Source organism: Psychrobacter sp. S1-30-MNA-CIBAN-0213, assembly GCF_040309845.1.
Classification (GTDB): Bacteria; Pseudomonadota; Gammaproteobacteria; order Pseudomonadales; family Moraxellaceae; genus Psychrobacter.
The window spans coordinates 57,672-115,342 of record NZ_JBEOPE010000009.1 but is presented as its reverse complement, the minus strand read 5'-3'; the positions used below and the strand labels follow the sequence as shown (position 1 = coordinate 115,342).

Genomic DNA, 57,671 nt, shown 5'->3' with positions numbered 1-57,671 from the left:
GGGTATTGAAGAAATTGAAACTCTAATGCAGCGATTTAAAGATGCCAAAAACGAGTACGGGCAAAATAAAGACCCGAAAATCATGCTCTTACAACATGCCTATGTAGGCAGTGATGCCTATGACGTTGCTGAAGCTGCAAAATCCATTAGCCGCTTTTATTGCTATTTTGGCTTATGGTTCAAAAATGAGCGTCCAGTCACTCAAGGGTTAATTAAACCCCTTAGTGATGAAGAAATGGCAAAGATGGAGATGTACGCTCCTGAAAAAATGCTAGAGAACATGCCCATAGGAACGCCTGATCAGGTCATTGAAAAACTCAAACATTACGAAGCTTTGGGCTATGACGAATTTTCATTTTGGATTGACTCTAGTATGACTTATGAGCAAAAACGAGACTCGTTACGCCGATTCATTGATGAAGTCATGCCAGCATTTTCATAGGCTCATTAAGACTCATCATCTATCTATAGATGAGCAGATAGTTCAATAAAAATTTGGAGAATAACGATGACCAAACCCCATTATCAACTATATATAAACGGTGAATGGTGCGAAGGCAGTAGTGACCAACGCATGGACAGTCTAAACCCTGCAACGGGCGAAGCATGGGCAACCTTCGCTTGTGCTGACTCAAGTGATGTCGAACGCGCCGTCAGGGGTGCAAAGGCGGCTTTAAATAATCCTGAGTGGGCGAAAATGACAGCAACACAGCGAGGTAAGCTAATATACCGTCTCGCTGAGCTGGTTGAGCAAAACGCTGAAAAACTTGGAGAAATAGAAACTACCGATAGCGGAAAACTGGCACATGAGACTGTGGCCCAAACACGTTATGTTGGCGATTATTATCGTTACTTTGCAGGACTTGCCGATAAGATTGAAGGAGCAACTCTACCGATTGATAAGCCTGACATGCATGTCTTTACTCGCCGCGAACCGATCGGTGTCGTCGCGGCTGTCGTGCCTTGGAACGCACAGATGTTTTTGACAGCAACGAAGCTAGGACCTGCACTAGCAGCAGGTTGTACTGTCATTCTAAAAGCTTCAGAAATAGCACCTTGTCCTATGTTTGCCTTTGCCAAATTAGTAGAACAAGCAGGCTTTCCTAAAGGGGTGATATCGATCATCACCGGTGATGCTGAAAACTGCGCTATTCCATTAACCAGTCATCCCGATATCGACAAAATCGCCTTTACTGGTGGGCCTGATGCCGCACGTCATGTGGTTAGAAATTCGGCTAATAGCTTTGCAGTTACAAGCTTAGAGCTGGGCGGAAAATCACCGATTATTGTCTTTGATGATGCCGACTTAGAAAGTGCGGCTAATGGCCTCATTGCGGGTAACTTTGGCGCTTCTGGACAGTCTTGTGTGGCAGGATCTCGTGGCTTCATCCAGCGCTCTATTTTGCCTGAAATCATCAAACGCGTAGAAGCAAAAGCGAAAAATATTGTCATCGGCAACCCTCTTAATTCTGCTACTCACGTAGGTCCTTTATGCACTAAGGCTCAAGTAGATCGTATTAAAGATACTCTAGAAAAAGCAGTTACCCAAGGCGCTACCATTCGTTTTGGCGGTCACCCTCCTACAGACTCTGCTTTGGCAGGAGGCAATTATTTCAGTCCTACCCTAGTGGAATGCCCTCATACTGATATTGAAACGCAAACCGTTGAGATGTTTGGACCTGTGATGTCCTTGGTTGCTTTTGACACTGAAGAAGAAGCCATTGCTATGGCAAATGACAGCGTCTATGGCTTAGGATCCGGCGTATTCACCCAAAATTTGGCCCGCGCGCACCGTGTCTCGCAACAGATTCGTTCAGGTATTTGCTGGGTTAATACCTACCGAGCTATCTCCCCTATGGCCCCGTTTGGTGGTTACAATCAATCAGGTTACGGGCGTGAGGCCGGTAGCGAATCCGTACTTCAATATACTCGCACAAAAACGACATGGATTAATATTTCGGCGGAGCCGATGGCTAATCCTTTTATCATGAGATAGTTAGTTGTAAGGCTATTAATCAATGTAGTTCACTGCATTAAGTTTTAAGGAAAAAACTATGCCTATCCGACCTCCCATAAAAGAGTTAAATATAAAAACTCACGATAAAGGCTTTTATAAGGGTTTTAATCGCATTGTCACCATCACATCAAAAGTTTTGGTGACTTTAGTCGTTATTTGGATTTTAAGCGATATCGAACGCTCCGGTGCTATCCTCGATGTCATGAAAAACTGGTCGTATACTAACCTCAATAGTTACTACACCTATTCCGTAGCATTCTATATTTTCGTCTGTTTAACCGTTATTTTATGGCCCTCGTTTGGTCGTACTAAGCTTGGCTCTGACCCCAATGGAAAACCAGAGTTTTCAAACTTTTCATGGTTTTCTATGATTTTTGGGGCAGGTATCGGTATAGGCGTACTAACCTATAGTGCCGCTGAACCTATTTGGCATCTGGCAAACAATCCAGATACCATTATGGCAAAAGAAGTCATTTTATCTGCACTAAGTGCTAACGGCCTCAAACTGCCTGAAGGCGCTGATGTATTCGCTTTTTATCAAGACCAAGTGGCTGCTAGTACATTAAGTGCTATTGATGGTGTCGTGATACCTAAAACCGAATCTGCTTTAGACGCCGCCTTTCGCTACTCCTTTCTCCATTGGGGCATTAGTGCTTGGGCAACCTATTGTCTAGTTGGTATCTGTTTGGCTTTCTTCTGCTACGCTCGTGGATTACCACTGACTATGCGTTCGGCACTAACCCCTTTATTTGGTAAGCATTTAGAGGGACCGTTAGGACATTTAATTGATATCTCTGCAGTGATTGCGACCATATTTGGTATTGCTCAAACTATTGGTATAGGCTTGAGCTCTTTCGCATCTGGTCTATATAGCATTACTGGTATCGCCTGGTTAGTGACTAACTCTGTTAATCCGGAGCCGACCACAGGAGCACTATTGTTATCGCTATTTGTAGTAATGTGTCTGTCGATCACTTCTGCTTTATCGGGTGTAGGACGTGGGATAAAATGGCTAAGTAATATCAATATGGTGTTGTCATTCTTACTCTTAGGATTTTTCTTGATTTTTGGGGCAACGATGTTTGCCTTGGAGATGTTAGGCAAAGGTATTTTTACTTATGTGGTGCACTTACCTGCGATGGTGTTTACCGTTTGGGACCCGAACACCGAACTAGGTGCTTGGCAGACAAGTTGGTCTATTTTTTATTGGGCGTGGTGGATTGCCTTTGCTCCATTTGTCGGTATGTTCTTAGCTCGTATTTCCAAAAATCGTACCATTCGTGAATTTGGGTTAATTGGTATTATAGCGCCTAGCCTCACGTTATTTGTCTGGTTCTCCTTAATTGGTGGCACAGGCATTGATCTAGAATTAAGTAGTATTGCTGGTGGCAAAATATTTGAGTCAGGATTGACTGCTCAACTGTTTGAAATAATTGGCTTTATGTTAGAGCCAGCAATGGCGACTATGTTATCAACTATGGTCGTTGTGCTGTTGCTAACTTACTTAGTGACTTCTGCAGATTCTGCGTTATTAGTCGTTAATATGGTTAATGCTGCGGGTAAAGTGGAAGTCGAAAATGGCTCAAAACATATTATTGTTTGGGGAGTGGCATTAACTTCCGTCATCGCTGCATTATTACTTGCTGGAGGATTGAATGCTATTACCTCTGCTATGATTATTGCAGCAATACCATTCTCATTTATCATTATTCTGATGGCTATTAGCTTATTAAAAGCATTAATTTTAGATAGTATAAGATCAAAAGAACCTTAATCTGTAGAATGTTAAAAGAACGTCAATATGTTTAAGCAAGTTTCAACCTCAAGTATTAATTTGCTTGAGGTTTTTTTGTGTCTATTGATTTATATAATCATAAATGATAATACAATAAAAAAACGATATAGCAAATAACACTGTTTTATGAGAAATATACTAACGTGTCACTCAACTAATAAGATTCACTGCGTTTAAACCCTTATTCATATTTTTATCAGCTGAGATTATTAGTGGATATACCTCGACTAAATAATGTAGGATAACAGTATCAAATACATAGCAAATGTTTAGTAATGTTCTCTAGCCTTATATGAATTTAAGGGTTAGATAAACCTTATTAAAAAACTTTGGACAAGGACGCTCTATCATGACTCAACTTAACAATACTAAAAACATTTATGGTAACTTAAAAGTAAGCAGTATCAAGTCATTAGTAGTAGGCGCATCTATTGCTGCATTACTCGCCAGCTCAGGCTGTGCGACAAGCTCACTATTAGAAAGTGATAGTCGTGTTACCACGAAGACTGTCAAACAGGTGTTATCTCAAGATCAAATCATTGCCTTTGGTCGGCCAGCGATTACGTTACCTAATATGCCAGCCAGTAGTATGGTTATTGTCGGTGAAAAAAACAGCTACGTCCTGAGTCAAGGCGGTAGAGAGATGGTGACCTTACTGACTAACTTAACGCCAAAAAACATCCAAGTCGAAAACGATATGGCCTTTAATGTGCCCAATAATGATGGCTATTTCCAAGGTGATATGAAGCTGTCTTATGCTAAGTTAAAAGATGAATTCAATCGCTCTGATTATCAGTTTTTTCTACAAAATGGTGGTCAAGACTGCACTTCAGCTAGCGACCAACGTATCAATGCCCAACGCTTCTGCTTTACAGTACCTGTTAAAGGGGCAATCTATCCACAAGTGACCAATCTAAGCATGATTCAGTCAAAATATCAGGCATTGACCAAACCATATACGGTAACTTTTTATAGTCAGTCACAGCAAAGTGAGGTTACGCGCAGTGGAAAAAGTGGCGCAGAAAAGCTTATTTTACTGCCTTTTGCCGTTGCATTTGACGTGATTACCTTTCCGGTTCAGCTGCTTGAAAGTGTTGCAAATTAGCAAAATATTATTGCAGGTTAAAAACTTGTATTAGAATTGAAAAAGCACCCATCGATGGGTGCTTTTTTATTGTATTTTTTTCCCCTACCCATTTTTATGTTCAATAGCATTGTTTTGTGAAGTGCAGGCGAGTAGTATTTGTTATAAACCCTACTCTTCAGCAATTATTCAATGAGCGGTCATAATGAATCAAATTAGCGAGTGGATACTGGCTATCATGGCAAAGTTTGGTTACCTTGGTATTATATTTGCTATGTTCGCCGAAAACGTTTTTCCGCCTATACCTTCTGAAGTTATTATGCCAGCCGCAGGTTTTGCCGCATCAAGAGGTGATTTGAATTTAATATTAGTCATATTAGCGGGAACGTTTGGTGCAATGCTAGGTGCATTGCCGTTATATTATTTAGGGAGCTTATTCGATAAAGAACGCTTAATGACACTAACAGAGAAATACAGCAAATATGTGTTTGTAAAGCCTGAGGATATATCAGCTACGAATGATTGGTTTGATAACCACGGTAAAAAAGCAGTATTTTTTGGAAGAATGGTACCCGGTATTCGCTCGTTTATCTCGATTCCCGCCGGCATGAATAAAATGCCGCTATTATCTTTTTTAGCCTTAACTGCATTAGGGTCTAGCATCTGGACAACTGTATTAACGCTTGCGGGTTATTATTTTGGTGAAAACTATCAGGTGGTTGAAACTACGCTAGCACCTTACTCCAAGATTTTTGGCGCATTGGCTTTAATTATTATCGTTGGTTGGTTTATAAAACGGCGACTATCTGATTAAATTCCTGAGTCCTATGGTTAATTTTGATATGTATGCAATCAATTCTAGAAAAACAAATAATACCCCTGCAGGATTGGATAAAAAAATGATTATGTATTACCTAGTTATTTTGAATAGCAGCTCACCCCATTTATGATTTTCAAACAAAAATGGGAGAAGCATGCGTTATGATTATTAGACTTTACAAGCGATGCTGGCAGCTTTGGCTTTTTCATAAACACCATCAGCATCCAAGCCTAAGGCATTGACATCATCAAGATACTTCTGTGTGCCCTTTTCAAGAGGCCCTTTCCAGTCTGGATCGTTGAGTGGATCTAGAATATCAATAACTTCATCACCTTTATCTCGAGCTGCTTGTAATTGTACTGAATAAGTCTTATCCCACATCGCACCTACTTTCTTGCTAAGTGCCATACCTGAGTTGTCATCAATAACTTGTTTCAAATCTTCTGGCAAGCCTTCATATTTATCTTTATTCATAGTTACCATTAACGCGGAACTATAGAATGGCATATTAGTATGATATTTCGTCAGCTCATCAAGCTTAAAAGTTGCCATAGCTTCCCATGGAAAGCTCAATCCATCAACGACACCGCGCTGTAGAGAAGTATATATATCATTAGCAGGTAGTCCTACAGGAGAAGCACCCATACTTTCAATAATGTCACCCGCCACTGCTGAAGGCCTACGAATGCGCATACCTCTCATATCTTCAGGCGTTTTTATTAATTTATTCGTGCTATGTAAAGTCCCAGGTCCTGTCGCAAACATGAACAATAAGTGCGAGTCCTCGTATTCACTAGCAATAGTACCATTGTCATAAAGCGTCTGTAACATACAGCCTGTCTGCGTAGACGAATTAGACAAACCTGGAAGCTCTGCGATTTGAGACAGTGGGAATCGACCGCTGGTATAACCTTGTACTTGGGAGCCGATGTCAATCGTTCCTTTTACTGCAGACTCATAAGCGGTATCTGCTTTACTAATCGTTGCTGAAGGATAGACTTCGACCTTGAGACGTCCGTTAGAATCTGCTTCGATTTTTTTGGCCCATGGTTCAAATATCTGCTCGTTGATATCGGAGGTCGATGGATAAAAGTGTGAAAAACGTAGAATGGTAGTTTCCTGAGATGAGGCCGCGTCACTACTGCTATCAGACTGGTTAGAACAACCAAGTAGGCTGACAGCTGCAAGCGCCGTTATAGATAATAGAGGGGCAAGTTTCACTATTAATTCCTTTTGATAGTGATTGAAAATAAGAGGTTGTTTTCTTGATTGGCTAGATAGTTGCGAGCTTGTCGATTCAGATTTTTTGCAGCATATATGCTATTCATTGATAAATAAGCTTCTATAGAATTCAGAAGAATTATCACTAATGCTAAATTAAAAAGCTATTTAAAATGGAAAACACTATTTGAAATTAGCAGCTATAATGATAGCTGTCAAATCATTTTATGACGTGTTTATACAGGTATTATTAATAATCATATACTCAGTAAGCTCATTCTTATTACAAACTTTACGCATTAAAAATAATGATAAAAGTCTGATACATTAGATAAGTAGCACCATAAAATCTTATTATAAGTTCATACTAGAAAACTTATAAGTAAGGAACTTATGTATACAGAACCATGAATACTACATTACAATTAGTGCTGCTTTATATATGGACGTACCTCTACACAAGGAAGAACACATGACAGGGATTGAGTTTTATACCAATGGTCATATCATTAGCGAAGCTGACAGTATGCGCCAAAAGCTCGGCGCGTTGGCCAAGCAGTACTATGCAACATCGGCTATTATCGTTACGGATGCTGGCATCACTCAGCTAGGCTATGTCGATATTGCTCAGCAATCGTTGCAAGAAGCTGGCATACAAGTAGTTGTCTTCGATGCCGTTGTAGCCGACCCGCCTGTTCAAGTCGTCAATGACGCTATCAAAATTGCTAGAGACAACAAGTGTAATCTGGTTATTGGTTTAGGTGGTGGAAGCTCTATCGATACTGCAAAAATTGTCGCTTTATATCCAAACGACTTTGAATCGGTAAACGATATTTTGGATAAAGATGTTAGTGGTTTTAACAAGCTACCTCTGTTTGCGATACCGACCACCGCTGGTACTGGTGCAGAATCCACCTTTGTATCAGTCATCACGGCAAAAGATGGCAGCAAGAAAGCGATTTATACCCCAAAAATCCTACCCGATGTTGCCATTTTAGATGCGACGCTGACCCTTAAGCTACCTCGCCACATTACTGCTGCAACAGCACTTGATGCCATGGTGCATTGTGTTGAAGCTTATACCAGCCGTACGAAAAAAAACCCCATCTCAGACGCATTAGCGCTTAAAGGCTTGCAGATGCTCTGGAGTAATTTCGAAAAAGTATTAAATCAAGGCGATGATATCGATGCCCGGGCCGATATGCTACTAGGCTCCACGCTGGCTGGTATTGCTTTCGTCAATTCTTCCGTAGCCGCTGTACATGGACTCTCCTACCCACTTAGTATCAACTTTCATATTCCACATGGACATGCCAATGCTCTTGTCATGTGCGGCGTCTTTACCTTTAACTTATCAGCAGCAGCACCTCTGTATGCAGAGCTGGCTCGTGCCGTCATGCCTGCTCAAATATCTGGTATGAATGATTTCGACGCGGCCAGCCAGTTCATAAATCAATTGCGAGGTTTTTTAGAGATGAGCGGCCTTAAATACCGTTTGAGTGAATTAGATATTACAGACCAAGATATCCCTGCTTTAGCGGACATAGTGACGAATACTTATGCCAGACTGATTGCAACCAATCCTAAGGATATGACGTTAGATGAAGTTACAACGATATATAAGGAGATACTCTAAAAGAAAAACTGTCATTATTTAAAATAATTGTACTGATTTATCAAGGAAGATAACCACTAATCAAGGGAAATAATTATGTCGGAATATGAGTTAGACGTTGTCGTTGATGACTTTCATTATTTAGAAGGCCCTCGCTGGTATAAAAACGCTTTATGGTTCGTCGATTTTTATACGCAAGGGGTTTACCGCGTTAATGAGCAAGGCGTGGCAGAAAAAATCGTCCATATTGAACAGCAACCTTCTGGTTTAGGTTGGTTGCCTGACGGTCGTATGCTGGTAGTATCGATGAAAGACCGTAAAGTCTTACGCTTAGAAGACAATGGCGAATTAGTCGTGCACGCTGACATTTGGGAGCATTGCGGTGGACATGCTAACGATATGGTGGTCGCCCCCAATGGCAATGCTTACGTCGGTAATTTTGGCTTTGACTTGATGGGTGGCGCTGATCATGAACATGCAGGACTGGTACTAGTTAGACCGGATGGTAGCTCACAAGTCGTTGCAGAAGGGCTGTCTTTTCCCAATGGCATGGTGATATCAGCTGATGAAAAGACCTTAATCGTCAACGAGCTATTTGGCAATAAAATCTCACAATTCGATATCAATGCAGATGGGACACTTGGCGAAAAACGTGACTTTGCAAGCTTTGGCGAATTGGGTGATGAACCAAACCTTGGTGTGCGCATAGGAAACGCCAAAATTCTACCAGATGGCCTTGCATTAGATAGCGAGGGCGCTGTTTGGATTGCAGATACTTTGAACCAGCGTGCTATGCGTATTAGCGAGGGCGGTGAAATCTTAGAAACTGTAGATACTGCACCTGATGGCATTTTTGCTGTTGCCCTTGGTGGACAAGATGGCAAAACACTATTTATGTGTGCTGCACCTGACTGGGATGAGGCATCACGTAAAGCTGAGACCAAAGGTCGTATGCTATCTACGCAAGTCAAAGTTGGTCATGCTGGTACGCGATAATATCGAATAAATTTTATCTAGAAATGTAAGAATCATAGTATCTCTTAGCTTTTGACAATCCTTATGTACCACAAATGCAGCGACGTAATGGCGCTGCATTTCTACGTCTATCCTTTAACAAACCTAATGCCATACTTAAAAATAAAACTAGCCTGATAGTATTTTGTTTCTAATTAACTGTTTTTAAATCAGTAATAACCGTATTTATACCATCGACTTTATCATTATTTATTGCTACAGTAATTTTTCGTTGTTGGTTCATAACAGCACTTAGCACAGATACTTTATGACCTCAAACTTGTTTTAAATTTGACCTATTTTTCTACTACTGTTTTAGTACTTACTGATATTCGAGACCTTTTATGATGTTAAAAAAGCAATATGCTATCCTACTGCCTATATTAGTAGCAGCTGGTTGTGCCACTCAGCCGACAATGCAGCAATCGAGCAAACCTGTGCGTCAGGGCAACGTTGAGGTGACTCAGACTCAAACTATCAAAGTAAAACCTGCCCCTGTCATTATTCAACAACAGACTGTCATCACGCCCAAACCTAGCTATCGCAGTTTTTCAGATTGGAAGTCGGACTTCTCCATGCGTGCTATGTCTGCCGGATATAGCTCATCCGATGTCCAGCGCTTACTTAGCTCGGCTTACTTAAACGAGCAAGTTATTTCACTTGATTCAGGTCAGCCTGAGTTTTCTAAAATGCCATGGGAGTATGCAGACTCTGCGGCGTCAGATGCTCGTATCGCAACTGGTAAACGTAAATTTGCAGAGCAGCGCTCGTATTTATCAAGTTTAGAATCCCAATATGGTGTTGATGCAGAGATAATTGCCGCAATTTGGGGTATGGAATCATCTTACGGAGCGGTCACTGGCAACAGCTATCTACCAAGCGCACTTGCAAGTCTTGCCTATGATGGGCGCCGCCAAGAGTTTGCTGAAACTCAATTACTGTCACTCATGCAGCTATTACAACGTGGCGATGTATCTTGGTCTCAGCTTGAAGGCTCTTGGGCAGGTGGTATGGGACAGACGCAGTTCATCCCTGATACTTGGGTAAAACATGGTGTCGATGGCGACAGTAATGGTCATCGCAATCCGTGGTCAACAGCCGACGCGTTGGCATCAACTGCCAACTATCTAAGCAACTCAGGCTGGGTACGTGGGCTAGCGCCATTCTACGAAGTAACCTTGCCAGCATCTTTTGATTACTCTACGGTCAGCACCAAGCAGCCCGCTGCTAGATGGGCAGCCCTTGGTCTTGATACCATTGATGATGTAAATTTAGATGCCAATACGCAGATGGAGCTTTGGCTACCTGCTGGCAAAGATGGCCCAGCGCTACTGCTTAGCCCTAACTTTGATGTAATAAAAGTCTATAACAACTCATCAAACTATGCATTGGGCGTCAGCTTATTAGGTAATGCAATCGTTGGAAAAAGTGGTCTACGCAAGTCATGGCCGCGTTATGAGCGTCCGCTATCGACCTCACAAGTGACCCGTTTGCAACAGCGCTTAACCAGTGCAGGCTACGATACCAAAGGCACTGATGGGATTATCGGTACCAATACTCGTAAAGCATTTCAGAGCTGGCAGGCTAACAATGGACAAACGCCAGATGGCTTTATCAGTCAAAGTAGCGCCTCATCATTGACTAGCTGGTGAAGTTATGGCTTGTATATTTTATCTTTGATATATATCTGATAACTATATGTCTGATACAGATATACCTGTTGCCTATACTAAATTGAATAAAGCTCAACGAAGTAACAGTTTTCTATATTGAATGATTAATATGAAAAATTAGTATAAGCAAAGATAGTTTGTCTAAAAAGAAAGATAGTTAAAGAAGAAAGGGGCAGCGCACATTAATTGTCGCTTGCCCCTTTTTTTAAAATATTTACACCAGTAGCTGCTAGAATTATGAGAAAGTTATTTTATAATAATATATTAGGAATCTCCCCCACAAATACTAGTCTAACTCTGTTATTACTTCCTAGTAATCCAAAAAACATGTTCAGAATAATACTATCTCTAAATTTTCGTATATGAAAGATAGTATATTTATTTTCGCTAAATAAAAATACCTGTAAAAACAGGTTGATTAGAAAATATTTTACGCAAACAAATTCAATTATACGATGATATATAAATATTACTGGTTACGGAAATAAGTTAATAATAGAAACTATAAATATGGAGGCATTTATTCTATTTACTAAATAACCTCATCTATTTCTTAATTAAAGCAAAGAAATCATCAGTACCAACTCATACCCTTAATAATCATCTCAGTTATATCTCCTTAGCTCAATGGCTACTAAATATTTATAACCCTGCATCTTCTTGTGTAAGCGCAACTATCTTAATAGGTACAGCGTAAGTCCATGGTGCGCCGCTTGTACAAATAAACTTACCATTTTCAAAGTACATAATACGGGCTGTAAAGTCGTTGTTTTCGTGATCCGTAATAGCACGCTCATCACTTTCGTCATCGACCGCACACCATATATTTTGGTGGCCATTTTTCAGCATTGCTCGGGTTAGGTCGCTACCTTTTAACTGATTATTCATTTTAAACTCCTCAGTCATTAGTTATATTGAAAGTTTAGAATATTTAGTACATCATAGTATTTTAAAGATTCTATCTTTCGTACTTTTAGTTAAAAAAAGATGTCTATACAACCATCATATGCTAAAAAATCTAGACGGTAACATCTACAGATTAATTAAATGGTTTTCATATTTTCTTTAGATAAACTAAATACGTAAAATTAGTAAGTGCTTATCCAAAAGATATGAATTAGATTAATCATTACTTAACTTAACAAACTAATAGTGCTGTCGGCTACCACTTATTTTTTTATTGTCATAAGTGGTACGAATGTACTCTTAAGTGGTAAAAAAAATAAAGCAAATGCTGATTTTACATCCCAATAAAAATTATAAGCGTTAATGAATGGTGATATATTCAAAATCAGGTTTATACATCCAAAATACTTGATATATAAGCTAATACTATATTTTTATAAGTTTGATACTCTCCCCACATCTAGCAAGTATTGCTCAAAAATATCCGTAAACTCAGGTAAAATAGAGCTTATGACAGCTTTTACCTCACCTGCCACTCGTAAGATTATTCATCTCGATATGGATGCCTTTTATGCCAGCGTTGAACAACGGGATTTTCCACAATATCGTGGTAAGCCTTTGGTCGTTGGTGGAGATCCTAGTGGACGTGGCGTAGTAGCCGCTGCCAGCTATGAGGTACGTCAGTTTGGAGTGCGCTCTGCGATGTCCTGTTATGAGGCACGCAAACGTTGTCCAGATGTAATATTCGTACGACCGCGTTTTGATGTATATCGTGCTGTCAGCATCCAGATTCGTACTATTATGTATAGCTTAACACCGCGTGTTGAGCCGCTATCTTTAGATGAAGCTTATCTCGATGTTACGGGTCTACAAGTGCATAAAGGTTCAGCGACATTGATGGCTAACTGGTTGAGGGCACAGATACTAGAGCAAACAGGGCTAACAGCGTCAGCAGGCGTTTCGTTCAATAAGATGTTGGCAAAGATTGCCTCTGATATCAATAAACCTAACGGTACCGCCATTATCACACCCGATGACGCAGAAGCGTTTATTAGTACGCTACCTATAGAGCGCTTTCATGGAATTGGTAAGGCAACAGCCAAACGCTTACACGCAATGGGCGTAAGTAATGGAGCTGATCTTCGGCAGGTACCCGCAGCATCACTAGTTAATGAGTTCGGCAAGCGCGGGCAGTTCTATCATGATATTGCCCACGGTCGTGATGAGCGACCAGTGAAATCTGAGCGTCAGCATAAATCGGTCGGCTCAGAAACTACCTTTAGGGATAACTTGAGTGATAACGAACAATTACGCGTACAAATTTATGAGCAAAACGCTGATGCATTCAGACAAATGAACAATAAGCAGCTTATTGCTTATACCATTACACTCAAGATAAAATATGCTGACTTTACGCAAATAACGCGTTCATATACCTTATCTACTGTTTTTATAAATGCAGAGTCTGCACATTATTGGTTAGATAAGCTGTTCTTAGATATACCGCGTACACTGCCTATCAGACTTGTAGGTGTAACCTATTCATCTTTAATGCCTGCAACCCAGATCCTGCCGCAGCTTAATCTATTCGATTAAGACTTATGATTCGTTTCTATTAATTCGTTTCTGTATTTGAACTTTAATGCAAAGCAGTAATCAATATAAGATTGCTTAGGCTATTTTTATAGTAGGCATAATAGTTAAAAGCCATTAGGAATTTTTCACGCTATTATCCCGTTTCTGCTAAACTTATGCCAAAATTTTTAACTGCCTTCATCATGCATTATGAGTAACTTCAGTTTTAAAACTGCCAATCCTAATATAGACAACGATACCAATATGAATGATATTAAACACGACGATGCCCCACTGACTTATCTAAGCGTTGCTGATTATGATTATGAGCTACCTGACGAGTTAATCGCCCGCTATCCCTTGGCCCAACGCTCAGACTCTAAGCTGCTTTATCTGCCAGCTATAGATCACAAAGAACAACCAAGTCAGCCTCAAGACCACTTGTTTACGGCATTGCCATCCTTGTTCAGTGCCGGTGATCTTATTGTCTTTAATGATACTAAGGTAATGAAAGCGCGACTATTCGGTAAAAAAGACACTGGAGGGCGCGTTGAAGTACTGATTGAGCGTTTGGTAGATAGCTCAGGATTAAAAGACAATGTTGATATAGACAATGAAACATTAGCCATGTATTCAAACATCGCATTAGGTCATGTTAAAGCTAGTAAAGCGCCAAAGCTTGGACAACGCTTATGGCTAGCTGACGAGCGTATGAGCTGTGAGATGATTGGTCGTCAAGACAACTTATTTATCTTAGCCTTCGATGCCCCTGTTTTGCCTGATTTAGAGCTTTATGGTGAGTTGCCAATACCACCCTATTTTGAGCGCCATGCCGATGCGACTGACAATACTCGTTATCAAACGATATTTCATGATCCAGCCAAACTTGCCAGCGTAGCTGCTCCTACAGCCAGTCTACATTTTGATGAAACTGTGCTGTCAGCTTTGGCTAATAAAGGTATTAATACAGCCTTTGTCACTTTGCATGTTGGTGCTGGCACATTTGCGCCAGTTAAGACAGAAAACCTGCTCAATCATACTATGCACAGCGAATATGCACACCTGCCACAAGCGACCGCAGATTTGATTAATCAAACCCATGCAAAGGGTAATAAGGTTATCGCTGTTGGCACGACTGTTGCACGTGTTCTAGAGACCGCTTATCAAAAAACGGCAAATAATGGCCAATCTGTTGCCACTTGGTCAGGAGATACGGACATATTTATATATCCTGGTTTTAAATTTGGCGTTATTGATCGCTTGATAACCAATTTCCATTTACCCAAATCTACCTTACTAATGCTGGTATCCGCATTTGCAGGTAAAGCAGCTATTGAACAGGCTTATCAACACGCAATTAGCCATCAGTACCGCTTTTTTAGTTATGGGGATGCCATGTTGTTGGATAAAAAAGCACTTTAATAAATTTAAGTCTCACTCATCGCTTGGTGATGTTGGTAATGAACACTACGAAATAAATGGTAAACTGAACATTATTTTGCTAAAAACACGGATAGCTATTACACCATTATAAAGAGTACTGTTATTAGTTATTCTCATAAGACACTATAAAAGGGCTGCGCATGTCTTGGCATTTACCTCATCGATTGACCAATATTCATCACGCGGTGTCAATAGCACTACTTTGTTCTGTGAGCTCTGTAGTGTTGCTACCTGTTGCACAAGCAGCCACTATGGGTAAAACAATTATTACCTCTGCGCAGCACGAACCTTTGACTGCAAGTATTACAGTAACTGACATTAATGCTAAGGATTTTGCCGCCAGTCTTGCAAGTCCTGTCGTTTATCAACAGATGGGGCTAACCCCAACAGCATCAATGGCAGTAAGGTTTGTAGCAACTTCTGCCACTACTGGTCAACTGCTTATTAATACCTCACAACCGGTATCAATGCCATTTGCAGATGTAGTACTGGCAATAAATGACAATGGTCAGCGCAATGTAGTACCTAAGACTTTACTTATGCCACTTGGTAACAATGTTCCGATTAAGCAGCCTAATCGAGTTATGTCAGGTACAAAAAAACCGAATCTACCAGTAGTGTCAAACTCTAACTCCAAACCGTTAACTGTTAGACGCGGCGCACCGCCACCGCTATTTACGTCACCGAGTATGCAAGCATCGGTATCGACGCCATCATTGCCAGAAACCAATTCGCTTCAAACATCTAACGTTAAGACGTTACCAGTTATGAGTGCTGTCAATGTACCAACCTTACCAGGGTCTCAAACTTCAAACACAGCGATTGCAAACGCCAATGTTTCGCAGGTGACGAAAGCAACAGACTTCTCTAACAATAGCTTAAATGGCAATAGCTCAAACAGTAGCAGTACTTTGAGAGATACGAACTTAATAGCAAATAATAGTAACGTTGGAAAAGCAGATAAAATAGATCATTTGAACATGAATAACTTAGAAGACGCTGCTGCTCCCAATATTAGTTCGACCACCAATAATAACAATGGACAAAAAAATAGTGCGCTAGGCAATAGTGTGCCGGCAGCTGATGCTATTGGCGCTACCGGCAATACAAATACACAGGTCAATATTCTAAATATTCAAGTGACTCGGCAAATCCAGCTAAAAGAAGACGTTAGCAATAATAAAGCAAGTCAACCAATACCATTTGCAAGCAATATTGAAGCTAAAAGCACGCCATCCAAAGCTTCGCTGCCCTCCTCTGCCAATACTACATCAAACGATAACCATAATGATAATGATAATGCTGGTATGACAGTCGCAGCTCCGATGTCAGGTAATACAAGCACAGCAACGACGAGTTATACTGTACAACGTAATGACAACCTTTGGATCATCTCTCAACAGATTGCACAGCAAAACAACCTCGATGTACCAACTGTCATGAAACAAATTAAAGCGCAAAATCCTGACGCTTTTATTGCACAAGATGCTGACTTACTAAAGGCAAATGCTGAGCTTAGTCTGCCCAGCTACGACACGATGCCTTCACAGCAGAGTCTACAAACTGCCATTGTAGCTCAAAGACAATATTATCTGCAGACTAACCCATCTACAACGAAGAAAACTCATGAGAAAAAACCAACAGCAGTAGAATCTGCTAGCAACGCAAAAGCCATAGCCTCTAAGAGAACACCGTCAGAATCAAAAACAGTATCTGAACGTTCGGATAAGCCCTCTCAAGTTGCTACCAAAACTTTACCAAAGGCACGTTTTTCTGTTGTTGCACCTGGTCGCGACGGTAGTGCCGATGGCACTCAAACTAAAGCTGCTGCTGAAACTGGCAATGGATTAAGCACTGATATTCTGGCGACACTCAAATCGGCGCGTCAGCATACCGCTGAGCAAGCTAAACGAGTAGCAGCGACCAATAATACCCTTGGTAGCTATGCTAAAAAATTACAACTACAAAACCAAAAACTGGCTGAGCTTGAAGCTCGACTCAAAAAATTACGCAATCAATAATTGCCTAGCTGCCCAGCATCAATTGCTGTAAACAGTGCTCGTAGGCTTGGGAGTATTTATGGATAGTATGCTATATATCATTATAGGTCTGGTGGTCGTTTTATTGGTAGCGGTACTCGTGCTACGCAAAAATAAGACTCAAAAATCGACTACTCAGAACTCGAAAGAAACTGATAAAGATTTAGCTGCTCACGCATCAACGTCAAAACTAAAAACAGCATCTACAGGCTCTAATCAAAACTCTGCTCAGCAAAATGCTACTAAATTTGATCCTTTAGCTGTTGCCCAACGTTTTATGGATCAGCAGCGTTATGATAAAGCGATTGAAAGTATAGAACGAGGATTAATAGAAAAACCTCAAGACTCTAAATTATTACTCAAGCTGCTAAACATCTACGCTATCACTAATCAACATGACGATTTCACTAAAACATATAACGTTATCAAGTTGTCTGATGATACGACAGCTATAAATGATGCAGATCAACTTAAAGCGTTATTAGATCAAGAGCAAACACAAAACAAACCAGTAGAACCTCAAGCTGGTGAAGCTGGCAATGAAGCGGCGTTTGAAAGTCTTGATTTTGACTTGTCTACGCCACAGACAGTTACAGATATCAAGCCTGCTTCGAGTACAGACCGTCTTGAAGCACTCAGTGAGCCTGTAGTGTTACAACAAGAGACTTTTGATGATAACTCTAATTCTGAAGATAGTTTTGATCTCACATTGGATGATTTAGCAACAGAAAATGTAGAAGTTAACAACTTAGAATCTACAACTAGCGACGATAATGATTTTGACATAACTAAAGAGACAAACGACGCAAAAACGCCCGCAGAACCTATTACTATTGATGATGTTAGTAAAAATAAGAATATAAACGTCGATGACGATTTTATGCTTGATTTCGATTTAATGTCAGATGATAGCAACATATCAGAATTAAACTTTGTTGATGATGTGCAAGCACAAGATAGTCAGTCACAACATATCAGCTCAGATGATGATTTTGTTTTAGAACTTGATGACTTGGTTGAAGAGACAAACAGTACTGATTTTTTAGAGAATAGCGCTCAAACTAATAGCGAAGATTTTGCACTACTTTTAGAAAGTGAAGATAGCCCATTGGCTGAGAACAGTACGCTTAGTATGGATACGCTGGACATTCAAGAAAGTACTAGCGACAATGCCATTGTACTTGATAACGATAACGTACTAGAGAACGATGTTGAAGATACGTTGGCACAACTTGACACAACGACTGTCAAAGATGAGTTTTCTATTAGCGATGACACACAACCTGCAGCAGTCAATGAAGTGTCGGAAATAGACATTGATACAACTACACTTTTCTTAGATGATGAAGTCTCTACTACTGAAACTTTGAAGAATGAAACACATGATGACAAAGTACTCAATAATCAAAGCATAGAAGATAGTTTAGCAATAGATGACGAGTTTGATTTTGATTCAGTCGTAAACTCACCGTCTGTTAGCATGCCAGTAGAGAGTGAAAACAATGTAAGCCTTGTTGATGACAATGCAAATATCCATACACTTGTATCTCAAGAGATTGATTTTGCAGCTCAATTTGCCACAGACTTTGATTTTGTAAATACCTTGGACAGTAATCAAGTAACACTGGATTTAGCTGGTCAGTATTTACAGCTGGGTGAGTACGATAGTGCCAAACGCTTACTTAACGAAGTCATTACTCAAGGTAACAGTGAACAGCAGAATCAAGCACAAGAGATGCTGGCGCGTACAGCTTAAGATATAGCTAGGGCCAGTAGAATAGCACTAATTTTAGCTTTATAATTCATTCATATTAATAGGGCTACAGTACTGCTGGAATGAATTTTTGAAGTCTCTGTATTACTTCGCACATAGCAAGCAAGTAAAATTTATACCAGCCCGAGACCATCCCAGCATGACATTGTCATAGGTGTGCTCTTTTTATTTTGAATTGACTATACTATCAATCTCTTGAACCATTATATTGTTCATCACCAAGCATCTTATGAAAATAGGATGCTTGTTTCTATTTTACGGTTTATCATTTATATTACCCCTACTGTTATTCTTATTACTTAACCTTAATGCGGTAATCTCATGCCATCATCTTCAACCTTATCAAATCGATCATCTAATACTATTCAGCTTATTTACGCTGGTGGTACTTTTGGTAGTTATGGGCGCCCATTAGCTCCTTTAGATGCCAATATCTTCTTGCCTGCTTTACAAGAGCTACTTACTGAGCACAATCAAACAAATCAGTTGCCAGAAGTCTCGTGGTTAGATAATAAGCTGATTAAAGACAGTAGCCAGCTAACCTCAAACGACTTTGTGCATTTCTATGAGCTGTTATTAGATGCCTATGCACAAGGTCAACGTCAGTTTGTACTAATCACAGGTACAGATACTTTAAGTTATCTTGGCGCGTTTCTAGCGGAGGCATTTGCAGGCACGGATATGTGTTTGGTGGTCACTGGTAGTATGCGCCCATTGTTAGATAGCGATGTATTACCGACCTATACGGTAGATGCAAATAGTGATGCATGGAATAATCTCAGCGAGTCTTTACGTCTAGCTGCTGCTGGAGAGTCTGGCGTTAAGATAAGCTTTGGCGGTGAGTCATGGCCCGCACAAACAGTACAAAAAATTCATAGTCATGATTTTATGGCTTTTACCGGTCATACTCGTGCTGGCTACCCAAATAACAGTTATATAAAGCAGCTACCAGACACGCGCCGTCAACATTGGCTTGATGACCAAATAGCTGTTAAGAATGATATTCAAACCCGTGCAGAACAAGCGAATATCCATGCGATATATTGTCTGCCTAATATTCCTGATATCTTGAGTACGCAGCTAGAAGCGCTATTGACCCAGCCACCATGCGGGATAATATTATTAGGTTTCGGCGCTGGCAATGTTCCTCACTCCAAAGATTTAGCCGAAGCATTGCAACGTTCGTACGAGCATGGTCATATGGTGGTATGCGCTAGCCAATGTCCATTTGGCGGGGTCAGCGACAGTTATGCTGCGGGTAGTTGGCAATATGATTACCATGTCATTGCTGGTGGGCGCTTAACCATTCCTGCTATCTATGCGCGATTGTTATGGCTATTGCTACGCTATGACACACCTGCACGAAGAAGACAACGCTGGACATATACTGTCAATCAGTCAGGAACAGCAATAAGAAAAAATCGTTGAACAATATTACCAAGTAAAACGACAAGCACCTGCCCCGAACACTACGCCTACTAGAGAAATTAAGAGATTAATGGAAGTTGAGAGACCAATGGAAGCTGAAAAACAAGACAACCCTACTTATAACTTGGCCATTGCCATCGAATTTTTAGGAACTAATTATCGGGGCTGGCAACGTCAAAAAGAGGTGCTTGGAGTACAAGAGGCGCTAGAGAAAGCCATTAGTACTGTTGCCAATGAATCTGTTGAAGTGGTCGCGGCAGGTCGTACTGATGCTGGCGTCCATGCCAGCAATATGATTGCGCATTTTATCACCCACGCTTACCGCCCGACTCATAATTGGCTACGCGGTGTTAACAGCCTATTGCCTGATGATATTGCCCTACGCTGGGTCCAACCTATGCCAGCAGACTTTCATGCCCGTTTTGGCGCTATTGCTCGACGTTATCGTTACATTACACTCAATCAAGCTGCACGTCCTGCCATACTCAATCATCAAGTCACCCATATTCACGAACCTCTAGATTTAGCGGCGATGCAGCTTGCAGCGGCTGATATTGCTGGGACTCATGATTTTAGTAGCTATCGTGCTGCAGCTTGCCAATCTAATCAGCCCATACGTACTGTCAGCCATGCCAAGCTTTTCGCCCATGGCGCATTTATCGTTTTTGACATTCAGGCGAATGGTTTTTTACATCATATGGTACGTAACCTAATGGGTACTTTATATGCGATTGGAAGACATGAGCTTGAGCCTACAGACTTCTTATCTATTTTAGAAAAAAAAGACCGCACCATCGCTCCACCTACTGCATCCGGTGACGGCCTATATTTTATTAACGCTTATTATCCTGAGCACTACCAGCAGCTGATGCCACAGGCCCCTCTTACCCCACTTTGGCTCAACCTGCCTGACTGAAAATAGGGCGTGTCCTCATTTTGATAATGATGATAAAAATGAGATAGATTTTTGTCAATCAAAGAAGATTTCGCAGAGAATATGAACATACTGTCTAGAAATTTTCAAAGAGTGACGAAAATATAGCCATTTTTAGCCCATTAGAGGTTCACTTGTTCAGATTGAAGACACGCCCTAGCTAGGATTGGCGAATATACATAACACTTACACAGTGTCAAGTAAAAACAATGTTTTGTTGCTTTAATATTGAAACTTACGTATAATATCGGCTTATTTTTCATTGATTGATACAAATTATGGCCAAAGACGATATTATTGAATTTGAAGGTGAAGTTATCGACACCCTTCCAAATACTTTGTTTAAAGTTCGTTTAGAAAACGGACACGAGATTATTGCTCATATCTCAGGAAAGATGCGTAAACACTATATTCGCATTTTAACTGGTGATAAAGTTAAAGTGGAAATGACACCTTATGACCTAACTAAAGGTCGCATTACTTATCGCGGCAAAAACTAATTTTTTTATAATGTCTTGTTCCTAAGACGACAGTTATTCGATTTTAAGTTATTAAACTGGTTATTGAATGGACTAGTTATTTGGTTGATATACAAAACTGAATGGTCTCCATAACAATAATAACAAAAACGACAAACTGTCCATTGCTATGACTTACAGCAGATAACTATCTACAAATAGCAGCTCGTTTAATAATTAACATTATTTTTGCAATATCTCTATTTCTGCAACGTCCCTATTCTTGCAACGTCTCGTTGTTTTACTTAATTTTGCATAAAAAAATACCGCTAATCTTCAGCGGTATTTTTATGTCTGGGTTTTCATTTTGTAACGTTAGCAATTCCTAGGGCTAATCATTTGCCTATATTTAAATCATTGCAAAATCTTCATCTCATTTTCAAAAATTGAAGTTAATGATAAAGAGATGCGTAAGCGTTACGGCTAGTAATTTTTACGCATCACTGATAGATTTAGCTCATTATTTAAAAGTGGTATTACTTGAACTCTACCGTCGCATCATTTTTGATTGTACCTAATAATGCTAAAGCGTCCCAATTGGTCAATCTTATACAGCCTGACGATGCTTGTCTGCTAATGCGCGCTGGATCTGGCGAGCCATGAATACCATATGAGGGTTTACTAAGCCCTATCCATACCACACCTACTGGATTATTAGGGCCAGGAGGGATAATAATTTGACTGCCATCATCTCCAGTATAAGTGTAGTTAGGTTCATGCACTTTGACTTCAACGGTATGTTTGCCTGATGGCGATGGTGTTGCCGTGCTACCTACTGTAGTTGGATAACTAGCAACCAAATTATTCTGCTCATCATAAGCATATAAAGTTTCAGTTGTTTTGTCAGCCACTACTCGACTTACGGGCTTAGTGTTTGGATTGCCAGGATTATAAACAGTGATACCCTCTCCGGCATTAAACTTGGCGTTTGGATTGAGTTCTTTAAGATACTTTTCACTCATATGGAATTTTTCTGCTAAGGCTTCGATAACGCTTTCGTAGTACATACCTTCAAGCTTAGCTTTGGCTTCTGCACCAGCAGGAATAGTGGTGGTTTTTAAATTTACATCAGCATCACTTAGCTTGTAGCTAACCAATACAGGTTGTGACATGAGCTTATTATTTTTAGTTAAAGCTTGCCATGTTTCTTCGTTGAGATTATTCGTCACCTTCAGACCACGAGACTTTTGAAACGCTTGCATGGCTTTGATGGAGTTCTTACCCCAATAGCCATCCACAGGTCCGACACTACTTTGATTCCAATTCAGCAAAGCCTGAAGCTTAGTGCTCATACTACGACTTACGTTTGCGCCTTTTTTCCAGCTGGAACTATTAACCTTCTGAGCAAACTTTGGCAGATTATTCGTTGTGTATTTGATAGTAGGTAGCAGCTTATTCAGCGAATTCGCAGTCTTACTATTCTCAGTAAGATTTTGGCTGACACCATTGGTGACCGGACTAGCATCAGTACTAGCAACCTTATTGGCAGTACTAATAGTATTAGTATTAGTATTAGTATTAGTATTTGCAGCAATACTTGGATTTATAAATAATACGGCAGATAACCCTAATGCCGCTATAGCAGAATTAATTTTTGTTATTTGATGCATGCTTCATTCCTCAACTGATTATTAATGAAATATTAAGATCACTATCTTATTTTTGTTTTTGACAATAACATTTAGCGAAATCATTACTAATTTGTTTCTAATTTTATTCTTTATAAAAGTATATTTCTACATACTATTTTAAAAGAGATAATGATGTCACAGGACCATTTTCTGATGTAACAGTTTTATGTTAACAAACATCTAATCTTATAGTTTCTATGTTAAAAATGGACTATATGTCAGAAATTTTCCCATAACACAGTGCAAAAAACCCAATAGATTATTATGCCGAATATTTATTCGATCATAAAAAACCCACAAACTGCTAGACAGCTTGTGGGCTTTATTCGACTTTAGCATGTATATAAATTATTTATAATCTAACCGATATAGTCAGCTTCAACTGTATCCGTCTAGTTTCCAAATAATGTGGGTTTATACTAGCTTCGCTAATACCGCCTCACCCATTTGCTTGCAACCAACTTGGATTAGCCCCGCCTCACTACTATCTAGAATATCAAGCGTACGCAGGCCATCATCAAGGACGTCACTGACTGCCTGTTCAATCGCTTGTGCTGCTGGTTCTTGTTTAAAAGTATAGCGCAGCATCATGGCGACAGAAAGTATCGTGGCTAATGGATTGGCTTTATCTTGTCCAGCAATGTCAGGTGCTGAGCCATGACAAGGCTCATACATACCCTTGCCGTTTTCATCAAGGCTAGCTGATGGCAGCATACCAATAGATCCTGTCAGCATAGCCGCTTCGTCAGATAAGATATCGCCGAACATGTTACCCGTCACCATGACATCGAACTGCTTAGGATCTTTAATCAGTTGCATACATGCATTGTCAGCATACATGTGCGATAACGCCACATCATTATAATCCGCTTGTTGCATCTCAATCATCGTCTGCTTCCACAGCTCAGTAACCTCTAGCACATTCGCTTTGTCTACTGAGCAGACTTTGGCTGCAGTACCTGCTGCTTGTGCACGCGTTTTTGCCAACTCAAAAGCGACCTTGCCAATACGTTGAATCTCACTAGTGCTATACACCATAGTGTTATAGCCTTGCTGCTCACCATTCTCTAGAGTACGAATACCACGTGGCTCACCAAAATAAATACCACCCGTTAGCTCACGGACAATGAGCAAATCTAAACCTGAGATAATCTCAGGTTTTATACTAGAAGCATTAGCCAGCTGCGGATAAAGTTTCGCGACACGCAAGTTGGCGAATAAACCAAGCTCACCACGAATTTTAAGCAGACCACGTTCAGGACGTTTACTGCGCTCTATAGCATCCCACTTAGGACCACCAACTGCTCCCAATAACACTGCGTCGGCTGCACGTGCACGACTAAGCGTTTCCTCTGGTAAAGGCTCACCAGTTACATCAACAGCTGCACCTCCAATCAATCCAGACTCAAGATTCAAATCTAGCGTAAATTTTTTATTGACGGCTTGCAGTACATTAATGGCTTGGGTCATAATCTCAGGACCAATGCCATCACCAGCTAATGTTAAAATCGTTGCCATACTAATCCTTGTTGGTAGGTAAAGTGGAAAAAGACAAGAGCAAAGTATTGCTTGATTTGATTCATGTTAGTGAGATATGACACTAAATTAATTATTCAAATGATACAATACTAAACCTTAGCCTTTGATTTTGTTGTTTGGTTTATAACGCTATTTTCTACAAACTCCCCCTGACTTTCAGTATTCATCTGTTTGCAAAACTGGCGCTTAATGCTATCGCCTTGGATAAGATCAATACATAAAGGATTAGGTGAAGCGGTGTCTAACAAACTGCCTGTATCTTGATTGGATTTTTTGCGATAAGCACGTAACAGATAAGTATCTGGCTGTACAAACTCATGAATCATCGCAAAGCGTTCAACATAACCGATATTATTTTCGGGATAAAAGTTTATATGCACTTCACGCTTTGCAGGCTTGACCCGTGCATAATAGTTAGTCATACCAGGCATGCCAGACGCGGATAAAGGTACGATCTTGACAGACTTTTGGCTCTTTAGCGGTGCTATTATGTTGCTTGATTTAGAGTTAACAATATTATCGTAGTCCACTTGCTCAACACTCAGCATGGCAGGATCTACTGGTTTGTGGGTATCTGGCGCAATGACTAAAGTTTGGTCGATTTGCATGATTTCACAATGATAGGTTCCTGCACAGGCAATGTTTACTTCACCAGCAATAGGCTCAATCTTACCTGCCCATCTCTCAGCATTTTCTGCTTTATCTATTTGCTGGTAGCCCGTCAATAATTGACAACCTGACAGTAGCAAGCTTGTTGCGACAGCTGCACTTGTAAATACAACAATACGTTTTTTATTCATAATGACGGCTACTATTTCATAGTGATAACAAATTACCTTTCATTCTAGCCATTTTGTTACCATAACTCAACGTTGTATTATTGACCAATCTACTTTTATTAAATGCTGCAGCTAAGTGCCCAATAAGATTCGTTGCTTATGCCTTGACTTCATTAAATATCCAAGGCGTCTGTTGCATCATTTTATTTTCATAATCCTTAATGGCATCGCTCTGCTGCAGAGTAAGACCAATATCATCTAGACCATTCAACAAACAATGCTTGCGAAACTCATCAATTTCAAATGGATATTCTTGTCCTACTGAATTGATAACGACTTGTCGCTCCAAGTCTGCAGTTAGCTCATAGCCTTCATTTTCCAAAGTCTCTTTCATCAACTTATCGACAATTGCTTCATCTAAAACAATAGGTAGCATGCCATTCTTAAAGCAGTTGTTATAAAAAATATCTGCAAAACTTGGGGCAATAACCGTACGAAAGCCATATTCAGATAATGCCCAAGGCGCATGCTCACGGCTAGAACCGCAACCAAAGTTTCTGCGTGACAGTAAAATAATTGCGCCTTGATAACGTGGCTTATTTAAGACAAAGTCTGGGTTAATAACGCGTGTGCTATTGTCTTGGCCCGGATAGCCTTCATCAAGATAACGCCAATCATCAAATAAATTGACGCCAAAGCCGGTACGTTTAATAGATTTCAAAAACTGTTTTGCGATAATTTGGTCGGTATCGACGTTTGCGCGATCAAGTGGGCAAACGATACCTGTTTGAGTATTATAAGCTTGCATAAAAATTTCCTATAAATGACATTTCTTATTTAGAAGTAAGTGGCTGTTTTAATTGGCGCTACTGAGTGGCGATTAAAAGCAACGCTATGCACGTATCCATAGAGAATTGACGCGCATTACACTAGCATATAGCAACTAAAACGTACGCACATCCACAAAGTGACCAGCCAATGCGGCGGCAGCGGCCATCGCAGGACTCACCAAATGCGTGCGTCCACCAGTGCCTTGACGACCTTCAAAGTTACGGTTGGACGTTGATGCACAATGCTCTTCTGGCTCAAGCTTATCGGCATTCATCGCAAGGCACATTGAACAACCCGGCTCACGCCATTCAAAACCTGCATCGGTAAACAAGGTATCCAAACCTTCTGCTTCTGCTTGCAGTTTTACTTGCCCAGATCCTGCCACCACGATAGCTTCTTTAATCGTATTTGCAACTTTACGACCTTTAATCACTGCCGCTGCATCACGCAAATCTTCGATACGTGAGTTGGTACAAGAACCAATAAAGATACGATCAAGCTGAATATCAGTGATTGGCTGCCCTGCTTGCAAGCCCATATACGTATAAGCGCGTAACCAGCCTTCTTGCTGCGACTCATCAGCCGCTTGATCAGGGGTTGGTACCGACTGAGTAATGTCAACGACCATTTCAGGTGAGGTGCCCCAAGATACTTGCGGTGCAATTTGACTACCGTCGATTTCAATAACTGTATCAAATACTGCATCATCGTCTGAATATAGTGTACGCCAGTAAGCTTCTGCTTGTTCCCACTGCTTATCCGTTGGTGCGTAAGGACGACCTTTAACATAATCAATCGTTATGTCATCTACAGCTACCATGCCCACGCGTGCGCCAGCTTCAATTGCCATATTACAGACAGTCATGCGCCCTTCCATGCTCATATCTTCAAACACTTGCCCTGCAAACTCAATTGCGTGGCCATTGCCACCAGCTGTACCAATCTGCGCAATAATGGCAAGTACCACATCTTTTGAGGTTACGCCAGTGCCAAGCTTACCATTGACCCGAATTTGCATGTTTTTCATTTTTTTGGTAATTAAACACTGGGTTGCAAGTACATGCTCAACCTCAGAAGTTCCGATACCATGCGCAAGACAACCAAGTGCACCATGAGTTGCCGTATGCGAATCACCACATACGACTGTCATACCTGGAAGCACCAGACCTTGTTCAGGACCAACCACATGCAAGATGCCTTGACGAGCATCATTAATGGTGAACTCAGCAATATCAAACTTAGCGCAGTTATCATCTAGAGTAACCACCTGCAAGCGTGAGACTTTATCTTTGATACCAGCCACACCCTCAAGACGCTCTTTACTCACTGTCGGTACGTTATGATCAGGGCTGGCAATGTTGGCCGAGAGTCGCCAAGGAGCGCGATTGGCAAGCTCTAAGCCTTCAAATGCTTGCGGACTAGTCACTTCATGCAATAGATGGCGGTCAATATAAATCAAGCTCGAACCATCATCACGCTTTGTGACTTCATGAGCATTCCAGAGTTTGTCGTATAACGTATGACCAGCCATATTGCTATCCTTTATTAATTGCCAATTACTTATTATGTATTTATCTCTGCCTATACTTCATAAATAGAGAGTTAATTATTGCAAATTCTTAGGGTTACCTATTTGTTCTTATACTTATTGCTCTTTACTGAAACAGTAATTTATAAAGCCATCAGAATAAAAATGTCAAAAAGTGTCCCAATGTCTTGTGATTATAGCAGCCTAATTCTATAATAATAATTGATGATTTTTATCTATTCACAAACTTTTATTTCTAATACATTATGAATAGGCAAGCCAACTTTTATTTATAGCTTATATCCAAGCTAAGGACATCGGTTTGAATACCACTAATTTGACGACGTTTGTGACCGTTATGCAAACAGGTAGCATATCAGGCGCAGCAGAGAAGCTGTTTATTACCCAGCCTGCTGTTAGCAAACGCATCAAAAATCTAGAAGATGAGTTTAAAATTACCTTATTTGATACCGTAGGTCGGGGTATTGTACCGACTCAAGCAGCCAGTGAAATGCTACCGCATGCGAAGCGCTGGCTAGAAGATTACGAGAATTTTAAGATAAACCTGCAACATTCTAAGCAAATCGTTTCTGGCAAATTAGTCATTGGTACCAGTCATCATATTGGCTTGCATCATCTTGCTCCAGTGTTAAAGGATTTTATCCAGAGTTATCCTGCGGTGCAGCTTGAAGTTCATTTCGTAGACTCAGAAGAAGCGCATAAAGCCGTCCTTGATGGCAATTTATCTCTGGCTTTTTTAACACTACCGCCTGTCTATGATAAGCGCCTCACCTATCATACCCTATGGTCAGACCCACTATATTTTATGACAGGTGCACTATCGCCTTTAGCGACGAAAACCAATGTAACCTTAGAGCAATTGGCACATTACCCTGCTATTTTACCTTCTGCTAACACCTTTACCAGTCAAATTACTCTAGCAGAGTTCGCCAAACATAATCTAAAACCCTATGCGACCATGAGTACAAATCCACTTGAGTCTATTCGCATGTTGGTATCCGTTGGACTTGGCTGGTCGGTATTGCCGCAAACCCTTATCAGCCAAGATCTAGAACGTATCAATATGGCTGATAATATCGAACTACAACGATATTTAGGGGTGGTCATTAATCCCAAACTAACGCGTTCTAGTAGCGTTGAAGCTTTATTAGAATTGCTTGCGCCTATTGACTGATAATAGGTATAGCTGACAGTAAAGATAGCAGATCAATTCGTGACATGAATCTAATCAATAGTTCGAAGTCTATATGCATAGGCGCTGTTCGCAATTATAATCTCTATACGTTATAATACGCACAGGTTTACTTTTATAACATATAGTTACCATAACAACACTGATACTCACTTACTGAATGGTTTGGGTAAGGTATGATGGCAAATGTAGCTATTTTTTTTTGCCAATCATCTATCTATGATAAGTAGATAGATGATTTAACTACCATCAGTAATAACGTTTAACAATGGTGCTTTATGTTTAATTTTTGCTGACTTCTGCATGTTATATTCTGTATAAGAGATATAGCCAAATTGCAGAATTGACAGTTTTAAATGATTGATTTTGTCCGTGATGATCAGTTAGAACTACTAACATTAGGTAATTTAATTGATTATTGATAACTTAATAAGTTATAGGTGAAAACAGCATCAATCATATAAAACTAGAAGTGAATACTGACTATAAGCAAAAAGCCATTTTGTTCTACTTAATGGCTTTTCTTGTCTTTGTAGATCGTATTTTAATCATAAGACTTTATAGTTAAATATAATTAAAACCAATACAGTTGGTTAAGGACAGTTTCTATGAATGGAATTTCTAGTGGTGTACTAATATCGCTTGGTGCCTATTTTTTGGTAATGATTGGGATTGGCATCTATGCCTACTTTAAACAAGCAAATGACACTGAAGGCTACATGCTTGGTGGGCGTAGCTTGGGCCCAGCAGTAACTGCTTTGTCAGCAGGTGCATCAGACATGTCAGGTTGGTTATTACTTGGCCTGCCCGGTTACATGTATGCTGATGGGGTCGTTAGTGTTTGGATTGCACTTGGTTTAACACTTGGCGCCCTGCTCAACTACATCATTGTCGCGCCGCGTCTTCGCGTTTATACCGAGGTCGCTGATAACGCAATTACTCTACCTGACTATTTCGCTAACCGCTTCGAAGACAAGTCGCACATGCTACGTGTCATATCAGCAGTGGTTATTATCTTATTTTTCACCGTCTATACTGCTGCAAGCTTAGTGGGTGGCGGTAAGCTTTTTGAAAGCTCACTTAACCTATCTTATAGTACTGGTCTTTGGGTTACCGCTGGCGTTGTTGTCGCTTACACCTTATTTGGTGGTTTCTTAGCGGTCTCAATGACTGACTTTGTGCAAGGTATCATCATGCTATTTGCGATGGTGATTGTACCTGTCGTTGCTTTCACCGATCTTGGTGGTATATCGGCGACTACTACAGCAGTAAGAAACATTGATCCAAGCCTGCTAGATATTACTAGTGGCATGAGTGTGATTGGTATTATCTCTTTGATGGCATGGGGTCTTGGCTATTTCGGTCAACCACATATCATTGTGCGTTTTATGGCAATACGTTCGGTTAAAGATGTACCAACCGCACGTAATATCGGTATGAGCTGGATGGTTGTGAGCTTGATTGGTGCATTGATGACTGGTTTTGCTGGTCGTGCTTATGTACAAAAAACAGCAATGACCCTAGATGATCCTGAAACTATCTTTCTAGTGTTTACACAGTTTTTATTCCATCCCCTAGTATCGGGCTTCTTATTAGCAGCTATCTTAGCAGCCATCATGAGTACTATCTCATCACAGCTGTTAGTAGTATCAAGCTCGCTAACTAAAGATGTCTATAAGTTATTCTTTGATAAAGATGCACCAGAAGCTCGCCAAGTATTGGTCGGCCGACTATCAGTAGTCGCTGTAGCTGTGGTATCAATCTTACTCGCATCTGATCCGGACAGCTCGGTACTAAAGCTAGTGTCTAATGCTTGGGCAGGTTTTGGTGCGGCATTTGGACCACTAGTTATTATTAGTCTAATGTGGAAAGGTATGAACCGTAACGGTGCTGTTGCAGGCATGGTCGTTGGTGCGTTGACCGTTATCCTATGGATTTATGGTGGCTTCACTCTAGCTGACGGTACTGAACTTGGTAGCTGGTTATTCGCGATTGTCCCAGGCTTTATATTAAGTACGATTGCTATCGTCGTAGTCAGTATGGCTACTGGCGGTCCTAAACCTTCTGTTATTGCGAAGTTTGAAGAAATGGAACTTAACTTAGATAAGTAAGCTATCGACATATTTTGTTGTTATCACAACTCTCGTTACTATCATGGTAGCGAGGGTTTTTTATTGGCTTTTTTTACTGTCTGATGATTTATATCTGCATTAGCTCAGCGATCATTTAGGGCGTGTCATCAATTTGAGTAGCAGGGAAAATGAGTGTAACTATAGTCAATTCATTTTAATCACAGATATAGTGTAGCTATGATGAGTTTACCCAGCCTATGATAGGCTTACTCACAGCAAGCAAAAAAGCTTTTATCAGCTAAACTTATAACCCTTATTGTCGCTACCTCCAAGTTTACAATGAGAGACTGAATCTACGCGATTTACATTGCCTTAAACCTGCTATAACACTCATACCCTTTATCTTTCTCTTAATTAAAATAATAAAAAAGCGACCCATCATGGATCGCTTTTTTATTTTTTTGAAAGTCAGTTACTAGCAAATAAAGAAATTATTAGTAATCTTGATAAGAAAGCTTCACACCAACAATGTATCCATCATTATCTTGGAAATCAGCAACGATTTTTTCACTTGGCAATTGACCTTGTGCATCACCGAACCATAGGTATTTGCCACCCGCTGAGACTGCCCAGTTTTCAGTGACGTTGTACTTAGCACCAAGACCAACACTGTAATAGCCATCGATAGGACCTAGTGAAGTCGTTGGATCACCAGCTCCGCTATCCCAGCCAACTGTACCACTCACAGCAAGTGCTGGTGCTAAACGCTTAGCCAGACCCAATTCTACCTGCCATTGGTCATCCTCATACTCGACCAAATTTAAACCATCAGGACCATAACTACGCTGACTAACTTGGTTATATAGTGGTGGTGTAATTACAAAATCACTCCAAGGTACCCAGCGTACTTTTGCTGTTGCTAAAGTCGTTGGGTTGATACCTGTTTGAAAATCAAAGTTTACTGATTCGGGAGTAGTAATCTCGTAAGTACTGCTTTGAGTAGCAGCAGCTGGATTACCTGCTAACGTTCCTGCTAGAGGATAAGTCTCAGATATCTGTATATCATGATCAATCTCAGAACGATAAGTCAACGCCGCTTTTAAAGCAATTTCAGGTTTGCTATATGACATACCAGCGATCCAACCATAATCCATATCAGGATTGCTGTTTGATGTGTAACCAGTAGCAGGACCATAAGCCAATCCACGTAACTTCACTTGAGCTTGAATACGCTGAGCGACTGGACCACCATACACTTGGAATTCTTTATTGGCGCCAAATTTAGCCCCTAGTAAAGCCGTTAAGTTTTCACTACGTACTTCAACGTTAGTATTTTCACCAGCCGTACTAAACTCTCCATTTACAATACCAACTGCTGGAGCCAACGCTGCCAATGCACCTTGCTGCTGTGGCGTCAAAGTACCACCCTGTGCCAATATACCTTGAAGAGCAGTGACTGTACCTTGTGCCTGAGCAAAACTAGTAACTCCAAGCGGTGAACCTGGACCAATAGCACCTCCAGAAATAGCCGTAATAGTAGCCTCACGGTTGTCTCCATCCTGAGCTACAAAGTTGCCCTCAGTGTATTCAGCAGCGGCACCAAACGGCTCATCGTATATAACACCTACACTAAAAGTATCATTAATATCAGCTTTTACGCCATAACGGAAGAAATCATAAGATTCAGCAATATCGCCAGTATCACCGCCTTCGACATAAGTATTACTAGTAGGTATAACGTTAGCACTATCTTTACCACTGACATCAGCATCAATATAAGTATAAACAGCCTCAGCATAAGTACCATCTTGGAAGAATGCGGTGACATCTTGACCAGAACGATCAAGACCAGCAGCATTAGATAAACTAGCTACAGAAATTGTTGCGATTGCTACCGCGAGTGTTTTCAAGTGAAAAGTATTGCGCATTGTGTATCTCCAAACATCCTCGTTGTTTTACCGTTACCATAATTAGCCAGTGATAATATTTACCACGTTATGCTCGTTATTTAAACGGTCTCCTAATTTGAATAGTAATGGCTTTCTCACACTAAGACAACACTTAAAGTGCTTTATTTCTCTAATATGACTGGACAGTTCTTAATTATAACCATATCTTTAATCAATCGTAGCTAAGGGTTATATATAAATCTAGCTCTATTAAATCGACTTCTTAATATCAATAATATGCTAACAGCAGGATTTCTTTATTTACCTTTTTTACTTAGATTTATCTACAAAAAAAGCGACCCCTTATGGATCGCTTTTTTATAGCTTAAAATAATAGAAATGCAGTTAAGAACTTTTACGTCAGTATAAGTCTGAATATACTCAGATTATTGAGCTTGATAAGAGACTTTAACACCCAGTATGTAACCGTCATTATCTTCAAAGTTGCTAACGATGTTTTGAGTTGGGGTTTTGCCTTTTGCATTACCGAACCATAAATATTTGCCACCTGCTGAAACTGCCCAGTTCTCAGTAACGTTATATTTAGCACCAAGGCCTGCACTATAGTAGCCTTCGATAGGACCTAATGACGTTACCGGATTACCAGCACCACTATCCCAACCGATATTACCTATAACCGCTAATGCTGGCGTTAGACGTTTGGCTAAACCAAGCTCGACAACCCATTGATCATCATCATAGCTGACTAGCGGTAGACCATCAGGATATCTGGCTTTACTAACTGCTGTATATAATGGTGGTACGATATTAAAATCGCTCCATGGTACATAGCGTACTTTTGCAGTGGCTAGTGTCGTTGGGTTAACACCAGTTTGGAAATCAAAGTTCACAGATTCAGGGGTAGTAATATCGATGCTACTACCCATTTCAAGACCAACTGCTGGATACTGCTCATGGATAGGTATGCTGTGGTCAATCTCAGAACGATAAGTCAATGCTGCTTTTAAGGCAATTTCTGGTTTGCTATATGATAATCCAGCTAACCAGCCATAATCTTTACCAGAACTAAGATGAGCGGTATAGCCCGTAGCAGGACCATAGGCAAGACCGCGTAGCTTTACATCAGCTTGGATTTGCTGTGCAACGGGACCACCATAGACTTGGAAGTTTTTATTGACACCAAAGTTCATACCTAAAATACCAGTAATACTTTCACTGCGTACTTCAACGTTAGTACCTTCACCTTTACTATTAAGTTCTGCTTGGGTAGCACCTAAAGCAACATCTACCTCTCTTTTTTGTTTTGTCAGAGCTGCTTTCAATTCTGGATCTGTTGTACGATCAATTTCACCTTGTAAAAAAGCTTGTGCACCTAATGCTTCGGTCACATTGGCAAATTTTCCGCTAGAAACAGAGTTAATAGTCGCACTTGTATCACCTTTTGCAACAAAATTATTATCACCACTATAGTCAGCGGCTGCACCAAAAGGCTCATCATATAAAATACCAACGCTAAAAGTATCGTTAATATCCGCTTTTACACCATAACGGAAAAAGTCATATGACTCAGCGATGTCATCAATTTTTTTATCTTGTTGATAACCGTTGTTATCATCACCGATATAAGCATTATCATGCCCACTAACTTTAGCATCAATATAAGTATAACTGGCTTCTGCGTACAGGCCGTCTTGTAAGAATGCAGTGATATCTTGCCCTGAGCGATCAAGACCAGCGGCGTTACCTATACTAGCAACAGAAAAGGCTGCAATAGCTACTACAAGTGTTTTTAAATGAAAATTAGGGCCCATTATATTTCTCCAAACGTCCTCATTGTCATACCTTCCTGATAATCATCATTATGCAGGTGGTATCCTCGGTGAAGGATGTTAATGTCTTTTGAACGTTAAGACAACAAAAAATATATATTATTTCTCGTTTATGACCGTTTGGTCACAGAATAATAGGTATATCTATTTATAGAGATATAGTTGAGTTAATTAAAAAGTTACCAAAAACCAAGATAAATAATAGGTAATTTCCTCAAATTTAATAATGTGGCGGTCTATCTGCTATTACATCAAAGGGCGCAATACCATCGTCAGCACTTTGACTTTCCACTTGCTTGTATACCAGCTTTAGCTGACGCTGCAGTGTATGAATATGTTTGTCTTGGCGAGTAACCACTTCATCAAGACGCTCTATTGTTAATTCAAGATGAGCCATACTCATTTGTAGTTCAACCATTTGTGTGTATAGCTCAGAATGGTCTGATATCCTATCTTTTTGGCTTGTACTGTCTTCTGTATTTTCTAATGCGGTATTCATACTTTTCTCAATGTCATGACTATTTATAGTATAGGTCTCATATTATAGGTCATTTATAGTTAACGAGGGGTTAGTCATGATGATTGTTACTAATAAGATGATAGTGCTAAAGTGAAAATTACCTCATTTATATTCGTACTTTAACCATAATAGACATGATAAAAAATCTTTGCTCACGCTAAAGTCGTGTGGCAGCATGTTATACTGCTGACAATTTAGCAACATCCTTTATATCACTATCGTTCAATCATCACTTTCACCACTATATATAAGCTTAAGATAATTTATGGCACTGATACATTTAAAAAATATCCATCTCGCCTTTGGCGTTGCTCCTGTTCTCGATGGCATTGACTTTAGCATCAACGAAGGCGAGCGCGTCTGTTTGATCGGCCGCAATGGCGAAGGTAAATCTACTTTATTTAAACTAATCAACGGCTCATTGCAGCCTGATAGTGGTGAGGTCATCATTAACGGTAGTGCAAGCGTAGCAATGCTTGAGCAGGACGTACCTGAGACTAGCGGTAGAATATTAGACATCGTCATGGGTGGAAGTCGTCGTACCGCTGACCTATTGATTAAATACAACCAGCAGACTAATCTATGTGCAGATGGTGATATGGATGCTTGTGAGCGTATGGCAACGTTGCAGCATGATATTGATGCCGTTCACGGTTGGGATCTAGAACGCGAAGCAACTCGTCTGATCACTACTATGGGACTTGACCCTGAAGATGACTTATCATCTCTATCCGGTGGTCGTAAGCGTCGTGTACTGCTTGCACGTGCATTAGTAACGAAGCCTGATATGCTATTACTTGATGAGCCAACCAACCATTTGGACGTTGATAGTATTGAATGGTTAGAGCGTTTCTTGCTCGATTGGCAAGGCCTGACCCTGCTGTTTGTCACCCATGATAGAGCATTCGTTGATAAGCTTTCTACTCGTATTGTGGAGCTTGATCGTGGTCAATTAACGAGCTATGACGTCACTCAAGGTGCAACAGGTTATGCACGTTACCAAGAGCTCAAAGAGCAACAGCTATTAGCAGAAGAAAAAAATAACGCAAACTTCGATAAAAAGCTAGCACAAGAAGAAGTTTGGATTCGCCAAGGCATTAAAGCGCGTCGTACCCGTAACGAAGGCCGCGTACGTGAACTAAAAGCGCTCCGTGAAGAACGTAGCGACCGCCGCGAGCAAGTCGGTAACGTTAATATTACGATGGGCGAAGGTGAAAAAAGCGGCAAGCTGGTCTGTAAGGTTAAAGATCTACATCTTGAGTACAACGGCAATGTATTGGTCGATAATTTCACCACTACTATTATGCGTGGCGACAAGATCGGTATCATAGGGCCGAATGGCGCAGGTAAAACCACACTTATCAAAGCCCTACTCGATATGTCTGATGACGAAGTGACCAAAAGTGGTAGCGTTGAGCTAGGCACGAATTTAAAAATCGCATTTTTCGATCAGCTTCGAGATCAGTTAGACCTTGAAGCTACTGTTGCTCAAAACGTGTCAGAAGGCTCAGATTTCATCGAGGTTGGTGGACGTAAGACGCATATCATGAGCTATTTACAAGATTTCTTATTTGCTCCAGAACGTGCACGTACCCCAGTTAAAGCCCTATCTGGTGGTGAGCGTAACCGTGTGTTACTCGCCAAACAGCTGCTAAAACCTGCTAATATCCTGGTACTTGATGAGCCAACCAACGACTTGGACATGGCCACCCTTGAGCTGTTAGAAGAGTCCGTCAGTAGTTTTAACGGTACCATTCTTTTGATTAGCCATGACCGCTCATTTATGGATAACGTAGTCACTTCTACTTGGGTGTTTGACCAAGATGAAGATGGCAAAGGTATCGTTAAAGAATATGTCGGTGGCTACCAAGAATATCTGATACAGAAGAATCGCGCACAAGCAGCCAATGCAGTTAAGTCTACTAACAAAGGTGCTGAAAATAGTAAGTCTCCTAATAAGTCGACAGCAGTAGCCAAGCCCAATAAAGCGGCAAAAAAGCTGAACTATAATGATCAGCGCGAACTTGATAATCTACCAAAAGAGATTGCCGCTCTTGAACAAGAGCAAATTCAGCTACAAGAAAAATTGGCTGATGGTTCATGGTTCATTCAAGACTTCGAGGCGGCAACTGTTGCAAGCGAGCGACTGTTAGTCATTGAAGATGAAATGATGAATAAGCTTGAACGTTGGGAAGCCCTTGAAAATGATTGAAGTGCTTTTGGTTAGCCAATCAAAATGATAAAGACAATCAATATAGTATTGTTAGGCAAAAAACAGACAAATAGTTGTCAGTTATCTTGAATATGTCTTAATGAGACAAATAGTAGTAAATGTATGGAAAGTTAGTGAACATTACCGTAATTTCAAGTATCATTCTCGGTCTTTGAATATCCTTATTGATTCTAGGGTAATTGTTAAAATCATATTTTAATATAATGAAATGTTAGTTTTAGACTGGCTGTAACTTTTTAGTAAGGTTACAGCTAGAAAAGATGTGCTGTCAGAGTAGTTTTATTTTTGACACAATAATTTATTTTATGACCAAAATAGCTTAGAATAGCAACAATTAGCAAAATTAGGCACAGCTAACGTGGCTTATATATTGGTATTGTAAATTTCTAAGTCACAAACCCAGTGTGGGATAATCCCATTTCATTCACCTGGAGGAAGTATTAATGAGCCATGCCGAAGGCGTTAATGTACAACGCCGTAGAGTTCTTATTGCCTCGACTGCCGCGATTGGTGCAGCTGGGGTAGCTGCTGTGGCGACACCTTTTGTTCGTTCTTGGTATCCAAGTGCTAAAGCAGAAGCTGCAGGCGCTGCAGTTACCCAAGATATCGGTTCTATCGAAGAAGGACAAATGATTGTCGTAAAATATCGCGGCAAACCTATCTTTGTAGTCAAACGCACTGAAGACATGTTAGGTACGCTTGAATCAGTAAAGCCATTATTATCTGACCCTGATTCTAGTGCATCACTACAACCTGAATACTGTACGAATCCTACTCGTTCTTTAGAACCAAGTGTATTGGTTGTAGAAGGCGTGTGTACGCATTTAGGCTGTGCACCAAATTACCGTCCTGATGTTGGTGCTGCTGACTTAGGTGGTAATGACTGGTACGGTGGATTTTTCTGTCCTTGTCACGGGTCTAAGTATGACCTAGCGGGTCGCGTCTATAGTGGCGTTCCGGCACCGCTTAACTTACCCATCCCAGAATATAGTATGGATGGTACCATCTTGACGGTTGGGGAGGCTTAATATGAGTATGGGTAAAAAGTTAATGCATTGGGTAGACGCGCGCTTTCCGGCGACTGAAACCTATGAATACCACATGTCCAAATATTATGCACCGAAGAACTTTAACTTTTGGTACTTCTTCGGCGTTTTATCAATGGTGGTATTGGTCAACCAATTGGTCACTGGGATTTGGCTTACGATGATGTACAACCCAAGTGCCGAAGGAGCATTTGCGTCTGTTGAATACATCATGCGTGACGTCAAAGGCGGCTGGCTTATTCGCTATATGCACTCGACTGGGGCATCAGCATTCTTTGTAGTAGTCTATTTGCATATGTTTAGAGCCTTGCTCTATGGTTCATATCAGAAACCACGTGAGCTTATTTGGCTTATCGGTATGGGCATCTACTTAGCCTTGATGGCAGAAGGCTTCTTCGGTTATCTACTACCGTGGGGCAACATGTCATTTTGGGGTGCACAGGTTATTTTGAATCTTCCTGCTGCGCTACCAGTTATTGGTGACGGTCTTGCTGAATGGGTACGCGGTGATTATATTATCTCAGGTATTACTCTAAACCGTTTCTTTGCCTTACATGTAGTTGCTATTCCACTAGTATTGGTCGGTTTAGTATTTATGCATTTAGTGGCTTTGCATCATGTGGGTTCAAACAATCCAGATGGTATCGACATCAAAAAGCTCAAAGATAAAAACGGCATACCATTAGATGGTATTGAGTTCCATCCTTACTACACCGTACACGATATGGTTGGTATTGTAGTGTTCTTTATTTGCTTCTTTGCAGTGGTATTCTTCTTCCCAGAAGGCGGCGGTTTCTTCCTTGAGCCACCAAACTTTGAAGCAGCTAACTCACTAAAAACGCCTGCACATATTGCGCCAGTATGGTACTACACTCCTTTCTATGCCATCTTACGTGCGGTTCCTGATAAGCTTGGTGGTGTTATAGCGATGGGTGCTGCGATTGCAGTGTTGTTCCTAATACCATGGCTTGATAGATCTCCTGTACGTTCGATACGTTACAAAGGTATTTTATCTAAAATTGCTCTAACCATCTTTGCAATTAGCTTTTTGGTACTTGGCTATTTAGGTGCGACGCCAACGACGCCAACAGCGACATTAATGGCTCGTATATTTACTATATTGTATTTCTTGTTTTTCTTATTGATGCCGATTTACACTGCCATTGAGAAGTGTAAACAGCCACCAGAACGCGTTACCGGAGGTCACTAATGAACACGCTAACAAAATCCTTAACTGGTTTGGGCTTAGGTGCGGCATTAACCCTGACTGCTGGTACTGCACTGGCCGCAGGTAGTGGATGCGGTACGTTCACTAATGCCGAAGGTGTCGAAGAACATTTAGCTTGTAGCACAGCCCCAATTGATTTTACCAATAAGGGTTCGTTACAGAACGGTGCTAAGATGTTCATGAACTACTGCGCAGGTTGTCACTCAGCGAAGTACGTTCGTCATTCACGTATAGCGAAAGACTTAGAGATACCACCTGAGCTGGTCGAAAAGTATTTGATGGTGACCACTGATCAAATTGGTGATCATATTGATGCTGAAATTGATCCTGAGATTCAAGCATCATGGTTTGGGGCAGCACCACCAGACTTATCGCTTGAGACCAGATTACGCGGTGACGACTGGGTTTATACTTACTTGTTATCATTCTATGAGGACCCAAGTCGTCCTTGGGGTGCTAACAACTTAGTGTTGGCGAATGCAGCTATGCCTCATGTACTGCATAATCTACAAGAAGATTTAAGTAAAGAAGAGTTTGAAAGCGAAGTTGGTGATTTAGTTAACTTCATGGCATGGATGGGCGAACCTGTTCGTCATGATCGTCAGGTCATCGGCATGTTCGTTATTCTATTTTTGCTCGTCTTATTGATTCCTGTTTATCTACTAAACAAAGAGTTTTGGAAAGACGTAAAATAATCAAACAATTGAATGTGATATGTAAATTCTATATTTATTTATAAAAAGAGGCATTACTTCGGTAGTGCCTCTTTTTTTGTTTTGCATTAAGGAATATTCTAATACTTTTGTATTAAGCACTATTAGTACCGATACTCGATATAGTTTACGCTTACTACCTTGATAAACGAGGCAACTTTGTTTACGATGGCAGCCTTAACTATTAACATTAGGCTTTCATGATTGATGCGAATGACATTCCAAGTAGTCAGCTAATTTTATATGCTGATGATGGCTACGACAGTCATGTGGTACGCCTATTACTTGAAGAAAAGAAGCTCGCTTACTATTTATCACGCTTACATTCTGAGCGCCCTGAAGACCTGACCGAGCTAAACCCTTATCATACTTTGCCTGTCTTACAACAACGTGAAATCTCGCTATATGAGATTAACGTTATCTTTGAGTATCTTGAGGAACGTTATCACGCAAACAAACTGCTGCCTGATACCCCGCAAGAGCGGGCACAATTTCGACAGTTAGCATGGCGTATCCAGCGTGATTGGCTGGTACTTGGTAAACGACTGCTCATGCATCCAGATAGCTTTAATAAAGCCCAAGCTGCCGTGGCAAAAAAACAGTTGGCTGATTCATTGATTACCCTATCCCCACTGTTCGCTCATAAGTCTTATTTTATGGCAGATGAATTTGGCTGGTGCGATGTGCTGTTAGCGCCCTTGTTATGGCGTCTTGAAGAGATGGGTATCGAACTACCTCGAGCTATCAGTCGTCCATTGTTTGACTATCAAACACGACTCTTTGAGCGTGAGAGCTTTAAAAAAAGCGTTCGCTAATTAGACGACTGCAGACAGCTTGATTAAAATGGAAATTAGTCCAATACAAGCTAATAAAATAAAAGATAAGCAAATTTCATTGATGTTTTATCCGTTAATGAAAAGCTGAACAAGGTATTTTTTAATCATTAAAGACCATTAAATATAGGAAATCATCAGATGAGCGAAACCACGTCTATTACCCCAACCCGCCCCTATATGGTGCGTGCATTATACGAATGGATAGAAGACAATGCCCTGACACCGTATCTAATGGTAGATGCCACTGCTGAGAATGTACAAATACCAACCGAACACGTCCAAGATGGTCGTATCGTGCTAAATATCGCTAGCCGTGCTACAGGCAACATGAGTATGGAAAATGAATACATCCATTTCAGTGCACGCTTCGGTGGGGTATCGCAAGAGATTTGGGTACCGCTTATTGCTGTGATGGGTATTTATGCAAAAGAAAACTCACAGGGTATGTTCTTTGATCCTAGTGAATATGAAAACTATAAGCCTGAGGACGAATCAGAAGTTGCTGCTAAGAAGAGTCCTACTGTCACTCCTAAGCCAAAACGTGATAACAAAGCAGGTTTAAAAGTCTTAAAATAATAAAGCTTAAGTTAATAAACACTGAGACATAAAAAAGCTGAGCGTATTAGATACGCCCAGCTTTTTTGTTGCCGGTTCAAAGGGCTTGCATCCCTAAAGACCGTATTAGGTTCTTGGTAATGTAACACCTCTTTGACCTTGATATTTACCGCCACGGTCTTTATAACTGGTCTCGCAGACATCATCAGCATCACTTTGGAAGAATAGCATCTGTGCCACGCCTTCACCTGCATAAATACGTGCTGGCAAATTAGTGGTATTACTAAACTCTAAAGTCACGTGCCCTTCCCACTCAGGCTCAAGTGGCGTCACGTTGACGATAATACCGCAGCGTGCATAAGTTGATTTACCAAGGCAAATCGTCAATACATCACGTGGAATGCGGAAATACTCCATCGTACGTGCCAATGCAAATGAGTTGGGTGGAATGATGCACTCATCACCTACAATATCGATAAAGCTTTTTTCATCGAAGTTTTTAGGATCAACCACTACTGAATGCACGTTGGTAAATACTTTAAACTCAGGCGCACAGCGTACGTCATAACCATAGCTTGAGGTGCCGTAACTAACCAAGCGTTCGCCTGCATCATTAAAGCGTACTTGACCCGGTTCATATGGCTCAATCATGCCATACTCTTCAGCCATTTTACGAATCCAGCGGTCAGACTTGATAGACATTGTTCTTCCTTAGCAAATATTTAATAGCGACGATTATACGGAATTGGCGGCTTAATTTATAGAGCAGTGGCGACTTTAAAATCCATAACGATATTAACGGACTTATTACCTATCATGATTCACCATTTGGCAAAATGATCTTCTGCCAGCCCTATCATCTTATCAATTCTAATCACCTCGTTTCCTAAGCGTATTTCACCACTATATAGTCCAATCCATTGCTCAAAGATACTGGCAAGCACACCAAAGTTATCCGTCTTCTTATAGACAGTAATAAGCGTAAAGGTTAAATCAATGTCGACATTGCTCCAACCTAAGTTTTGATGATAGACACTCCAAATATTCTGCGCTGATGCGTCCAAATCTTTACGTATAAACATCACGGGCGGCAAGTAAGATATCTGTCCATCAAGCCAGCACGCATTTTCACTGGCTCCTGTCTCATTAACGCCCATCGATAAGTTCAATGCAAAATGACGACCATCTGGTAAATAGCTATTAATACACGTCCAAAACCAATTGGTCTTGTGACGCATATAACCAAGTGTCCAATCTAGATTGGCAATGGTGGTATTAGTAAAGTCTATTTGCTTGGCTTTAGAATCAGGAATATTAGAAGCATTAACGTTAAACTTTGACTTGCCTTTAATGAGTAAATGCCCAGATATGGCTGTCAAAGGTTCTTTTTGAGTGAACGTCCAGCCTCGCCTGCCCGTTGGTGTACAGACAGCGAGTGGCTGCGACTGCCTTGCTAAGGTTGCATGGAGTGCAAGGTTTTGACTGTCTAGCGCAACGATAACTTGCGCGGGCGTAAAATCTAAAGTAACTGTCAGCTTTGCATGAACAAACGCAATCTGCCCTTGATAGCAATCACCTGTTAAATGTGTTTGGCGAGTCAAAGGTTGTAGCGCTTCATCAACCTCTAACTCATCAGTCTCATCGTTATAAAGATAGACGAAGGCACTAGTCGCAAGCTTAATGGTCGCCAGTGCTAAACAGACTCGATAAGGAGGCTGAATAATTTGGATAAAGCAAAATTGGTTGGCTTTGAGCGCTTTGCGCCAATTGGGTAAGGACTTTTGTGAGATAAGATAACTATAATAGTCAAGATAGTTGATACTCTTGACGTGAGCAAAGACGCCAAAGGTAGGCTGACCATTTTGAATAAGCTCGTCAAGAGCAACTGGTCGCAAGCTGGTGGATAAGTGTTGCTGATCTTGTTCGTTGCGATTTTGATACATCGTCAAGGCATCCTAGCCAAATTTTTCTAAAGGTACTGGTTTTTTAAAGAGACTATTTGCTTAGAGTGACTATTTATTAAAAGAGACTATCTTTCCTTGATAGCTGACTGTGGTGTGTAAAACTCTTCTTTTTGCCTGTGCAGAAGCCACAAAAAATGCTTCCGTTATTACCTTAACTTCAATGCTGGTCCACCCATCAACTAACGTTTCTGTCACATTCGTTGATGCCATTACACTCATCCATAAAAAGTGTCTAGGAAACTTAATTAACAGGTCAGCGAGAGCCTTTGAAAACTTATTAAAATCAGCAATCACCATCCGGCGGTTGCTAAAGTCAGCTTTAACCTGATGACGTTTGCTACTACCATCTTTATAGTAGCAAACGCCAATCAATTGATTGTTTGAGAGTTCAATCACATATATCGGAGGGCGCAATAATTTTAGGAACTTATACTGTTTGGGAATATTATCTAAATGACTTTGATAGATAGATAAGCTCACAATACTTCCTTTTTAAAATACAAGCACTTTACAGGTTAACCGTTCAGGCTATTTCAATACCATTAAGAACCATCAAAAAATACGCTTATCATCGATAGGCTTAGCGAATTTATTAATATTGGCTTCGATATTCTTAGCAATACTCAGATAATACGGCGCAAATTCATCATCAGCGAGTACGCTTGGTTCGCCTTTATCCACTTGGGCACGAATACCACTGGCAAGTGGCAACTGCCCTAACAGCGGTACCTGATATTGCTCAGCGATAAACTCGCCACCACCAGTACCAAAGATAGCTTCGGTATGGTTACAGTTGCTACAAGTATGCAATGCCATGTTTTCAACTACACCAAGTACCGGAATATTAGTTTTGTTAAACATCTCAACGCCCTTTTGCGCATCAAGTAGTGCAATATGCTGAGGCGTCGTGACAATCACTGCGCCAGTGACTGGAATACGCTGTGCTAGCGTTAGTTGAATATCACCCGTACCTGGCGGCATATCAATCACTAAATAATCTAGCTGCGGCCAATTGGTTTGGTTATACAGCTGCATCAGCGCGCCAGTGGCTTTTGGCCCACGCCAAGCGACAGGTGTATTATCACCATCGAGCAAGCTACCAATCGATAACATCGCCATGCCATGCGCATCGACAGGAACGAACTGCTCATTTTCTAGTTGCGGCCTTACATCGGCGACGCCTAGCATCGTTGGCATACTAGGGCCATAAATATCAGCATCGAGTACGCCAACACGGTTGCCTAGCTTTTGTAATGCTAAGGCAATATTAACGGTCGTAGTTGATTTACCCACACCGCCTTTACCTGACGCGACTACGATAATATGACGAATACGCGGATGCGGCGCTAGTGACGCTTGTGTTGGTGCAGCTTTAGTAATCGGTGGTTCGCTGTCTGTATTGGATTGTGCGGTAGGCTTGGCTTGCTTAGCCATGGCATCCGTCGTCTTTGGCATTTGCTTCGGTAAGCTTGAGCCTGCGCCCTTAGCTGCCGCTGATAGACGTACATTCATATGAATGGTTTTGATACCGTGCGGATGCAGCAGTCGCCCAAGCTCTTGCTGAATAATTTCAGGATCAGTATCTGCTGGTAAACGTAAGTCTAAGGTTAATTGGTCGCCATCACGTTCCAGCCCCGTTACCATAGTGGCAATACTAATAGTACCTACTTCATAGCCAAGCAATACTTTATCCACAGCACTATCACGCTCTGCCTGCTGTTGCGGAGTTTCAGGTTTTTCTGACGTTATTTTTTTTATAAAGTTGAACATAGCTACCTTTACTTCTATATGAATAGGTTTGATGACATGACTTTTAAGAATTTAATAGTAAATACTCTTAAGATAATCAGTGTATCTGAATTGAGAATATTAAAAAAACTATAATATTAATAGTTGTTATTAATAAAAAGACTGCAATGAAATTCTTCTATATTTTAGCTGCTGGCTACCATCTTACTGGCGCTTACGATTATTTACTAATAAGCTATTATATATAGTCAGTTCAAAATAAAAAAAGGTATAAAACTTTTTGGCGTGCGACTAGGGAGTGTTTAACATTCGACCATGGCACTGACAGAGGCTACACGACTTAGTTTTTAAAATAAAATATCCCAGCAGCGTTGTGTATTTCTGAATTAAATTGACTATCATTAAAGTTATATAGATAAAAACTGAGAAGCAATAAACAGGTAAATCAGCACGCCTGAGGCATCACATACTGAGGTTATTAAAGGTGCGCTCGCAGTGGCAGGGTCAAGACCTATTTTATTTAATACAAAAGGTAAGCTCATTCCAATCACACAGCCAATCATAACCACGGACATCATACTAAGCGCGAGCACCAAAGATACTACCGCATCGCCGCGCACATAACCAATGATAGAGATAGCAACTGCCATAGTAGCGCCTAGCATTAGCGCGACTACAGCTTCTCGTCCCAATAGCGAGAGCCAATCTCGCATGACCACATCGCCCGTCGCTAACGCACGCACCATCAAGGTGGCAGACTGAGAACCAGCGTTACCGCCACTATCGACTAGGAGTGGTAAGAAAAACACCAGCACTAAGTTGGCCGCAATTACCTCTTCAAAATTGGCAATACTAAAGCCCGAAAGCAAGTTGCCAAATACTAAAAACACCAGCCAAAACACGCGCTTACGATACAGTACTCTAACGCTGACATCTTTGAGCCTACCAACCATAGTCGTGACACCGCCTGACTTATGAAAGTCATCAGTTGCCTCATCACTAGCGACATCCATCGCATCATCATGGGTGACAATGCCTACCAAGGCACCACTGTCATCAGTAATTGGCAGTGCAATCAAGTCATAACGAGCCACTACTTTGGCGACGTCCTCTTGATCGTCGTTCACATTACAAGACACCACAGTGCTCATCATAATGTCATTAATTAACTGTTCAGGAGACGCTAAAATTAGTACTCGTAACGACACAACTCCTAACAACTTACGTTCATCATCAATCACATAAGCATGGTAGATGGTCTCAGCATCGGGGGCTTCCAGTCGTAGCGCATCCAATGCCTCAGTTACTGTCATCCGAGCAGCTAAAGTAGCATAATCAGACGTCATTAAGGCGCCAGCAGTGCGCTCCTCATAGGCAGATAGTCTGCGAATATCTTCACGCTTTGCTTGCGCTAGTGCTGGTAGTAAAGCGTCGCGCTGATCTTGATTTAGATGCTTATATAAATCGGTGCGTTCATCAGCGGGCATCTCCCCTACTAATATCGCCATGCTATCTCGAGGAAACTCATGTGCCATAGCGACCTGAACATCAGGTTCTAGATAAGAAAAAATGGTAGAACGATTAGATAAGCGCTCTAATAGCTGCCAAGCAAGTTCGGACTCCATGAGTGCGAGCACATCAGCGATATCAATAGGTCGCAAATCTTGTACTTGATTAATCGCTTGTTCGAATTGCTGTTGTTCGATGGCACGGCCTAATTTCGCTGCAAAAGTTTCGGCAAAATCTTTATTATTCATTATTTTTACTCCGTGCGTCCCAAAACGGTGCAGCAAAAGCTCATAAAAAAGAGCCAATATTATTGGCTCAAATTAATAGAAACTAGATGCTAATGGATTGGTCTTTTATTAGCAAGCTAATGAATACTAAACTAATAAAATATCAATCAAACCTGTTTAATTCATAAACCAACCATGACTGGCAACGATAGACTGCCCTGTAAACACATTGCTTGGGAACGCTGCTAAAAATAGCGCTAATTGAGCAATATCATCAACGGTGGTAAATTCTTTATCGACTGTATTGACCAGCATAATGTCATTAACCACCGACTCTTCACTGATGCCTTTTTCTGCCGCTTGTTGCGGGATTTGTTTTTCGACTAACGGCGTTTTAACAAATCCTGGGCAAATCACATGTGAGCGTACATTGTGCTCAGCGCCTTCTTTGGCTAACACACGGCACAATCCAAGCAAGCCGTGTTTAGCAGTCACATAAGGTGCTTTGTAAAGTGAGGCTTCATGCGAGTGTACTGAACCCATATAAATGACCGTACCACCTTTATCGTCTTTATACATATGCTGTACGGCAGCTTTGGTAGTCAGAAATGCACCATCTAAATGAATGGCGAGCATCTTTTTCCAATCATCAAATGCCATTTTATTAATCGGATCAATAATCTGAATACCGGCATTGGAGACGAGAATGTCAATACCGCCAAAAGTATCAACTAGCTGTTGCACGCCATCATTTACGGCATCCTCTGATGTCACATCCATAGCAATCGCCAGTGCGCGTCCACCAGCAGCCTCAATAGCATCGACCGTTTGCTGCGCCGCTTCAAGATTAATATCTGCAATACCAACCGCTGCCCCTGCTTTGGCATAAGTCTCAGCGATATCACGTCCGATACCACTTGCAGAGCCTGTGACTAAAGCTACCTTACCTGTCAAATCTTGTTGTAATTGAGTCGCCATATTTTATATTCCTTTATCAAATAGCTTGTTTTAATGCCTGTGCAAGATATATGTATGCAACATGCTTATTGAGCAATGCTCACTGGCGTCTTTTCTTGTAGTTCTTCAAAGCTAACGCCATCTGCAAGCTCAACCAACTTCAAACCATTGTTAGTGACATCTAATACGGCAAGCTCAGTGATGATACGATCCACTACGCCTTTGCCGGTTAATGGCAGCTCACAATTGGCAAGAATTTTTGGATCGCCGTGTTTATTAACTTGTTCCATTAATACAATCACGCGTTGCACGCCTGCAACTAGATCCATGGCACCGCCCATGCCTTTGACCATCTTTTTAGGAATCATCCAGTTGGCAAGGTCGCCCTGCTCCGAGACTTCCATCGCGCCCAATATTGCCAAATTGACATGACCGCCACGAATCATGGCAAATGACTCTGAGCTAGCAAAATAACTGGCACCCGGCTCTGCTGTCACCGTTTGTTTACCTGCATTAATCAAGTCAGCATCTACGTTTTCAGCGGTTGGAAACTCACCAATACCTAACAGACCGTTTTCTGACTGTAGCCAAACATCCATGCCTTCAGGAATATAGTTAGCCACTAGAGTTGGTAGACCAATTCCTAAGTTCACATAATAACCGTCTTGTAATTCTTTCGCAGCGCGCTGCGCCATCTGCTCTCTTGTCCATGCCATGGTAATTTCCTTATTTTTTACAATGTTCTATTATCATTAATCTAAAAAGTTAAAAAATATTTTGACAGACTCTTTATTTAAGCGTTTTCAACTGCTTTAGTTGTCGTTTTTTCGATACGTTTTTCAGGGTTGCTGTTTAATACAATACGCTGCACAAAGATACCAGGCAGATGCACTTCATCAGGATCGAACGTGCCAGTCTCTACGATTTCCTCTACTTCGACAATGGTAATTTTGCCAGCCATTGCACAGTCTGGATTGAAGTTACGGGCGGTTTTGTTGAACATTAAGTTACCCGATTTATCTGCTTTTTGCGCTTTGATTAATGACACATCAGCACGCAATGTATGTTCAAGCACATATGTGCGACCATCAAAATCACGCGTCTCTTTACCTTCCGCGACGAGTGTGCCGACGCCAGTTGCAGTATAGAACGCAGGAATACCAGCGCCACCCGAACGTAGCTTTTCAGCCAATGTACCTTGCGGGGTCAATTCAACTTCTAACTCGCCAGCTAGGTATTGACGCTCAAACTCTTTATTTTCACCGACATAAGATGAGATCATTTTTTTGATTTGACGAGTTTGTAATAGTAATCCTAAGCCAAAGTCATCAACACCCGCGTTATTACTGATACAGGTTAAATCTTTAACGCCGCTATCACGCAATGCTTCGATTAAAGCTTCAGGAATACCACACAGACCAAAACCGCCGATTGCGAGGGTTTGACCATCACTTACAATACCTTTTAACGCTTCTTCTGCACTACTATATACTTTTGATTGACTCATGGTTGTCTCCTATAATTATCGTTTATGATTTTTTAATTAACCCATAGATTAATAATGGTTTAACTTTATTATGTATCCGTTCTATTGTTGCCTTTGAATCGTTTCATTAAGTTTGTTGTTTTTATTACCTTCTGTATTCATTTACACGCCATACCAGTTATACCACTAACCAAAACACACCCATAATAATTGCCCCTGATACTGCAAGCACTATCAGACAGTAGCCCATGATAGCTCGAGCATCTAAGCCGGCAATACCTAATAACGGTAATGCCCAAAATGGCTGAATCATATTCGTCCACGCATCGCCCCACGCAATCGCCATTGCCGTGACTGCTGGTTTGACACCAAGCTCGACACCAGCAGGTATCATGACAGGCCCTTGTACAGCAAACTGACCGCCGCCCGATGGTACAAAGACGTTGACCAAACCTGCGCTTAGAAATGCAAAAATAGGAAAGCTGTCTGCTGAAGCGGAATTGACGAAGAATTCGGTAACTTGCGTACTAATAGAGATGCCGTCAGCGTTTGCTCCGGTCATGATACCCATGATGCCACCGTAAAACGGAAACAGTAATACAATGCCGGTGATGCCGCCTATACCTGAGTTTACTGCGCGATAGTAACGCTCTAGGGTGCCATGCGATAACAATCCTATAAACAAGAATAGCCCAATAACTATATTTAATCCTAGATTAAAACCATTGCTGCCAAACTCACTAATATAGTACATCAAAGCTAACGCCAGCAGAATGACAGCGATAATACGGCTGTCATCTAATCTTTGCGCTGGGGTATCTCGGCGAGGCGACACATAAGCTTCTTTTTTAATGAGCTTAGGGTCAATAACGGTAGGATTTTTTGGGTGCATAAAGCGATTTAACAGAGGCAAGATTACGACTAATAAGCCGACAATGAGCAAGTTGTATCCGGCAAACACGGTTTGTGATAAAGGCACTGCTTCGGTTATTGCATTGCCCGATAGCGTGAGCAAGGTGTCACCGCCTGAGCTTAACGTTAACGGTATCGACCCTGAAAAGCCTCCATGCCAGATAACAAACCCTGAATATGCGGCCGCTACCAATAAGGGGTAATCGACATTAGCTACTTTTTTTGCGAGTGACTTGGCAAAGATAGCGCCAATAATTAGACCAAAACCCCAGTTTATCCATGAACCAACCAGACCCACCAAGGTTGATACTATGATAGCGGTCGAAGGGGAATGAATACGACTGGCAATATTATCCAGTAGACGCTGAATGAATGGCGCACTAGCAAACGCATAGCCTGTCACTAGTATGAGCGCCATTTGCATGGCAAAGCTATGTAGTGACCACAGCCCATTGCCCCAATGTCCTGCCATTGCTATTACGTTTTGGCCCGTAATAGCGAGTCCAACGACAAAAGCAATGAGCGTTAAAACAATAGAGAATACAAAGGGGGATGGTAAATACCGATTTACCAGTTGTACGCTCGCATTGGTAATAGCACTAAACATATCCACATTCCTTGTCGATTTAATGTTTATGGTTCAAACTTATTGTTAGTAGATTACTGCTTGTTAAATATGGTAGTTTATCCATAGCACTCAATACAAGTACAACCATAATAATACAATTTATATCGATATATCATATATGCGATACTTATGCTAACTTAACATATTATTCTCATAGCGACTAGAGAATAACTTTAAGATTATAGAGGTTGCGATTGGTAGTGTGAATAAAAATATTATAGGTCATAATCATATCAGTACAGATGCATACTAAATATAATCTATTACTAAGTATTTGATATCTTGTGTTGACCTCTACTAGCAAGCACTGCATAATCGCTGACTGAATTTTGCCAAGGAGGGCGATCATGTTTAGCACACTTGCTATTGTTATTACTTTATTTCTATTAATGTTCTTTGCTTATCGCGGTTATTCAGTGCTGATTTTGGCACCGATTATGGCGATATTAGCTGTATTCCTATCAGGGGATTTTTTAAGTAGTATTCCTGCCTATACCGATGTCTTTATGGGTGCTTTGAGTGGATTCTTACTCAAATTCTTCCCTATTTTCTTGTTAGGTGCATTGTTTGGTCGTTTGATGGCAGACTCTGGAGCGGCGACAGCAATTGCCAATACCGTGGTCGAAAAGCTTGGTGCCAGCAAAGCCATTCTAGCAGTCATCTTAGTCTGTGCTATCTTAACCTATGGTGGTGTATCGTTATTTGTCGTAGCGTTTGCTATCTATCCAATCGCCAAAGACTTATTCAAAGCCGCTGATATTCCTAAGCGCTTGATTCCAGCAGCGATTGCCTTAGGCTCATTTACCTTTACGATGACCGCATTGCCGGGCACGCCAGCCATTCAGAATGCCATTCCAATTCCTTATTATAATACCAACGTATTTGCCGCGCCTATCCTAGGTATTATCGGCGGTACTATCATGTTTATTTGTGGTTGGTTATGGCTACAGTCACGGGCTAGAAAAGCCAATGCGGCAGGTGAAGGCTACGGTCAGCATGACGAAGAGGATGTAGGCGGCGTTGGTGCAGCAAAAAAAGAAGCCGAAGTGCTAAATACTCATCACACCTCCTTTACGGTTGCTATGATTCCGCTGGTATTAGTCATCGCTTTAAACGCTTTATTAACTTATGCTATTTTCCCTTCGATAGACTTTAGCAGCTTACAAGCTCAGTTTCCGGATTTAAATATCGCCGGCTCACTCGGTCTATGGTCGATTATTATCTCGTTAGTCGTTGCCTGTATTGTTTTGATTTTGCTGCGTATCGGTCATTGGAACAATCTACAAAAAACCATCAACCGTGGTACTTATGATTCGATGTTGCCGATTTTTAACACCGCATCGGAAGTTGGCTACGGTGCGGTTATCGCTTCACTTGCAGGCTTCCTTATCATTCGTGACAGTATCTTAAACCTAAATCCTGATAACCCACTAATCTCAGAAGCCGTTGCTATGACCACGCTTGCTGGTATTACGGGCTCATCATCAGGTGGTTTGAGTATCGCTCTATCGACGTTGGGCGAAGATTACCTGAGAATGGCGGTCGCAGCTGGTATTGATCCAGAGCTTATGCACCGCGTGGCGGTTATGGCAGCGGGCGGGCTTGATACTCTTCCACACAGTGGCGCGGTCATCACGTTGTTTGCGATTTGTGGCTTGACCCATAAGCAGTCATACCTGAATCTTGCGATGGTCACGATGATTATTCCACTCATCGCTGTGGTCGCTGTTATCATCTTAGGGACGATGTTTGGCTCATTTTAGAAACCGTTTAAGCTTTAAGCGGTTTCTTGAGCTTTGAATATGAATGAGTTTTAATGTGTAAATTCAAAACCCACTTGGCAAATTGCTTGGTGGGTTTTTTAATAATAACTTTATAACGAGCAAAGCTAGGGCGTATTATTTATATCTAATAAATGAGCGACCATTTATGTACCATACGGAGCTAACTACCATATTGGTTACCGTATTGGTTATCACATTAATTACTGTATTAATTAGTATGGTAATGTCACAAATTTGACCGATTTACGGTATCATAGGCGCACTTTTTGAATTTTCATTTTTAGAAGTTTTAGTATTGATAGTTTGATATTAATAGTATCGCGTCTGCTCGCCATAAACTGCTTGCGACGTTTGATAACCAACCCGTTTATATAAAGTATAGGTGATGAAAGTGCGTGAGATTCTAGTAACCAGTGCGCTGCCCTACGCCAATGGCTATATCCATTTGGGGCATCTTGTAGAATATATTCAGACTGATATTTGGGCGCGTGCGATGAAGGCACAAGGCCATCAGGTCACTTATGTCTGCGCGGATGATGCACATGGTACGGCGATCATGCTCAAAGCAGAAGCTAATGGCATCACGCCAGAAGAGCAAATTGCCTCAGTTAAAGCCTCGCATGAAGCGGACTTTGCTAAATTTTTGATTAACTTTGACAATTATCACTCCACGCATTCAGAAGAAAATAAGCATTTTTCCGAGCTGATTTATCGTCGTCTTGATAGCGCTGGACATATCAGTACCAAAGACGTTGAGCAATTATTTGATCCTGAAAAGCAATTGTTTTTAGCGGATCGTTTTGTCAAAGGCACTTGCCCTGAATGCGGTGCGCTTGATCAATATGGCGATAACTGTGAAGTGTGCGGCACAACGTATGATGCAACAGATCTTAAAGATCCTTACTCGACGTTGTCTGACGCCACACCTGTCCTAAAAACCTCTAAGCATTATTTCTTTGATTTACCTGAGTTTGAGCAATTCTTAAAGGATTGGACGCGTAGTGATAATCGCTTGCAAACATCGGTTGCTAATAAACTGCAAGAATGGTTTGACGCTGGCCTGACCAGCTGGGATATCTCACGCGATGCGCCATATTTTGGTTTCCAAATTCCAGATACCCCAAGCGACGAGCCAGACAAATATTTTTATGTATGGCTAGATGCGCCAGTCGGTTACATGGCAAGCTTTAAAAACTTATGTGATAAGCGTGCAGGTACAGATAAAGCGCTTGATTTTGACCGTTATTGGATGCAAGAAAACGAGCATAAGACCGAGGTTTATCATTTCATTGGTAAAGACATCGTTTATTTCCATGCGTTATTTTGGCCAGCCATGCTTGCCGGCAGTGAATTCCGTACGCCGACTGGTGTCTTTGCCCATGGCTTCTTGATGGTTAATGGTGAAAAAATGAGTAAGTCACGTGGCACCTTTATTAAAGCCGAAACTTACGCTGATCATTTACACCCTGAATACTTGCGTTATTATTTTGCTAGCAAACTGTCTGACAAAGTCGAGGACATTAACCTTGATTTAGAAGACTTTATGCAAAAGGTCAACTCTGACTTGGTTGGTAAGGTCGTTAATATTGCCAGTCGTAGCGCTGGTTTCTTAGTGAAGAAATATGACGGTATGCTGTCGGACGTTTGCGTAGAGTCAATGCTTCTAGAAGATATTACCAAAACTGGTGATGAAATTGCTGCTGCTTATGAGAATCGCGAATTCTCGCGCGCTATGCGTTTAATCATGCAATGTGCAGATAAGGCCAACGAGTATATTGACGAGAAAAAACCATGGTCGCTTGCCAAGCAAGAAGGCACTGAGCAAGAAGTTCAAGACGTTTGCTCGGTTGCGATTAATATCTTCCGTCAATTGATGGTTTATCTAGCGCCAGTATTACCTGAGCTGACTGCCAATGCCAAAGAATTTTTAAACATTGATGACTTGAGTTTCGCTAGCCGTAACCAATGGTTGCTTGGTCATAAAATCAATAAATTTAAACCTTTAATGCAGCGTATCGAAGAAAAAGACGTTGCAGCGATGGTTGAAGCGTCAAAAGAGTCATTAGCTCAAACTGCTACTCCAGTTGCTAGCGAAGATAATAAACCAGACGCTAAAAACATCCAACCAGAAACAGATACTGATATAAGTACTGAGCAAGCTGACTATATTGGTATCGAAGACTTTGCCAAAGTTGAGATGAAAGTCGCACACGTCTTAGAGTGTAACCATGTCGAAGGCGCAGATAAGCTTCTGCAATTCACCTTAGACGTTGGCGAAGACAAGCCGCGCAATGTGTTTAGCGGTATCCGTAAATTTTATGAGCCTGAGCAATTACTTAATAAAAAGGTGATTTGCGTCACTAATCTTGCACCACGTAAGATGAAATTTGGTATCTCGGAAGGCATGGTGTTATCGACTGGCGATCCAAAGACAGGTCTAACAGTTGTTACCCTGCCTGATGATTGCGTGGTTGGTGATACTTTAGCTTAACTGCTCCATTCAGCATTGACATAAAAAAAGATGTCCTTAGTGGCGTCTTTTTTTATGTCGTTTTTTATAGTATATAGGTTAATAAAACCATCAATACATGACTCAATCACAGCTATGACGAATACGCCTTAATTTTTTATTGCGATAACTTACATTACTGTCATAATATGAACATAATGATCGACGGAACGATTACCTTATTGTTAGCCTGCTATTTTGGCATCAACATAGCATTGACTCGGCTAACCTGCATTTTCCAGTATCATCTTTAAAAACCAAATATAACGAAGACGAATGCAAGTACTACCATGAGTAGACATAGCGATTCTGATAATGTTAACTTGGTTTTTACGATTGATATAACTTATGAGTTAACCTAATAATGACTATTGCTTCTACTTTACGCTTAAGCCTATATGGCGCTGCTATTAGCGCCACCCTTGGATTAATTGGCTGCTCAAATTCTACCGATACTGCTGCAACGACTGATGAAAGTGCAGCCGCTGATACTGACAAACCCGCTAAAACGTTGGCCATTACTCAAATCGTTGAACACCCATCGTTAGATGAGATGCGCCGCGGTATCATTGATGAGCTGGCTGATAATGGTTATGTTGAAGGCCAAAATCTAACTATCAACTTCCAAAGTGCCCAAGGTAATACAGCGACAGCAGGACAGATTGCCAAGCAGTTTGCAGGAGACAATCCAGACGCCATCGTAGCAATCTCAACGCCATCTGCTCAGTCAATTGTGGCGTCAACTAAAACGGTTCCGGTTATTTATACTGCTATCTCAGACCCTGTCGCAGCGAAGCTTATTAATGAAAATAATTTACCTATTCAATCTAACGTGACAGGCTTATCCAGTGAATTACCTATTGAGCCGCAGTTAGATAATATTTTAAAGATTGTACCCAATGCAAAAACCATTGGTTACGTCTATAGCCCAGGTGAGATTAACTCTGTAGTGGTGCTCAATCAGCTTAAAAAACTTGCACCAGCGCGTGGACTTAAAATATTAGATGTGACAGCCAATCGCCCAACTGACGTTGCAATGGCGACTCGTAGTCTTGCTGGTCGCGTCGATGTCATTTATACCTCGTTAGATAATAACGTTGTGTCAGGATTTGAAGCAATGGCAGGTGCCGCTAACGAGCTTGATATTCCAGTCATTGCCTCGGACGAGTTTAGTGTAAGACGCGGTGCCACTGCTGCGCTAGGTGTCAACGATTATGACTTTGGCCGTACCACTGGAAAAATGGTTTATCGCGTGTTAAATGGCGAGGCTGTCAATACCATTAAGCCTGAAGTCATGAATAAATTAACCTTGTATGCAAGTCCGAAGCACGCCGCTGAGCAAGGTGTCAGCTTGCCAGCAGATTTACTAAAAAATGCCATCAACGTTGATACTGATGTCGATACCAAATAAAAAGTAGTAAGCTATCAATTAGCACGTTAATTATTTATATAGTGTATGGACACACTATTATTTTAGGAGTAAGACCCATGTTGTATCAAAATCGTTTTGGTCATTTCAATTTTAGTAAAGCGCTATTATTAGGCGGCGTTTGTACTGCTATCTTGACTGGTTGTAATCAGTCAGCACAAGATACTAGCACTACTGACGTGGCTGCTACTGGCGATG

46 protein-coding genes (2 of these 46 cut by a window edge) are annotated in these 57,671 nt (G+C 41.0%); 27 read left to right on the top strand and 19 right to left on the bottom strand.

Annotation, left to right across the window (positions count from 1 at the left end):
* The 5 genes from AAEY87_RS10005 to AAEY87_RS09985 all read left to right on the top strand — a co-directional run.
* A protein-coding gene (locus AAEY87_RS10005; RefSeq protein ID WP_350657066.1) for an LLM class flavin-dependent oxidoreductase crosses the window boundary here: on the top strand, positions 1 to 442 show its 3' portion. 596 nt of this gene lie to the left of the window's left edge; only the last 442 of its 1,038 coding nucleotides appear in the window; its start codon lies beyond the left edge, outside the window; the stop codon is at positions 440 to 442.
* A 66-nt stretch (positions 443 to 508) separates the two neighbouring features.
* Positions 509 to 1,996, top strand: a complete 1,488-nt coding sequence (locus tag AAEY87_RS10000; RefSeq protein WP_350657065.1) for an aldehyde dehydrogenase — start codon at positions 509 to 511, stop codon at positions 1,994 to 1,996.
* Positions 1,997 to 2,054: 58 nt separating this feature from the next.
* The gene (locus AAEY87_RS09995; protein WP_350657064.1) at positions 2,055 to 3,791 is read left to right on the top strand and encodes a BCCT family transporter; all 1,737 of its coding nucleotides are present in this window, start codon (positions 2,055 to 2,057) and stop codon (positions 3,789 to 3,791) included.
* A gap of 370 nt (positions 3,792 to 4,161) precedes the next feature.
* Entirely contained in the window at positions 4,162 to 4,917 is a 756-nt protein-coding gene (locus AAEY87_RS09990; RefSeq protein WP_350657062.1) for a YidX family protein, read from the top strand.
* A gap of 184 nt (positions 4,918 to 5,101) precedes the next feature.
* Positions 5,102 to 5,710 carry a DedA family protein gene (locus AAEY87_RS09985; RefSeq protein ID WP_350657061.1) on the top strand — a complete coding sequence of 203 codons (609 nt, stop codon included), beginning with the start codon at positions 5,102 to 5,104 and terminating at the stop codon, positions 5,708 to 5,710.
* 174 nt (positions 5,711 to 5,884) lie between these two features.
* Here AAEY87_RS09985 and AAEY87_RS09980 read toward each other — a convergent pair whose 3' ends face one another.
* On the bottom strand, positions 5,885 to 6,937 hold the full coding sequence (locus tag AAEY87_RS09980; RefSeq protein WP_350657060.1) for a TRAP transporter substrate-binding protein: 1,053 nt from the start codon (positions 6,935 to 6,937) through the stop codon (positions 5,885 to 5,887).
* Positions 6,938 to 7,409: 472 nt separating this feature from the next.
* Between AAEY87_RS09980 and AAEY87_RS09975 the strand changes: the two genes are divergently transcribed.
* The 3 genes from AAEY87_RS09975 (at position 7,410) to AAEY87_RS09965 (ending at position 11,218) form a co-directional block, all read left to right on the top strand.
* Positions 7,410 to 8,573 carry an iron-containing alcohol dehydrogenase gene (locus AAEY87_RS09975; protein WP_350657059.1) on the top strand — a complete coding sequence of 388 codons (1,164 nt, stop codon included), beginning with the start codon at positions 7,410 to 7,412 and terminating at the stop codon, positions 8,571 to 8,573.
* Positions 8,574 to 8,648: 75 nt separating this feature from the next.
* Positions 8,649 to 9,548 carry an SMP-30/gluconolactonase/LRE family protein gene (locus AAEY87_RS09970; RefSeq protein ID WP_350657058.1) on the top strand — a complete coding sequence of 300 codons (900 nt, stop codon included), beginning with the start codon at positions 8,649 to 8,651 and terminating at the stop codon, positions 9,546 to 9,548.
* Between the two features lie 362 nt (positions 9,549 to 9,910).
* On the top strand, positions 9,911 to 11,218 hold the full coding sequence (locus AAEY87_RS09965; protein ID WP_350657057.1) for a lytic murein transglycosylase: 1,308 nt from the start codon (positions 9,911 to 9,913) through the stop codon (positions 11,216 to 11,218).
* Positions 11,219 to 11,881: 663 nt separating this feature from the next.
* Here the strand turns inward: AAEY87_RS09965 and AAEY87_RS09960 are convergent.
* Positions 11,882 to 12,127, bottom strand: coding sequence for a hypothetical protein (locus AAEY87_RS09960; RefSeq protein WP_082785684.1), 246 nt, complete (start codon positions 12,125 to 12,127; stop codon positions 11,882 to 11,884).
* Between the two features lie 528 nt (positions 12,128 to 12,655).
* Here AAEY87_RS09960 and dinB point away from each other — a divergent pair.
* The 7 genes from dinB to infA all read left to right on the top strand — a co-directional run bounded on the left by dinB (position 12,656) and on the right by infA (position 21,838).
* Positions 12,656 to 13,741 carry a DNA polymerase IV gene (gene dinB, locus AAEY87_RS09955; RefSeq protein WP_350657056.1) on the top strand — a complete coding sequence of 362 codons (1,086 nt, stop codon included), beginning with the start codon at positions 12,656 to 12,658 and terminating at the stop codon, positions 13,739 to 13,741.
* 243 nt (positions 13,742 to 13,984) lie between these two features.
* Positions 13,985 to 15,142, top strand: a complete 1,158-nt coding sequence (queA, locus tag AAEY87_RS09950; protein WP_350657055.1) for a tRNA preQ1(34) S-adenosylmethionine ribosyltransferase-isomerase QueA — start codon at positions 13,985 to 13,987, stop codon at positions 15,140 to 15,142.
* Positions 15,143 to 15,303: 161 nt separating this feature from the next.
* Complete coding sequence (locus AAEY87_RS09945) at positions 15,304 to 17,184, top strand: type IV pilus assembly protein FimV (RefSeq protein WP_350657054.1); 1,881 nt, start codon at positions 15,304 to 15,306, stop codon at positions 17,182 to 17,184.
* A 58-nt stretch (positions 17,185 to 17,242) separates the two neighbouring features.
* The gene (locus AAEY87_RS09940) at positions 17,243 to 18,958 is read left to right on the top strand and encodes a motility hub landmark protein FimV (RefSeq protein WP_350657053.1); all 1,716 of its coding nucleotides are present in this window, start codon (positions 17,243 to 17,245) and stop codon (positions 18,956 to 18,958) included.
* A 339-nt stretch (positions 18,959 to 19,297) separates the two neighbouring features.
* Positions 19,298 to 20,404: an asparaginase gene (locus AAEY87_RS09935; RefSeq protein ID WP_350657052.1), complete on the top strand. Its 1,107-nt coding sequence runs from the start codon at positions 19,298 to 19,300 to the stop codon at positions 20,402 to 20,404.
* Between the two features lie 70 nt (positions 20,405 to 20,474).
* Positions 20,475 to 21,320, top strand: coding sequence for a tRNA pseudouridine(38-40) synthase TruA (truA, locus tag AAEY87_RS09930; protein ID WP_350657051.1), 846 nt, complete (start codon positions 20,475 to 20,477; stop codon positions 21,318 to 21,320).
* Positions 21,321 to 21,616: 296 nt separating this feature from the next.
* Entirely contained in the window at positions 21,617 to 21,838 is a 222-nt protein-coding gene (gene infA / locus AAEY87_RS09925) for a translation initiation factor IF-1 (protein ID WP_068036477.1), read from the top strand.
* A gap of 494 nt (positions 21,839 to 22,332) precedes the next feature.
* Here infA and AAEY87_RS09920 read toward each other — a convergent pair whose 3' ends face one another.
* The 5 genes from AAEY87_RS09920 to leuC all read right to left on the bottom strand — a co-directional run bounded on the left by AAEY87_RS09920 (position 22,333) and on the right by leuC (position 28,167).
* The gene (locus AAEY87_RS09920; RefSeq protein ID WP_350657050.1) at positions 22,333 to 23,466 is read right to left on the bottom strand and encodes a L,D-transpeptidase family protein; all 1,134 of its coding nucleotides are present in this window, start codon (positions 23,464 to 23,466) and stop codon (positions 22,333 to 22,335) included.
* A gap of 435 nt (positions 23,467 to 23,901) precedes the next feature.
* Entirely contained in the window at positions 23,902 to 25,005 is a 1,104-nt protein-coding gene (gene leuB / locus AAEY87_RS09915; RefSeq protein ID WP_350657048.1) for a 3-isopropylmalate dehydrogenase, read from the bottom strand.
* 110 nt (positions 25,006 to 25,115) lie between these two features.
* A complete protein-coding gene (locus tag AAEY87_RS09910) occupies positions 25,116 to 25,826 on the bottom strand; it encodes a hypothetical protein (protein ID WP_068036484.1) in 711 nt (236 codons plus the stop codon).
* A gap of 136 nt (positions 25,827 to 25,962) precedes the next feature.
* Positions 25,963 to 26,613, bottom strand: a complete 651-nt coding sequence (gene leuD / locus AAEY87_RS09905) for a 3-isopropylmalate dehydratase small subunit (RefSeq protein ID WP_068036486.1) — start codon at positions 26,611 to 26,613, stop codon at positions 25,963 to 25,965.
* A 135-nt stretch (positions 26,614 to 26,748) separates the two neighbouring features.
* Positions 26,749 to 28,167, bottom strand: coding sequence for a 3-isopropylmalate dehydratase large subunit (gene leuC, locus AAEY87_RS09900; RefSeq protein WP_068036488.1), 1,419 nt, complete (start codon positions 28,165 to 28,167; stop codon positions 26,749 to 26,751).
* Between the two features lie 319 nt (positions 28,168 to 28,486).
* On the opposite strand from leuC, the gene AAEY87_RS09895 reads away from it, so the two are divergent.
* Together AAEY87_RS09895 and putP are read left to right on the top strand one after the other, a co-directional pair.
* Positions 28,487 to 29,359, top strand: a complete 873-nt coding sequence (locus AAEY87_RS09895) for a LysR family transcriptional regulator (RefSeq protein WP_068036490.1) — start codon at positions 28,487 to 28,489, stop codon at positions 29,357 to 29,359.
* A 626-nt stretch (positions 29,360 to 29,985) separates the two neighbouring features.
* The gene (gene putP, locus AAEY87_RS09890) at positions 29,986 to 31,488 is read left to right on the top strand and encodes a sodium/proline symporter PutP (protein ID WP_068036492.1); all 1,503 of its coding nucleotides are present in this window, start codon (positions 29,986 to 29,988) and stop codon (positions 31,486 to 31,488) included.
* A 455-nt stretch (positions 31,489 to 31,943) separates the two neighbouring features.
* On the opposite strand, the gene AAEY87_RS09885 is transcribed toward putP, so the two are convergent.
* From AAEY87_RS09885 to AAEY87_RS09875, 3 genes are all read right to left on the bottom strand, one after another.
* On the bottom strand, positions 31,944 to 33,377 hold the full coding sequence (locus AAEY87_RS09885) for an OmpP1/FadL family transporter (protein WP_350657047.1): 1,434 nt from the start codon (positions 33,375 to 33,377) through the stop codon (positions 31,944 to 31,946).
* A 407-nt stretch (positions 33,378 to 33,784) separates the two neighbouring features.
* Positions 33,785 to 35,170, bottom strand: coding sequence for an outer membrane protein transport protein (locus AAEY87_RS09880; RefSeq protein WP_350657046.1), 1,386 nt, complete (start codon positions 35,168 to 35,170; stop codon positions 33,785 to 33,787).
* Positions 35,171 to 35,408: 238 nt separating this feature from the next.
* Complete coding sequence (locus AAEY87_RS09875) at positions 35,409 to 35,687, bottom strand: SlyX family protein (protein WP_350657045.1); 279 nt, start codon at positions 35,685 to 35,687, stop codon at positions 35,409 to 35,411.
* Positions 35,688 to 35,973: 286 nt separating this feature from the next.
* On the opposite strand from AAEY87_RS09875, the gene AAEY87_RS09870 reads away from it, so the two are divergent.
* The 6 genes from AAEY87_RS09870 (at position 35,974) to AAEY87_RS09845 (ending at position 42,340) form a co-directional block, all read left to right on the top strand.
* A complete protein-coding gene (locus tag AAEY87_RS09870) occupies positions 35,974 to 37,920 on the top strand; it encodes an ATP-binding cassette domain-containing protein (protein ID WP_068036497.1) in 1,947 nt (648 codons plus the stop codon).
* A gap of 464 nt (positions 37,921 to 38,384) precedes the next feature.
* Entirely contained in the window at positions 38,385 to 38,969 is a 585-nt protein-coding gene (petA, locus tag AAEY87_RS09865) for a ubiquinol-cytochrome c reductase iron-sulfur subunit (protein ID WP_068036502.1), read from the top strand.
* A gap of 22 nt (positions 38,970 to 38,991) precedes the next feature.
* Complete coding sequence (locus AAEY87_RS09860) at positions 38,992 to 40,197, top strand: cytochrome b (RefSeq protein WP_203226538.1); 1,206 nt, start codon at positions 38,992 to 38,994, stop codon at positions 40,195 to 40,197.
* Positions 40,197 to 40,910, top strand: coding sequence for a cytochrome c1 (locus tag AAEY87_RS09855; protein ID WP_350657044.1), 714 nt, complete (start codon positions 40,197 to 40,199; stop codon positions 40,908 to 40,910). The genes AAEY87_RS09860 and AAEY87_RS09855 overlap by 1 nt, the downstream gene beginning before the upstream one ends.
* Positions 40,911 to 41,128: 218 nt before the next feature.
* Positions 41,129 to 41,743, top strand: a complete 615-nt coding sequence (locus AAEY87_RS09850; protein ID WP_068036508.1) for a glutathione S-transferase N-terminal domain-containing protein — start codon at positions 41,129 to 41,131, stop codon at positions 41,741 to 41,743.
* Between the two features lie 159 nt (positions 41,744 to 41,902).
* On the top strand, positions 41,903 to 42,340 hold the full coding sequence (locus AAEY87_RS09845; RefSeq protein ID WP_350657043.1) for a ClpXP protease specificity-enhancing factor: 438 nt from the start codon (positions 41,903 to 41,905) through the stop codon (positions 42,338 to 42,340).
* Between the two features lie 105 nt (positions 42,341 to 42,445).
* On the opposite strand, the gene dcd is transcribed toward AAEY87_RS09845, so the two are convergent.
* The 9 genes from dcd to AAEY87_RS09800 all read right to left on the bottom strand — a co-directional run bounded on the left by dcd (position 42,446) and on the right by AAEY87_RS09800 (position 51,730).
* Positions 42,446 to 43,021, bottom strand: coding sequence for a dCTP deaminase (dcd, locus tag AAEY87_RS09840; RefSeq protein ID WP_068036512.1), 576 nt, complete (start codon positions 43,019 to 43,021; stop codon positions 42,446 to 42,448).
* 119 nt (positions 43,022 to 43,140) lie between these two features.
* Positions 43,141 to 44,262, bottom strand: coding sequence for a DUF2804 domain-containing protein (locus tag AAEY87_RS09835; protein WP_350657042.1), 1,122 nt, complete (start codon positions 44,260 to 44,262; stop codon positions 43,141 to 43,143).
* 69 nt (positions 44,263 to 44,331) lie between these two features.
* Positions 44,332 to 44,763 carry a hypothetical protein gene (locus tag AAEY87_RS09830; RefSeq protein WP_350657041.1) on the bottom strand — a complete coding sequence of 144 codons (432 nt, stop codon included), beginning with the start codon at positions 44,761 to 44,763 and terminating at the stop codon, positions 44,332 to 44,334.
* A gap of 72 nt (positions 44,764 to 44,835) precedes the next feature.
* Positions 44,836 to 46,053: an iron-sulfur cluster carrier protein ApbC gene (gene apbC, locus AAEY87_RS09825; RefSeq protein ID WP_350657040.1), complete on the bottom strand. Its 1,218-nt coding sequence runs from the start codon at positions 46,051 to 46,053 to the stop codon at positions 44,836 to 44,838.
* A 386-nt stretch (positions 46,054 to 46,439) separates the two neighbouring features.
* Positions 46,440 to 47,789, bottom strand: a complete 1,350-nt coding sequence (mgtE, locus tag AAEY87_RS09820; RefSeq protein ID WP_068036518.1) for a magnesium transporter — start codon at positions 47,787 to 47,789, stop codon at positions 46,440 to 46,442.
* Positions 47,790 to 47,945: 156 nt separating this feature from the next.
* Positions 47,946 to 48,746: a 3-hydroxybutyrate dehydrogenase gene (locus AAEY87_RS09815; RefSeq protein ID WP_068036519.1), complete on the bottom strand. Its 801-nt coding sequence runs from the start codon at positions 48,744 to 48,746 to the stop codon at positions 47,946 to 47,948.
* A gap of 65 nt (positions 48,747 to 48,811) precedes the next feature.
* Complete coding sequence (locus tag AAEY87_RS09810) at positions 48,812 to 49,441, bottom strand: CoA transferase subunit B (RefSeq protein ID WP_350657039.1); 630 nt, start codon at positions 49,439 to 49,441, stop codon at positions 48,812 to 48,814.
* 77 nt (positions 49,442 to 49,518) lie between these two features.
* Positions 49,519 to 50,232, bottom strand: coding sequence for a CoA transferase subunit A (locus AAEY87_RS09805; protein WP_068036521.1), 714 nt, complete (start codon positions 50,230 to 50,232; stop codon positions 49,519 to 49,521).
* A 157-nt stretch (positions 50,233 to 50,389) separates the two neighbouring features.
* The gene (locus AAEY87_RS09800) at positions 50,390 to 51,730 is read right to left on the bottom strand and encodes a short-chain fatty acid transporter (RefSeq protein ID WP_350657037.1); all 1,341 of its coding nucleotides are present in this window, start codon (positions 51,728 to 51,730) and stop codon (positions 50,390 to 50,392) included.
* A 368-nt stretch (positions 51,731 to 52,098) separates the two neighbouring features.
* On the opposite strand from AAEY87_RS09800, the gene AAEY87_RS09795 reads away from it, so the two are divergent.
* From AAEY87_RS09795 to AAEY87_RS09780, 4 genes are all read left to right on the top strand, one after another.
* Positions 52,099 to 53,514, top strand: coding sequence for a GntP family permease (locus AAEY87_RS09795; protein ID WP_068036523.1), 1,416 nt, complete (start codon positions 52,099 to 52,101; stop codon positions 53,512 to 53,514).
* A gap of 406 nt (positions 53,515 to 53,920) precedes the next feature.
* Positions 53,921 to 56,026 (top strand): methionine--tRNA ligase, encoded by a 2,106-nt coding sequence (gene metG, locus AAEY87_RS09790; protein WP_350657036.1) that lies wholly within the window; start codon positions 53,921 to 53,923, stop codon positions 56,024 to 56,026.
* Between the two features lie 382 nt (positions 56,027 to 56,408).
* The gene (locus AAEY87_RS09785) at positions 56,409 to 57,455 is read left to right on the top strand and encodes an ABC transporter substrate-binding protein (protein ID WP_350657035.1); all 1,047 of its coding nucleotides are present in this window, start codon (positions 56,409 to 56,411) and stop codon (positions 57,453 to 57,455) included.
* A gap of 77 nt (positions 57,456 to 57,532) precedes the next feature.
* A protein-coding gene (locus tag AAEY87_RS09780) for an ABC transporter substrate-binding protein (RefSeq protein ID WP_350657034.1) crosses the window boundary here: on the top strand, positions 57,533 to 57,671 show its start. 902 nt of this gene lie beyond the right edge of the window; 139 of the gene's 1,041 nt are visible here — the first part of the coding sequence; the start codon lies at positions 57,533 to 57,535; the stop codon falls past the right edge of the window.

Excerpts from the sequence above, each read along its gene's own strand:
- AAEY87_RS09975 (WP_350657059.1), top strand. The coding sequence starts at position 7,410 with ATGACAGGGATTGAGTTTTATACCAATGGTCATATCATTAGCGAAGCT.
- AAEY87_RS09875 (WP_350657045.1), bottom strand. The coding sequence starts at position 35,687 with ATGAATACCGCATTAGAAAATACAGAAGACAGTACAAGCCAAAAAGAT.
- AAEY87_RS09985 (WP_350657061.1), top strand. The coding sequence starts at position 5,102 with ATGAATCAAATTAGCGAGTGGATACTGGCTATCATGGCAAAGTTTGGT.
- AAEY87_RS09965 (WP_350657057.1), top strand. The coding sequence starts at position 9,911 with ATGATGTTAAAAAAGCAATATGCTATCCTACTGCCTATATTAGTAGCA.
- AAEY87_RS09960 (WP_082785684.1), bottom strand. The coding sequence starts at position 12,127 with ATGAATAATCAGTTAAAAGGTAGCGACCTAACCCGAGCAATGCTGAAA.
- AAEY87_RS09920 (WP_350657050.1), bottom strand. The coding sequence starts at position 23,466 with ATGCATCAAATAACAAAAATTAATTCTGCTATAGCGGCATTAGGGTTA.
- AAEY87_RS09855 (WP_350657044.1), top strand. The coding sequence starts at position 40,197 with ATGAACACGCTAACAAAATCCTTAACTGGTTTGGGCTTAGGTGCGGCA.
- petA (WP_068036502.1), top strand. The coding sequence starts at position 38,385 with ATGAGCCATGCCGAAGGCGTTAATGTACAACGCCGTAGAGTTCTTATT.
- leuD (WP_068036486.1), bottom strand. The coding sequence starts at position 26,613 with ATGCAAGCTTATAATACTCAAACAGGTATCGTTTGCCCACTTGATCGC.
- AAEY87_RS09995 (WP_350657064.1), top strand. The coding sequence starts at position 2,055 with ATGCCTATCCGACCTCCCATAAAAGAGTTAAATATAAAAACTCACGAT.
- AAEY87_RS09885 (WP_350657047.1), bottom strand. The coding sequence starts at position 33,377 with ATGCGCAATACTTTTCACTTGAAAACACTCGCGGTAGCAATCGCAACA.
- AAEY87_RS09880 (WP_350657046.1), bottom strand. The coding sequence starts at position 35,170 with ATGGGCCCTAATTTTCATTTAAAAACACTTGTAGTAGCTATTGCAGCC.
- apbC (WP_350657040.1), bottom strand. The coding sequence starts at position 46,053 with ATGTTCAACTTTATAAAAAAAATAACGTCAGAAAAACCTGAAACTCCG.
- queA (WP_350657055.1), top strand. The coding sequence starts at position 13,985 with ATGAATGATATTAAACACGACGATGCCCCACTGACTTATCTAAGCGTT.
- AAEY87_RS09860 (WP_203226538.1), top strand. The coding sequence starts at position 38,992 with ATGCATTGGGTAGACGCGCGCTTTCCGGCGACTGAAACCTATGAATAC.
- AAEY87_RS09870 (WP_068036497.1), top strand. The coding sequence starts at position 35,974 with ATGGCACTGATACATTTAAAAAATATCCATCTCGCCTTTGGCGTTGCT.
- AAEY87_RS09800 (WP_350657037.1), bottom strand. The coding sequence starts at position 51,730 with ATGTTTAGTGCTATTACCAATGCGAGCGTACAACTGGTAAATCGGTAT.
- infA (WP_068036477.1), top strand. The coding sequence starts at position 21,617 with ATGGCCAAAGACGATATTATTGAATTTGAAGGTGAAGTTATCGACACC.
- AAEY87_RS09910 (WP_068036484.1), bottom strand. The coding sequence starts at position 25,826 with ATGAATAAAAAACGTATTGTTGTATTTACAAGTGCAGCTGTCGCAACA.
- metG (WP_350657036.1), top strand. The coding sequence starts at position 53,921 with ATGAAAGTGCGTGAGATTCTAGTAACCAGTGCGCTGCCCTACGCCAAT.
- AAEY87_RS09810 (WP_350657039.1), bottom strand. The coding sequence starts at position 49,441 with ATGGCATGGACAAGAGAGCAGATGGCGCAGCGCGCTGCGAAAGAATTA.
- mgtE (WP_068036518.1), bottom strand. The coding sequence starts at position 47,789 with ATGAATAATAAAGATTTTGCCGAAACTTTTGCAGCGAAATTAGGCCGT.
- AAEY87_RS09815 (WP_068036519.1), bottom strand. The coding sequence starts at position 48,746 with ATGGCGACTCAATTACAACAAGATTTGACAGGTAAGGTAGCTTTAGTC.
- AAEY87_RS09805 (WP_068036521.1), bottom strand. The coding sequence starts at position 50,232 with ATGAGTCAATCAAAAGTATATAGTAGTGCAGAAGAAGCGTTAAAAGGT.
- AAEY87_RS09785 (WP_350657035.1), top strand. The coding sequence starts at position 56,409 with ATGACTATTGCTTCTACTTTACGCTTAAGCCTATATGGCGCTGCTATT.
- dcd (WP_068036512.1), bottom strand. The coding sequence starts at position 43,021 with ATGTCTATCAAGTCTGACCGCTGGATTCGTAAAATGGCTGAAGAGTAT.
- AAEY87_RS09945 (WP_350657054.1), top strand. The coding sequence starts at position 15,304 with ATGTCTTGGCATTTACCTCATCGATTGACCAATATTCATCACGCGGTG.
- putP (WP_068036492.1), top strand. The coding sequence starts at position 29,986 with ATGAATGGAATTTCTAGTGGTGTACTAATATCGCTTGGTGCCTATTTT.
- leuB (WP_350657048.1), bottom strand. The coding sequence starts at position 25,005 with ATGGCAACGATTTTAACATTAGCTGGTGATGGCATTGGTCCTGAGATT.
- AAEY87_RS09845 (WP_350657043.1), top strand. The coding sequence starts at position 41,903 with ATGAGCGAAACCACGTCTATTACCCCAACCCGCCCCTATATGGTGCGT.
- AAEY87_RS09940 (WP_350657053.1), top strand. The coding sequence starts at position 17,243 with ATGGATAGTATGCTATATATCATTATAGGTCTGGTGGTCGTTTTATTG.
- AAEY87_RS09795 (WP_068036523.1), top strand. The coding sequence starts at position 52,099 with ATGTTTAGCACACTTGCTATTGTTATTACTTTATTTCTATTAATGTTC.
- AAEY87_RS09835 (WP_350657042.1), bottom strand. The coding sequence starts at position 44,262 with ATGTATCAAAATCGCAACGAACAAGATCAGCAACACTTATCCACCAGC.
- AAEY87_RS10000 (WP_350657065.1), top strand. The coding sequence starts at position 509 with ATGACCAAACCCCATTATCAACTATATATAAACGGTGAATGGTGCGAA.
- AAEY87_RS09970 (WP_350657058.1), top strand. The coding sequence starts at position 8,649 with ATGTCGGAATATGAGTTAGACGTTGTCGTTGATGACTTTCATTATTTA.
- leuC (WP_068036488.1), bottom strand. The coding sequence starts at position 28,167 with ATGGCTGGTCATACGTTATACGACAAACTCTGGAATGCTCATGAAGTC.
- AAEY87_RS09935 (WP_350657052.1), top strand. The coding sequence starts at position 19,298 with ATGCCATCATCTTCAACCTTATCAAATCGATCATCTAATACTATTCAG.
- truA (WP_350657051.1), top strand. The coding sequence starts at position 20,475 with ATGGAAGTTGAGAGACCAATGGAAGCTGAAAAACAAGACAACCCTACT.
- AAEY87_RS09990 (WP_350657062.1), top strand. The coding sequence starts at position 4,162 with ATGACTCAACTTAACAATACTAAAAACATTTATGGTAACTTAAAAGTA.
- dinB (WP_350657056.1), top strand. The coding sequence starts at position 12,656 with ATGACAGCTTTTACCTCACCTGCCACTCGTAAGATTATTCATCTCGAT.
- AAEY87_RS09850 (WP_068036508.1), top strand. The coding sequence starts at position 41,129 with ATGATTGATGCGAATGACATTCCAAGTAGTCAGCTAATTTTATATGCT.